The organism is Providencia vermicola, from assembly GCF_010748935.1.
In the GTDB taxonomy this organism is placed as follows: Bacteria; Pseudomonadota; Gammaproteobacteria; order Enterobacterales; family Enterobacteriaceae; genus Providencia; species Providencia zhejiangensis.
The window spans coordinates 526,372-584,042 of sequence record NZ_CP048796.1 but is presented as its reverse complement, the minus strand read 5'-3'; the positions used below and the strand labels follow the sequence as shown (position 1 = coordinate 584,042).

The window sequence follows — 57,671 nt, the reverse complement described above, 5'->3', positions numbered from 1 at the left end:
GTTTTAATTTCATAGAGATAAGTATCAGTAAGATAAATATTGTTTTGCATAAAAATAATCCACTTATAGATAACAGCTTTATGATGTGATGTTGAAATTGTTATATCATCATTGTTCACTTTAAGAAACACCTGAAAACTAAAACAAACAAATGTACTTAAATTGTATCCATAAGCCAGATAAAAAATTCAACCTACACCGTGATGTAGGTTGAATAGACATGCCGTTGTTATTAAGCGTTATTGCAGATAATTTTGCATGGTCTCAAATAACCTTAAATCGTCGCTAAAACGAACTTCACGAACGTCTTCTAATTTTTCAACTTGATTGACCATTTGAGATAAGCGTTCGTCTTTTTGGACTAACAGCCAAATACGGCTTTCATCTTTATCTTTTATTGGCATACATAGGATGCCATCCACATTAAATGCTCGGCGCGCAAACAAACCACAAATATGTGACATGACGCCAGGGTGGTTACGGACAATAAGTTCTAACGCGATAGGATGATGTTCAAAAACCATAATTACGCTCCGATCATATCAATATTTGCAGCACCCGGTGGAACCATTGGATAAACCTTTTGGTTCACATCGATCAAGGCATGAATTAAGCAGGGACCCTTTGTATTCATAATCGTTTCTAATGCCATCTCAGGATCTGCTTCTGTATTTAAATCACAGGTCTGCAAGCCGAATCCTGCCGCAATTTTTATAAAATCGGTTTGGTATGGATAAGCGGCTGCATAAATACGATTATCAAAAAACAGTTCTTGTTGCTGGTAAACCATCCCTAATGCTTGGTTGTTCATCAAAACAATTTTGATATTAAGTTGATGTTCAACTGCGGTAGCCAACTCTTGAATATTCATCATCAAGCTGCCATCCCCCGAAAAACAAACGATCGTTTTCTCAGGATTCGCTAAAGCTGCACCAATCGCGGCCGGCAAACCAAATCCCATGGTTCCCAAGCCGCCAGATGTTAACCACTGGCGAGGACGTGATAACGGATAAACTTGTGCCGCCCACATTTGATGCTGTCCCACATCCGTAGTCACGATCGCGTCTTCTCCTGCTGCTCTTGCTGCCGCTAACACTAACCCGTAATGTGTTAAAGGATTATCAGCCTCACTTAAATTCAGCGGAAAGTTCTGTTTTAACTCATTAACTCTTGTCATCCATTCTTCACGCTGATTTCGCTCAACTAATGGCAGCAATAATTCTAGGATTTGCCCTGCATCAGCATTGATAGCAATATCAGGGCGTTTAATTTTGCTGATCTCTGCTTTATCGATATCCACATGAATAATTTTGGCATTCGGGCAAAATTTTTCTGCGCGACCTATTGCACGGTCATCAAAGCGTGCTCCAATAACAATTAACAGGTCCGCTTCTTCCATAACCATATTAGTGCTACGCGCTGCATGCATGCCCAACATGCCTAAATACAGTGGATGACGCATTGGAATAGTGCCTAACGCCATCAATGTCATTGTTGTTGGCAGTGTTGCTTTCTCTGCAAAAGCAATCGCCGTTTCCGTCGATTCAGAACTAATAACCCCGCCACCAAAATAAAGAACTGGGCGCTTAGCCTGATTAATCATCTCAGCTGCCTGAATGACCTTTTCCATATCAAAATTTGGGGCTTTATCTTTTGGCTGAATCTCAGGTAATGAATCTAATTCGATAGTCGCGGTTTGTACATCCTTCGGGATATCAATCCACACAGGTCCCGGACGTCCTGATTCTGCAATCCGAAAAGCATCACAAATAACTTGAGGTAATTCATTGATATTACGAACCAAGTAATTATGTTTGGTGACAGGAATAGAAATTCCATAAGTATCAACTTCTTGGAATGCATCTGTACCAATCATTGATGAAGGAACTTGCCCTGTAATACAAACTAATGGAATAGAATCGAGCTTAGCATCGGCAATTGCCGTCACTAAATTCGTTGCCCCTGGGCCACTTGATGAAATACACACTGCCGCTTTACCAGTGGTACGTGCTATGCCTTGTGCAATAAAGCCAGCGCCTTGCTCATGGCGCGCCAAAATATGGCGAATCTGCTTACTTTTGCCTAAAGCATCATAAAAAGGGAGTGCCGCGCCACCTGGGATCCCTGCAACAATGGTAATCCCATGTTTTTCTAACAGGTGGACGATTAATTCTGCACCTGTAAAACAGGTTTTATCTGGTGATGTTGTGCCCAACTCGCTCATAATTTTATCCTTCACACTAGCCGGCGGATTCGGGCGGAGCGTCATAAAAAAACCCCGTCCGGTTTGCGCCGGCGGGGTTCTAAATCTGCGTTGATTTGTACCCGTTACGGCGCTAAGCCCACGACCACCACCACACGCACGACCACCGCGGCTGATGGCGCGGTAAGTAGTAGGTTTGAATGATGAAGAGTCATGTTCACGGGTTAATCCTGTCTGTCGATTTTAATTGGTTAGATTATTAATCATTATTTTGTGTAAGTGCATTTAAGAAAACACATATTGTTCATAATAACAATCATTTTTTCGATTTTTATTCACAGCAAACTTAAAATGAGATCAATATCACAACACACAGCAACAGGATAATTATCTAGTAAAATAGGATAATAAAGTCATTATCACTAGCTAGACAGATTGAAAAAAAGTCTCATTTTCTTATCAATTTTCTCTTGACTTAAAGTTGACTTTAAGTCGTAAAATCCCCTCCTTACAAGATAGCAATAACCATAAAAATTAAATATATCTCTTTATTTTTATTGAGGTTTATAACTTTCGGCATCGAGGGGGAATTATGCCAAAAAATGTCTGGTGGCTAACTATTGCGTTAGCATTGTTTACGACAGGTAATGCTATTGTTCTGTCGGTCGCGGTAGTGATTGGTGAAAGTCTTTCCCAAGATCCCACCTATTCCACATTGCCATTACTCAGTCAATATATTGGTCTGATTATCGCAACCATTCCTATTGCATATTTAATGCAGAAACACTCCAGAAAATTAGGTTTTATCTTGGGCAATATCGCGGGCATCATCGGCGCAACCTTGTCTATTATTGGCATTATTTATCATCACTTAGCCTACTTTTCGCTTGGCTTATTTTTTACAGGCATTGCAATTGGTACGGCTCAACAATTTCGTTTCGCTGCATTAGAAGAGGCACCTAAGTTCTTGCATGCTAAAGCGATTGGATTAGTCATGAGTGGAGGAATCGCTGCCGCCTTAATCGGCCCTACACTCGCGGTAGTCACACAACGATTTTTTACTGAATACCCATTTGCAGGCCCTTTTAGTACCTTAGTGGGCATTTATGTGCTCGCCTTTATCTTACTATTAAACATCCCATTAAAGAAAATTCCCCCAGAAAAACAAAATCATATGGAGGTGAAGCGTAGTTACAAGCAGTTATATTCACAACCCATATTAAAATTAATTGCGATAGTGAGCGCCGTTGGCTATGCATTGGTTGTTTTTACTTTTGCGTCTATTCCACTCTCTATGAAACAAAATCATTTCCCGTTTCCTTTGATCGCTATCGTCTTTCAATGTCATGTACTTGGCATGTTTGCCCCTTCATTTTTCACTGGGCATTTGATTCAGCGCTTAGGAGCTAAAAAAATTATTTTTGTCGGTATTCTATTACTCATACTCTCTGCAACTATTAACCTTTTAGGTACTGAGTTTTACCACTACTTATTATCTGGGATTTCCGTTGGAGTGGCATGGAATTTACTTTTAATCAGTACAACCCAATTATTACCGTACGGTTATCAATCTCATGAGAGAGCGAAAGTACAAGGTATGACTGATTTCCTGATTTATTCCTTTGGTGCATTAGGTAGCCTTGGCGCAGGCGTGCTGTTCTTTTCATTAGGCTGGCAGTTAATGAATACAGTCTCAATAATTTTTGCACTTTTCATTTTGAGCAGCTATGTCGTATTAAAAAAACATATTCCACAATGAACTAAACCATAACAACAGTATTTAATTTTACCTTTAGTAACCCAATGACTATTAATCATTATGAAACTCTCTGTCTTATTAGTTTGTTTAGGATTTATTTATTTTAAATTCATAAGATGAATACTATGCTTAATACCTAATAACTAGGAAGTGTATTATGTACAATAAATTAACTATTTCATACAGTAAAAAATATACTGAATTCCAATCTGCTGTCGTCAATGAAATTCTTGTTTGGATAGAAGAAAACCTAACCAGAAGATTATTACTCGATGATATTGCTCAACGTTCTGGATATACCAAATGGCACTTACAGCGAGTATTTCGTAAAATAGTCGGTATGCCTCTTGGTGAATATATCCGCCGCAGAAGGATCAGTGAAGCAGCAAAAGACTTACAAACAACAAAACTTCAAGTTATTGATATTGCGCTTAAATATCAATTTGACTCGCAACAATCATTCGCAAAAAGATTTAAAGCGTATTTAGGTACATCACCTTCTTTATATCGACTTGCAAATAATTATGATAATGATCCGCTACTACTGGAACCAAAGGTAGCTTAATTATTTCATATGAAAAAACATCAATATTTAAAACTTTCTGATATCACTATCTAAAAAGCCCCTTGTAATCACTCTCTGGGGCTTTTTTATCAATGAAGTCATTAATAACTCATTAAAACAATACTTAAAGAAACCTTAATAAAATTTTAATCAACCCTTAAGGTTTAACTTTATAAAAAAACTATAATTGAATGATAATAAGGTTATTGCATCCCCAAAACACACATCAATAATAAACAAAAGCCGCCTTCGTGGAATATCTATCGATACCTTTCTGTTATGTTTAAAAATGATGCTCAATCAAACTCACCATTTCATTCACATCATTAAAATCAATGTTCAATAACTCAATTTAAATAATAAAATAAGTAACAGGGGGTGATTCACTTCTTTTCTATCATCGTTTTTCTTTTTAAAGAACGATTTGATATTAATTTTTATACTCATAACGATAAAACAATAGGCTTATCAAGCTAACAGAAAGTTAGCCATCCTAGTTAACTATATGAATAATAAGTATTGTATCAAAGACTCTCCTGAACAAATAAAAATACCCTTAAAATAAGGGTATTTTATCATTCTTCAACATTCTATTTTTAGGCGAGCCTTAGAACGGAATATCGTCATCAAAATCAATTGGTGGCTCACTGCTTTGTGGAGCTGGCGATGACGGTGCACGCGCTGGTGCGCCACCACCACTAAATTGTTGCGCTGCTGGTTGCTGTGGTTGCCCCCAACCACCTTGGCCACCTTGGCTTTGGCCTGAAGATTCACCGCCGCGTCCGCCTAGCATTTGCATTGACCCGCCAATGTTAACCACGACTTCTGTGGTATAACGATCTTGACCACTTTGGTCTTGCCATTTACGCGTTTGCAAAGAACCTTCGATGTATACCTGAGAACCTTTTTTCAGATATTCACCCGCAACTTCAGCTAATTTGCCGAAAATAACCACGCGGTGCCATTCTGTTTTCTCACGCATTTCGCCGGTTTGCTTATCACGCCAGCTTTCAGAAGTTGCCAGAGTCAGGTTTGCCACGGCACCGCCATTAGGCATGTAACGGATTTCAGGATCTTGCCCTAAGTTACCGATAAGAATTACTTTATTTACGCCTCTGCTGGCCATTTAAACACTCCTGATGCATTAGATTTAATCTCTGTATTGGTCATGAAGTTTAACACGACCAATCAAGTATTGCATACGCATTCCCGATGAAAATCCCCGCTGTTCAATCAAAATGCGAACCGCTTTGAAAATTTAAGCCCTATCATTATTATCAGTGTTGATAGACAAAAAATATAGGCTTCAATGAATTCAACTGATAAACAAACCGACGACCAGTCAGCCGCATCATTATCGGTATAATGATGTGTTCGAATCAGTATCGTCAGCAATGCGAGAGCCTGAAGTATAACATGTATAATCTTTTTTTTAATAGAATACTGTATATTCATTCAGTCTAAATTGTGCGATAATGATCCACTTATGATTGTTCACTATCAAATCATCCGGGAAGTGGTAAATGGATAATATCGAAGTACGCGGTGCCCGCACTCATAATCTTAAGAACATCAATCTCATCATCCCCCGAGACAAACTGATAGTTATTACAGGGTTGTCCGGTTCAGGGAAATCATCATTAGCCTTTGATACGCTCTATGCGGAAGGTCAAAGACGCTATGTTGAATCATTATCAGCTTATGCAAGGCAATTTCTCTCGCTGATGGAAAAACCTGATGTTGACCACATCGAAGGGCTATCACCCGCTATTTCGATTGAACAGAAATCCACCTCTCATAACCCGAGGTCTACAGTCGGTACCATCACTGAGATCCATGATTACTTGCGTTTGCTGTTTGCTCGTGTTGGGGAACCTCGTTGCCCTGACCATAACATTCCACTCGCAGCGCAAACAGTAAGCCAAATGGTTGATAATGTTTTGGCTCAGCCCTCTGAACGCCGCATGATGTTGTTAGCCCCCGTCGTGAAAGATCGTAAAGGTGAGCATGTCAAATTATTAGATAATTTAGCCTCTCAAGGTTACATCCGCGCGCGTATTGATGGTGAGGTTTGTGATCTCTCCGATCCACCGCCCCTTGAATTACAAAAGAAACACACCATCGAGGTGGTCGTTGATCGTTTTAAGATCCGTGATGATATTGCACAACGTTTAGCTGAATCATTTGAAACGGCACTGGAATTGTCGGGTGGCACAGCCATTGTGGCCGACATGGATGACCCGCAAGCTGAAGAGCTCGTTTTCTCCGCTAATTTTGCCTGCTCGGTATGCGGTTACAGCATGATGGAATTAGAGCCACGTCTCTTTTCCTTTAACAATCCGGCTGGTGCTTGCCCAAGTTGTGATGGCCTTGGCGTTCAACAATTCTTTGATCCGGAAAGAGTCATTCAAAGTACGGAGATTTCCTTAGCCGGAGGAGCTATCCGCGGTTGGGATCGCCGTAACTTCTACTATTTTCAAATGCTACAATCCCTAGCGGAACATTATAAATTTGATGTTGAAGCTCCTTATGAATCCCTAAGCCCATCGATTCAAAAAATTATTTTATATGGCTCAGGGAAAGAGACCATTGAGTTCAAATACCGTAATGATCGAGGTGATATCACTGTTCGCCGCCATCCATTCGAAGGGGTGCTCAATAATATGGAGCGCCGCTATAAAGAAACGGAATCTACTGCGGTACGTGAAGAACTGGCGAAATATATCAGCAACCGGCCTTGTGTGACATGTCACGGAACTCGCTTGCGTAAAGAAGCACGCTTTGTTTTCGTCGAAAACACCACGTTACCTGAAATTGCCGATTACAGCATTGGCCATGCTATGGCATTTTTCCAAAATCTAAAACTCAGCGGACAAAGGGCGAAAATTGCCGAAAAAGTCCTAAAAGAAATCAGTGATCGATTAAAATTCTTAGTTAACGTAGGCCTTAATTACCTAACCCTTTCTCGCTCCGCGGATACCTTATCCGGCGGTGAGGCACAGCGTATTCGTCTTGCCAGCCAAATCGGTGCAGGGCTTGTTGGAGTTATGTATGTCCTTGATGAGCCTTCAATCGGACTCCATCAACGCGATAATGACCGCCTGTTAGAAACGCTAATCCATCTACGTAACTTAGGTAACACCGTGATTGTGGTTGAGCACGATGAAGATGCAATCTGTGCGGCAGACCACGTTATTGATATTGGCCCTGGAGCCGGTGTGCACGGCGGCCAAATTGTTGCCCAAGGCACATTAGAAGATATCATTGCCAACCCAGAGTCATTAACGGGTAAGTTCTTAAGCGGTGAACGACGAATCGAAATTCCCGAGAAACGAGTTCCCGTGAATAAAGACAAGATGCTCCAATTACATGGTGCTAAAGGGAACAACCTAAAAAATGTCACCCTTAGACTCCCTGTTGGCTTATTTACTTGTATTACAGGCGTTTCTGGTTCAGGGAAGTCCACGCTGATCAACGATACTTTATTCCCTATCGCACAGCGTCAATTAAATGGTGCAACGACCATCACACCTGCCCCTTATTTAGATGTTGAGGGTCTCGAGCATTTCGATAAAGTCATTGATATCGACCAGAGCCCTATCGGCCGTACACCTCGTTCAAACCCAGCCACCTATACGGGGGTCTTTACACCTATTCGTGAACTATTTGCAGGTGTACCTGAATCACGAACTCGTGGCTATAATCCAGGTCGATTTAGTTTCAACGTCAAAGGTGGTCGCTGCGAGGCCTGCCAAGGCGACGGTGTGATCAAGGTTGAGATGCACTTCTTACCTGATGTTTATGTACCCTGTGACCAGTGTAAAGGTAAGCGTTATAACCGTGAGACATTAGAGATTAAATACAAAGGAAAAAGCATTCACGAAGTACTTGATATGACTATTGAGGAGGCTCGTGATTTCTTTGATGCCGTCCCTGCTCTTGCGCGTAAACTGCAAACATTGATGGATGTTGGTCTTTCCTACATTCGTTTAGGCCAGTCAGCCACCACTTTGTCTGGTGGTGAAGCGCAACGCGTGAAACTTGCACGTGAATTATCGAAACGTGGTACTGGGCAAACCATTTATATCCTTGATGAACCAACGACTGGCTTACATTTTGCAGATATCCAACAGCTGCTGACGGTATTGCATCAATTACGCGATCAAGGTAACACCATTGTGGTCATTGAGCATAACTTAGATGTTATCAAAACGGCTGACTGGATTGTCGATTTAGGCCCTGAAGGGGGCAGCGGTGGTGGTGAAATATTAATTTCAGGTACCCCAGAAGAGGTGGCGGAATGTGAAAAATCGCATACTGCTCGTTTCTTAAAACCAATCTTGGCTCGTGGCTACTAAATATCACGGTGACCCAAACAATGGCGGTTTTTGATCGCCGCGTTGTGTCACTGCCTCTTTAATAAAAAACGCAGGATTTACCTGCGTTTTTTTACGATATCACTCGACGGTTACTGACTAACCGCAGCAAAAGCTTCAACGATACGATGCACGTTATGGCGGTTAACTCCAGCCATACAAACTCGCCCAGTTCCGACTAAATAGACCGCAAACTCATCTTTCAAACGAGCAACCTGTTCTTTTGTAAATCCTGTATAGCTGAACATACCGCGTTGTTTTAACAGATGGTCAAAGTTCTTTTCAGGTAAAGCTTTTTTCAGTTCGTCCACGAGGACTGTACGCATTTCGACAATACGCACTCGCATCTCTTCAACTTCTTTCAACCATTGTGCTTTTTGTTCGCTATCAGTCAGCACTTGCGCCACAATCTTAGCTCCGTTTGATGGAGGGCTAGAATAAAGGCGACGAACCCCTGCTTTTAGCTGACCAAGAACGCGGTCGCGTTCTTCTTGGTTTTCACAAATAACAGATAGGCCACCAGCACGTTCACCATAGATACCAAAGATTTTGGAGAATGAATTACTGACGAATACCGGTAAACCTGCTTTGACCATCGCTCTGATAGCATAAGCATCTTCATCAATACCTTCAGCGAAACCTTGGTAAGCAATATCTAAGAATGGGATCAGTTTTTGTGCTTTTGCGACTTTAGTCACTTCATCCCACTGCACAGGTGTCAAATCAGACCCCGTTGGATTATGGCAACACGGATGCATTAAAATGATGCTATTTGCTGGCAACGTCTTAAATGTTGCGAGCATTTCAGCAAATTTAACCCCTTTAGTTTTTTCATCAAAATAAGGGTAGTAGTGAACTTTGGTACCGGCACCAGAAAAAATAGAGGCATGGTTTTCCCATGTTGGATCACTACACCAAACCTCAGATTGAGGGAAATAATGGTGAAGGAAATCAGCCCCCAGTTTTAGCGCACCAGACCCCCCTATCGTTTGTACTGTTGCAATACGCTCTTGAGCGATCAGTGGGCAATCAGCACCAAATAGCAGGTGTTGGATCTCCAATCGATAATCTTTTAAACCTTCCATCGGCAAATACAGTGATGCACTTGGTGGCAGCTTATTTAAAGCCGCTTTTGCATGGCCCACTGTTTTTAGCTCTGGTGTTTTGCCTTCACCGTCATAATACAGGCCAATACTCAAATTGATTTTGTTTTCACGAGTATCTTTATTAAATTCATCCATTAACGAAAGGATGGGATCGCCAGGATAGGAATCAACGTGTTGGTACACAGGACATCTCCATAATCAGATAATATTCTATTTTTCGTCTCGTCTTTTGAAAATAACCCTTTGTCAGTTATTCGTCTACATATTCCATGACAACTCTTGAGGTTAATTTTGTCAGTAGTTCATAGTTGATAATTCCTGTTTGTTTGGCAATTTCCTCAACAGGCAGAGCTTTCCCCCATAAAACCACCTCATCACCTACTTTATCATTGGCATTTGGGCCTAAATCGACGGTGATCATATCCATAGAAACGCGCCCTACAATTGGCACTTTTCGCCCATTAACCAAAACGGGTGTGCCCGATGGCGCACTTCGAGGATAGCCGTCACCATAACCAATTGCCACGACGCCAAGTCGAGTATCACGGTCACTACACCATGTTGCACCATATCCGACACATTGCCCAGCAGCATGCTCTCTGACGGCAATTAATGTTGATTTAAGTGTCATCACACTTTCTAAACCAAAGGATTTAGCGGGGACTCCTTCTTGCGGAGACGCGCCATACATTATAATGCCCGGTCTTACCCAATCATAGTGAGCTTCTGGCCATAATAGAATGCCTGCCGATGCCGCAATCGATTTTTCCCCGACCTTATTCTCAATAAATTGTTTGAAGCAATGGATTTGTTTAGCGGTTGTAGGTAATTCATGTTCATCAGCCTGACAAAAATGGCTAACAATATTGATAGGCAATTCGACATTTTTACAAGCTTGTAAACGCTGATAAAACGCCTCCGCATCTTGAGGAAGTACACCTAAGCGATGCATACCCGTATCAAGTTTCATCCAAACTTTGATAGGCATCGCTAACTGAACATTTTCCAACATTTCAAGTTGTTCAATACAATGGATAACCGTATCGATACGGTGTGTGACTAACAATGGCAGATCAGAATGTTCAAAGAAACCTTCAAGTAACACGATGGGAGCTGTTATTCCCTTTTCTCTTAATGCCAGAGCTTCCTTAAGACGGGCAACCCCAAACCCATCAACGAGGTCTTCAATACCGGTACTGACTTCAGTTAATCCATGGCCATAAGCGTTTGCTTTAACAATTGCAATGAGACGACTGTGTGGTGCTAATTCTCTGACGCGTTGCAGATTGTGTCGCAGAGCGCGGCGGTTAATTAATGCGGTTGCCGCTTTCATTATTTCCTCTTTTATTTTTATGCTCTCATCACTAAAACTATCGTTAGTGAATACACGAAATCATTCCAGTTGTCATAACACGACACAAAAAAACGCCTTAGGGGCATACCAAAGTATGCGGCTAAGACGAGTGAACTGAGTCAACGCAATGACAACTCGAAATCGGGTGAGTGTTTATTCATCATCGTAAGCCGGCCCCGCATAGTTATCGAAGCGAGACCATTGGCCATTGAACGTCAATCTAACCGTACCAATTGGCCCATTACGCTGTTTACCTATAATAATTTCCGCAACGCCTTTCAAGTCGCTGTTGTCGTGATAAACTTCATCACGATAAATAAACATGATCAAGTCAGCATCCTGCTCGATAGAGCCTGATTCACGTAAGTCGGAGTTGACTGGGCGTTTATCTGCACGTTGCTCAAGGCTTCGGTTTAGCTGTGAAAGCGCCACAACGGGTACATTAAGCTCTTTCGCTAACGCTTTAAGTGAACGCGAGATCTCCGCGATCTCTAACGTTCGGTTGTCTGATAACGCAGGAACTCGCATCAACTGTAGGTAGTCGATCATGATTAGGCTCAAGCCGCCATGTTCACGATAAATACGGCGAGCGCGTGAGCGAACCTCTGTCGGCGTTAACCCCGAGGAGTCATCGATATACATATTACGCTTTTCAGACAAGATCCCCATCGTGCTCGAAATTCGTGCCCAATCCTCATCATCAAGCTGCCCAGTACGAATACGCGTTTGGTCAACACGGGATAATGAGGCCAACATACGCATCATGATCTGGTTGCCGGGCATCTCCAAGCTGAAAATCAAAACCGGTTTTTCTTCCGTCATTGCCGCATTTTCACACAAGTTCATCGCAAAGGTCGTTTTCCCCATTGATGGACGGGCGGCGACGATAATTAAATCGGAGCCCTGTAGGCCGGCTGTCTTTTTATCGAGATCTTGGTAGCCTGTTGACACCCCAGTCACACCGTCATGCGGCTGCTGATATAGTTTTTCAATTTTTTCGATGGTTTCCGCTAAAATCGCTTCAATATCCTTTGGGCCTTCATCTTTATTGGCCCGCGATTCAGCAATTTGGAAGACTTTCGTTTCTGCAAAGTCCAATAAATCTTCACTACTACGCCCTTGTGGGTCATAACCTGCATCGGCGATTTCATTCGCTACCGAGATCATATCTCGCACAACAGCACGTTCACGAACAATGTCCGCATAAGCATTAATGTTCGCCGCACTTGGTGTGTTTTTTGACAATTCGGCAAGGTAAGCAAATCCCCCAACAACATCCAGCTCACCTTGTTGCTCTAGGGACTCTGATAGCGTGATCAGATCAATCGGTTTGCCTTGTTCTAGCAAGGTTTGCATTTGAGCAAAAATAGTACGGTGTGGACGACTATAAAAGTCTGCATGGGTAACGCGCTCAGAAACAGTATCCCAACGTTCGTTATCTAGCATTAACCCTCCCAATACAGATTGCTCCGCTTCGATAGAATGCGGTGGAAGTTTTAAGCCTTCCATCTGCTGGTCGCGCGGCACACTGTTTTTGTTTTCTGAAGGGTATTTCTTAGCCATACTTTCTTATCCACATCCATTATTTACTAACATATTAGTATACGCCAAACTTGTTATTGAAGGGCGCTTTCTTTACTTCCTGAACAGAATTTTTATCGTTGTCCGATGAGTGATAAACCTATAATTCATACCACGAAACCATAGCGTTATTATTGAGTGATTGATATGGTAGACAAATCAGCTTCTAAATAATTCGAATATTTGTAGCCAACAAATCCAATGATTCCCGTGAAACTAGCTCACGATGGGATTAAGGAACAAAATTTGTCCGCTACACACCTCAACCAACAGATAACTTGCAAGACGACGAGTCCAATACTGTTACTATCGGAGATGATCATGGTAAAACGCATTGAATTTGTACAAAATGGTGGCCCCGAAGTTCTGAATTATACCGATTTTGAGCTAAAAGACCCTGCCGATAACGAAATTCAGATAGAAAACCATGCCATAGGTATCAACTATATTGATACCTATGTACGTAGCGGTTTATACCCTGTCGCCAATTTGCCCTCAGGCCTGGGTACAGAAGCTGCGGGTATTGTGGTGAAAACCGGTTCCCAAGTAACAGGTTTTCGCCCTGGTGACCGAGTCATGTATGCTCAAGGCCCTCTCGGCGCATACAGTGAAGTTCACAATGTACCAGAACAGGCTGTTGCCCATCTACCCGATGATATTTCCTTTAATCAAGCCGCGGCATGTGGCCTAAAAGGTATGACAGTCTATTACCTACTGAACCAAACTTATCAAATCAAACGCGACGAAATCTTTTTATTCCATGCAGCAGCAGGCGGCGTTGGACTCATTGCTTGCCAATGGGCAAAAGCGCTGGGTGCCAAAATGATTGGTACGGTTGGTAGTGCGGAAAAAGCAGAACGCGCCAAAGCAGCTGGTGCGTGGGAAGTGATTAATTACCAAACTGAAGATATTGCTGCACGCGTTAAAGAAATCACCAACGGTGAAAAAGTGAATGTCGTTTATGACTCTGTCGGCCAGTCAACTTGGATTGCCTCACTCGATTCACTGAAACGCCGTGGTTTAATGGTGAGTTTTGGTAATGCATCTGGCCCAGTGACAGGCGTCAACCTAGGAATATTAAATCAAAAAGGCGGTTTGTATGTCACTCGCCCATCATTAGGGGTCTACGTCACTAATAGAGCCGAGCTAGATCAAGCCAGCCGTGCGCTGTTTGATATGATATTGAGTGGCAAACTGAACGTGGATGTACCAGAGCAACAGATTTTTGCCTTAAAAGATGTGCAAACGGCACACCGCACATTAGAGTCGAGAAAAACGCAAGGTTCTAGCCTATTGATCCCTTAATTCGCTTGATTGGGATGCCAACTGCGGTTGCCATCCCAACGCTAATTATTGATCTCGAGTAACTAATGCCAAGGCTTGTTCGACGACAGCAAGATCTGCACCTTTCTTATGTGCATTCTCACTCAAATAACGTCGCCATTGGCGAGCGCCTGGAATACCTTGGAATATCCCTAGCATATGGCGGGTAATATGTCCCAAGTAAGTGCCTCGCGATAACTCTTTTTCGATATAAGGAAACATTTGCTGAACAGCATCCACAGCATTCACCACCGGCAATTGACTATCGAATAATTGGTTATCTACCGCAGTCAAAATAGTGGGATTTTGATAGGCTTCACGTCCTACCATCACACCATCAAGGTGGCGTAAATGCTCTTTCGCTTCTTCTAGGGTTTTTATTCCACCATTAATTGCTATCGTTAACTGAGGAAAATCACGTTTTAGCTGATAAACACGCGGATAATCCAAGGGTGGGATTTCACGATTTTCTTTTGGACTAAGGCCAGATAACCATGCTTTACGAGCGTGGATGATAAACATTTCACAGCCGCCTTTGGCTGAAACGGTCTCAATAAAGTCACACAAAAATTGGTAGCTGTCCTGCTCATCGATACCAATCCGCGTTTTCACCGTCACTGGGATCGACACCACGTCCTGCATCGCTTTGACACAATCAGCCACAAGCTGAGCATCTGCCATTAAACAAGCGCCAAAACGGCCATTCTGTACACGATCAGATGGACAACCGACATTAAGATTAATTTCATCGTAACCACGCGCTTGTGCTAACTTTGCACATTGTGCTAATGCCGCTGGGTCACTGCCGCCAAGCTGTAGTGCTACAGGTTGCTCTTCTTCACTAAATGCTAAATAATCACCTTTACCGTGAATAATAGCGCCTGTGGTGACCATTTCAGTATAGAGCAACGTATTTTTGCTCAACAAACGGTGGAAGTATCGGCAATGGCGGTCAGTCCAATCCAACATCGGCGCAACGGAAAATCTATTTATGTTCTTGTAACCTGTCATACCTTGAAAAACCTTATTTTCGGTCATTGTTGTATCTGTCTTGTATCCATGTCTTTTGTGACCTATTTAATGTGTTTTTGCTTTACCAGAACACCCGTTGAAGCCCTCTGTTTGGGAAACTCCACACCTAAATCTGCCATGGAAAATACTATAAGATAGACGATTATAACATAGACCTCAGAATGAGAGCAGATGGTACTGTGCGATATCGCTGCTCGGTTGCTATCAAGAAGACGGCAAAAGTATTTAAACACAAGGTAGCCCTGCTACATGCATCGATACTCAATATGCCATGAGGTATAAACACACTATTTGCTATTAAAAATCTGTGCGCATATTAAATTCAACCGGTTTAATACTCTTCTATCGATGGCAGCCATAGGCCCGATAAAACATATTTTTAATATTCTAATTCATCAATAGGCCATAGACAGAGTGAAATAAATTATCGCAATGCAATATAAAAAATCCCACCAATAAAAACCCAGTGAGATTTTAGATTCACACACCCTTTTTATATTAATCGATTATTTTTTCATTTAGACTTTATTAACCTCCATAACATGTGGTATCGAATAATGCAGTTCGCTGTTGTTATTCGCAACATAAAACTCAACATACATGATATACTCTAACTTAATCGTATTTCTAGGTAAGAGATTATATCGAGTGATCATCCCAGCATAGTTAATGAAAAATGACTTCATATTTTCAGAGTATAATACGATTTTATAGTTTCCTCGTTCTACTCTTGTAATCACTTCATAGTACACGGAATCTAATTCTTTACTAATTTCGTTTACTCCATATATCTCGCCTTTCATAATGTTATCGTCTTCTGAGTCCTGATTATTATTTAAAACAGACTCACTGTCTGACAACGCCATGTGTTCTAGGAAGGCTGGCAGCTCTAGTTTAAACCCCTTAACAAGATGGTTTTGTTCTATCCGATTTGGGGAACTAAAAAACTCAACATATAGGCTAAAGAAACTATCTGGCGAAACATATTCTAATAATGACACATACAATTCGGCTATATATTTATCATCATTACTAAAAACAAGGTCAATAATTTCATCACTCTCTTCCAAAGTACATTTAACAATCACGCTTGAGTTATCTGAATTTGAATTAGTGGATTCAGTAACTTTTAAAACTTCATCAATATACCCAGACTTAATCATAATAGCCTCATTTATTTATATAACACCGATGAAAAAACACAAATTAATTATAGTAGTAATTTATTTGTCGGATAGATTATAAAATAAAAAAGATAAAAACCTGTTATTATTAAAACCTAAGCATATAAAAGCAAAAAAGAGACGATTATGATGTGTGTTTTTTAAAATAAACTTCCTTTATCATTGATTTTCAGCCAATTAAAACTGAAGATTACATTTAGATTAAACTCATTATAATTAATTTTCGATTATTTAGTGTAGAATAGAATAGAGTAGACGTTCATATTACAACATGTCACTTTATTAGTGACATGTTGTAAACTCATATAAATAAATTTTTATCTCTCTTATTAATTGCCAAATACGCGAATACGAGGGAATTGTTCAATATGATATTCCGCAATATAGGCTATAAACATTTATCACCATCTGCATTCACTTAAGAAACCGGTGTATTCATCAAATTCACAATGTGCTCCGCAAGCTCCGGCGTTGAAGCACTGAGTAAGCTGCCGCCAAACAACACTTTTTCACGTTCACCACTTAAGGTACAGACTTCTCCGCCAGCTTCGCGAATACAGGGGATCAGCGCCGCACTATCCCAAGGTTTCATGATCGAATCAATAGCGGCATGTATACGGCCTGATGCAACCATTGCATGTTGATAAGCATCATTAGCAAAAATAAAATCACGCGCCGCTCCGACAATACGATCGAGATGATAAAGCGTTGTTCCATCTCGTGGATCGTAAGTGCTACTATGAATACCTGATGCTGAAACCACCGCATTCGCCAGCTCTTTTGGTGCGTCTTTTGCTAAGACTAGCCGTCTAGAGCTGTTACCTGTGTCTAAATAGCAGCCATCCCCTTTTGCAGCGTACATAATTGTAGAAATAGCGGGAAAGCTAATGACACCGACAATAGGCTCACCATGCTCAACATAAGCAATCAAGGTGCTAAATAACGGAACACCATAAATAAAAGCACGAGTACCATCGATAGGGTCAATAACCCAGCCCGAATCGAATGATTTACTGCCTTCAAGGCCAAATTCTTCGCCAAGAATGGGGATATTAGGGGTGCGTCGAGCGAATAATTCACGCAATTCAGATTCAACTCGCAAATCCGTTTGGGTGACAACTGAACGATCCGGCTTGTAATCAAATCGTCCAGCGCCTTGAAATGCTTCCACAGTCATCGCTGTGACCGATTTCGCCGCTTCAAGTGCTATTGCTAACATCGTGTTTATCCTCCCAAAGCATAAGACAGATCGTCATTATAACTTCCAAGAATAATTAGGGAGAGATAATCATGCTTTTTGTTACTCAATGATTATGCATTATTTTTATGGAGCTTAACTTCACCAAACGACATAAAAATTAACGTATTCCCTGCGGCACCGCGGTATACTCCTTGGCGTTCATTTAACTCACAAGCTAGTGCGGCAAATTCCCAAGCTTCGCTTTCATCGATCTGACACATGGCTTCGGTTAATTGATCATAGCCTTTGCGTTCAGCAAATTCTTGTACGGCTAAAGCATCTTGTAATAATGGTTCTTCGATCGAGCTATTCGCCCATCCCCACAGCCAATTTCCTTGGTTTTGATCATAAGTGCCGATAATTTGCACGGGGGCAACTGCCACAATATCGTCTGGCGCCTGAAAAACGATAATGCCTTCTTCTTGATCAACAGACCAACTCGCTTGATCAAGTTTCCAAGTATCACAATGAAATTGACTCTTATGTTGCAAGGCGTTCATGCTACGGGCTAGCAATATGTCATAAGGTAAGTTTTCAGCATCTTGATTCATATAAGCATTCCTAAATTACAACTTAATAACAGAAAGAAAATCATTACATAGTGATAGATTAGGCCAGCTAAACTATGGGGATTCAACATGACCTAATAGCTATTTATCACCCAATATGTTTTAAGGCATCCACCACCAGTTGCCAGAATTTAGCATGATCTAATTTTACCGCGACTTGAGTATGACAATCAGCAGGGGCAGGATGGCGGAAATCAGCAACGGTCATCCCTAAAGTTAACGTTCCTGTTAGCTCAATATCCACGGGAACACGTTGTGTCGTCATGACGGAAGGGTCGATAACATAGGCAACAGCACAAGGGTCATGCACTGGTGGGGCATCAAAACCTTGCGCCTGTTTATACATTTTGCCAAAGAAATCGAGTAATTCGACAACAAATTGCGAACAAGGTGTGCCAACTTTAGCGATGTTTTCGATAACATCCGGCGTTGCAAGTGCTTGGTGAGTGAGGTCTAAGCCAACCATGGTGAGTGGCCATTTTTCATTAAAAACAATATGTGCGGCTTCCGGATCAATCTTAATATTAAATTCAGCCACAGGGCTCCAGTTTCCAACATGGTAACCGCCGCCCATTAACACAACTTCCTTCACCCGCTCCACAATACGCGGCTCAAGCCTTGCTGCTAATGCAATATTGGTCAGTGCCCCTGTAGGCACTAAAGTGATGGTTTTGGAGGATGCGACATGATCAATTTTATGATCAATTCTACTGCATGACTATTTTCTAATGTTAGCGATGGTTCTGGTAATTGAGGACCATCAAGCCCTGAATCTCCATGAATATCAGGAGCAATTTCCACTTCACGTACTAATGGCCGAGGTGAACCTGCCGCAAACGGAATTCCCCGAATTTTTGCCATTTCCGCAACAGCAAGCGCATTATGAGTGACTTTTTCAAGAGTTTGATTACCCGCGACAGTAGTGACAGCCAATAAATCTATTTCAGGATTACCATAAGCCAATAACAACGCAATCGCATCGTCATGTCCCGGATCGCAATCTAGGATAATTTTCTTTGCCATACACCTTACCTTATTGAATGAAAAAGGAGCTGTTTGCTAAACAGCTCCCAATCTAACCAGCTCATCAAGTAAAATCTATGAGCCGCTACAAAATAAAGGTCATTTTATTTTAAAACATGCGCATAGACACGTTTCTGTCCATCTTCCGTTTTCGGAATATAGACACCTTGTAGCTCGGGCGCAAACCCCGGCAGTAAGTTAATTCCAGCTTCGAGCGCTTGAAAATAACGTAATACAGGTCCTTCCCAAACCTCACCCGGCACCACACACAGCACTCCCGGTGGGTAAGGTAATGCGCCTTCAACGGCAATTCGGCCTTCCAATTCACTAAGTGGAAGTAATTCCACATTGCCTCGAATAAATTCAAGGTGAGCCTGTTGTGGGTTCATTTTGACCGTAGGAAAATGTTGTCTACGGAACATCTCTTTCTGTAACTGCTTAATATTGTACTGCACACTTAATTGATGCATCTCTTGGCATAAACGGCGCAAAGTATAGCCTTGGTAATGCTCTTGATAACGCTGATAGACGGATGGCAGCACATCTTCTAATAATGCATCTTCTTCCAGTAACTGCTCAAAACGCACCAAATGCATGACTAACAAATCCAGCTTCTCTTTACTCTCCGCTGGCGTAAGCAAAAAGAGAATCGAATTCAGATCACATTTTTCAGGGATCACACCATGTTCGCGCAAAAAATGAGCCAAAATCGTCGCTGGAACCCCAAAGGATTCATAGTCGCCACTTTGAGCATCAATCCCCGGCGTCGTTAACATTAACTTGCAAGGATCAACAAAATATTGGTTTTTTGCATAACCCTCAAAAGCATGCCAACGTTCATTTGGAATAAAATTAAAGAAACGCTGCTCAGAAGCTATTTGCTCTGTTGGATAATCCTGCCATGGTTTACCATCGACCCATTCAGGCACAAACGGCCTGAAATATTGGCAATGTTTGATGATGGATTTTCTAATTTCAATACCGAGCTTAACGCACTCCATCCACATCATTTCGCCCGCATCGCCTTGATGCATACGCGCATTCACATCTAAGGAAGCAAATAACGGGTAGAACGGGCTGGTCGATGCATGCATCATAAAAGCATTATTGAGCTTTTTATGAGAAACAAAACGGTTTTGCCCTTTAATATGATTATCTTTTTTATGAATCTGCGACGCTTGTGAGAAGCCTGCTAATTGTTTATGCACGGATTGTGTCACCATAATACCTGGGTCATTTTCATTTAATTCCAGTAATAATGGCGAACATTGACGCATCATTGGAATGAATTGTTCATAACCCACCCATGCAGAGTCAAACAGAATATACTCACATAAATGGCCAATCTTATCGACAACCTGCCTTGCGTTATATACCGTGCCGTCATAGGTGCCTAACTGAATAACCGCCAAACGAAATGGTCGTTCTGCCGTGCGTTTCTCGGGCATCACTTCAGTAATCAATTCACGCAAATAATCTTCTTCAAAGCAATGTGCATCAATCCCACCAATAAACCCAAACGGATTACGTGCAGTTTCAAGGTAAATTGGCGTTGCTCCTGCCTGAATTAACGCACCATGATGGTTAGATTTATGGTTATTGCGATCAAATAACACGAGGTCTCCAGGTGTTAATAACGCGTTCAATACCACTTTATTTGATGATGATGTGCCATTGAGTACAAAATACGTTTTATCGGCATTAAAAACCGTGGCCGCAAATTTTTGCGCTTCCTTTGCAGCCCCTTCATGGATCAGCAGATCCCCCATCGCTACATCAGCATTGCACAAGTCGGTACGAAAAAGATTTTCACCGTAGAACTGATAAAATTGTTCCCCTGTCGGATGGCGACGGAAAAATTGCCCGCCTTGATGTCCAGGGCAAGCGAAGGTGACATTATGACCCGCAGCATAATCCATCATTCGAGCAAAAAATGGCGGTAATAACTGCTCAAGATAGCGATTCGCGGCGTCGAGTAATTGACGGCTATTTTCGTTACGCTCAGCAGGTGCAGGAGGCAGTATTGCCGTTACATATGACGGCATCTCGATATTATCAGGAAGCTGTTTATCACTAATGATAAACAGCGGAATACTTAACTTACTATCAATAACTCTTTTCCATAGCCCTTGATTGGCATCCTGTTCAGATAGCACAACAGCAGCGATATTGTTTAACTGTGCATCGCGAATATCTACCCATTGGAATTCTCCAGTAAAATAGATAGCGACCCCCTGGCTACATGCCACATTGATTTTGTTCATAACAGTCTGGCCCTTAGTTAGCTGAGGAAAAGAGGCCGACAATATACTTGATAGAAAATCAGATTGGAATTGTCAGAACGTGCGGGAAGAATCATAAATATTATGGAGTAGATAAATTTTGATAAGCTACTGGTTAATAGCATAAAATTATTCAGGGTTATTTTTGCGCCACTGGCATTAAACGCTATAAAAAAACCACAATATCAACTAACCGACTAATATTTTTAATTTTAACCACATATTAGTCGGCCGATTTATCCAAGTTGGGAGGTTAGTTGTTTTTTTCCATATACAATGTCTGTGTAGGATAAGCAAAGTCTGCATCGTGACGTTTAACGATCTCAATGATCTTTAAATACACATCTTGCTGAGCAGCTAACCATTCCGCCCACACCGTCGTTTTCGTGAAGCAATACACCATAATGTTGAGCGATGAATCCGCGAATTCATCAAAATAAACCAATAACGTTTGCCCCGTATCAATATTGGGATCTTGCTGCAACATACTACGAATATCACTGACAATAACGCTCACTTTATCTGCATCCTCATAACGTAAACCTAATGAGGTTTTGATGCGTCGGTTAGTCATACGCCCTGGATTCTCAACACTGATTGATGAGAATAATGAGTTAGGGATATAGAGCGGTCTATGATCGAAAGTAACAATTTTTGTGATACGCCAGCCAATCTCCACAACCGTACCTTCAATATTTCGGTCTGGCGAGCTGACCCAATCACCAATATTAAAAGGCCGATCAAAGTAAAGCATAATCCCAGAGAAAAAGTTACTTAGAATATCCTTACCCGCCATACCAATGGCAATGCCACCAATACCACCAAAAGCCATCAACCCCGACAAACTCATCCCAAAATGTTCGCCAAATAACAAAATCATCACGACAAAAATGGTGGTTTTAAATACTCGGGCAATAATACGTGCTGAGGTTGGGTCGCTCCCTTTTTTAATTTGCGTCTTTTCTAGCCTATTGACCAATTGAAACAGCTTGCGCACTAAAATAATGGCAATAATCGCAATAGTAATGAAATTAATCAGAGGGGTTGAAATAAAGCTTAAATGAAAATCTGTAGCCGCCATATCAACATATTGGGCAGCGACAATGACCATACTGCATAGCACTGCTGTCTGGATGACATGAATAAAAATACTTTTATTTTTATGCTTATGCTTACGTTTTTTGCTTATTATCTCGAAAACAACCGTGATGGCTAAACATACCGCAATGATGGTAATGCCAATGGCATACTTTTCGAGTAATGTATCAATCATATTTCACCGCTCCGCATCGCTTTATATTCTTTTTTAATGATACCTTGTTTGTCTACTACGCTATTTTAGATAAACTCTGAGTGGATAAAACGCAGCAATAAAACCTCACTAAGATAACAATTTTGAACGTTATTTTCCTATTAATTATCAAGTTACTTTTTTAGAGCTTCCAATTCTAATATAGAGATATCTTATGTTTAGCCCAAACTCAAAAGAGATCGATAACGTCCTTGCATTGAATTTACAACAAAAGTATCGCTACTTTGTGGGAAAAATTGCCGATTGGGAGGCCGTGTGGGTACTTTTCGCGCATGATCAGATTACGACAATACACGATAACAATGGACGGTTATTACTCCCTGTTTGGCCAGCTAAAGCTTATGCACAGCGTCATCTTGATGGCAAAAAGACAAATTGCATCCCGACGCGGCTATCACTAGAACATTTTATGACAGAGATATTACCGGATATGGATGGCGCGAATATGACAGTCGCGATCATGATGGATCCGCAATGTAAAACATATGTCATCGCTGAACCCAAAACACTGCTACAAGATCTGATCGAAGAGTGTGAGCAATATGAATGATAACGATCATGCCACTTTTATTGCCACTATCGATCTGACTTTTATTGATTGATTATCAGTGGCCTTATCAAAGCTCACCCACTTTAATCTTCAATAACAGGCAGTTTTTAAGCTGCCTGCCATGTAATGAAGATTATTGCTCAACACCGGTGGTTACCGTAAATTGCCGTTTTTCACCAGCACCTAACCAAATCAACGTTTGATTATTCTTTGCCGCTAAAAAGCCTTCAGGCCGGCAAGTCGCGGGTAACACAAAGGCACCAACTTTCTGATCGCCATTGTAAAGGATCCAGCGAGTGGCAAAATTAAGCTCAGAAGAATGAAAGCGGGTCACAAAACTCACCCCCTCTTTCGAGGTCATACGGAACTCTGGTTGTGAGGTGTACTGCGCTAAGTTATCCATAAAAAAGACTATTTCAGGATCGCACATATTCGGTTGATCAAGCTGATTGAGTGTGACCGCGCCCGATTTTAAAGCTTGATTAAATTCCAACCACTGCGGTGTTGGATTCACATGCCCAGGAATTGATTCTCGTAACGTCATCGCACTTTCCGGAATATTTTGACTCAGTTGGGCGTTATCCACATAGGCATAGTTCATATGACACATATATTGTAGAGGCATCGCTACTGAAGCCAAATTAGTCACCGACATGTTAATCTCAAATAATGCACTGTTTGCGTTTAAAGTCACAGAAGGCTCAGCAAGATAATGATGACCAAATCCCATAACATATTCATAGTCACCACACACCCGCACACTATCATGCGATAACGATAACCAAGCGCGATCCATTGCGGCACAAGGCATTTCGCCATGTAATGGATGATTATCTTCTGGAGATGGGCAGCCATTGCTAATTAAACCTGAATGAAAAGCAAAGCAACCATATGTTTCGACTACGGTTTTAACTGGTTTTGGCTCTGAAAACATATTATCCATTTTCAGATTATGTCCACAAAATTCGGCATCCCAGATCATCTGACCTAGGAAAGGTAAAATTGTTAGATATCCTTGTGAATTCTCGACTCGAAGCCCTTCAACACCCGATGCATAACGAAATGCACTGACCGTAAATTGATTATTTTTTATGATAAGGCTTGCTCTATCCGTAAATAAGCTTTTGTGAAGCGGAATAATTGTGTTCATTTTCATACTCACGGTTAAATTAAAGGAATGAGGCAGGCTTAACCTGCCTCAAAATAACTTATTCAGCTTGTTTTGCTTTAAAGCGGCGTTCACCCACAAAATAGATACCGACATAGATAAAGCACAACATAGAAACTAAGAAGGAGAGTTGTAATGAGTGCAATACATCCGCCACATAGCCTTGAACCGCAGGTACAAATGCAGCACCGACTATTGCCATAACAATGACAGCCCCCGCCATTTCAGTATGCTCGTTATCAACGGTATCTAACGTTCCCGCATAAATGGTTGCCCAACAAGGTCCAAAGAGAATACTCACCAATACCGCTGCGTACACTGCGGTGAAACTTGGGACAAAGGCCACATACGCTAGGAATAGAGCCCCAATCACTGAATAAATAATCAACACTTTTTCAGCGTTAAACCGAGTCATTAAGATATTTGCTACAAATTTACCGATAAAGAAGCAGGCAAAACTGTAAACCATGAAGTTAGACGCATCACGTTCATTAATATCGCCCATTTCCAACGCAAGACGAATGGTGAATGACCAGACAGCGACTTGCATACCAACATATAAAAACTGTGCGATAATCCCTTTTCTGAAACGGCTATTTTTAGCGAGATATTTCAACGTCTCTAATGCGGAAGGGCGTTTGTGATCTTTAGTCTCAGCCACTTTACATTTTGGGAATTTCGTTAGCAGGAATAAAATCATCACAATCACTAGCACCATAATCATATAACGATAAGGTTCTAGTGTATTTTCTAGCATTTCCAAACGGAATTGATGTACTTGTTCAGGATTCATATTGGCCATTTGGCTTTGTAGGCTTTCCCCTTCAGAGAACACCAAATACTTACCTAATAAAATACCGCCAGCAGCCCCAATCGGATAGAAAGTTTGGCTGATATTTAAACGTAATGTTGCATACTGTTTTGGACCAATCATTGAACTATAAGTATTCGCTGCGGTTTCTAAGAAACTCAAACCAATTGCTATTGCAAAGATTGCAGCTAAAAACATGGTATAAGTTGCCATATGTGAAGCAGGAAAGAACATCGAGCAACCAGCAATATATAAGATCAAACCAACCATAATGGCATATTTATAACTGGTTTTTTTAATTACTAATGAAGCAGGAATGGCAATTAAAAAATAACCGCCATAGAAAGCACTTTGTACCAAAGCAGAGGCAAAGTTACTTAATTCAAAAACGCTTTTAAACTGTGTAATCAGAATATCATTAAGTGCCGCTGCACACCCCCATAACGGGAAAAGGCAGGACAGTAGGATAAATTGGAATATAGGAGTCCGACTCAGGTAGCCATCAGGCAACTGAGTGATATTTTTGATGTTCATAGTAACCCTTATTTTTATTATTAATATCCGCTGAATTGCGGCTCTACGGCCGCATTTAACATCGAGGGATATTGTTTTCTATTAACTATTAAGTTGAACAAACTCTGTAAATTGCTCAATGCTAGGGTAAGAAGATTGGGTACCTTTACCTGTTACACTAAATGCAGAAAACATCACCGCTTTTTTTAATGCTTCGGCGACATTACCTGTGTGCACATAGTAGTGAGAGAAACAACCAATAAAGGCATCACCGGCTCCGCTGGTATCCACCGCATTGACTTTAATCGCGGGGATCAATAACTCATTGTCACGCGTCATCCATAGCGCCCCTTTATCGCCCAATGTGACAATCAGATTTTTTAATCCTTTATCTAATAAAGACTGCGCTGCACGACGAATATTTTCCATCGTATCAACAGGCATATTTGTCAAAATTTCCAGTTCAGTTTCATTAGGTACAAAGAAGTCACAACGACAAGCAAAATCAAGATCTAACGTGCGTTGTGCTGGTGCAGGATTTAGCAATACCGGTATATTATGTTTATTACCGAATGCGATCGCGTGATAAACCGTTTCTAATTGCACTTCAAGCTGCAATACGATTAACTTACATTTTTTCAGATCTTCTGCGGCGCGCTCAATATCCTCTGGAGATAAAAACTTATTTGCTCCTTTTACAATAAGAATGCTATTCGCAGAATTTGGATTCACGAAAATAGGTGCCACACCACTCGAAGTGCAAGGCACTTTTTCAACATAGCGTGTATTTATGCCATAAGACTCAAGATTGCGAATGGTATTATCTGCAAAAATATCATCGCCTACTTTTGTTAACATTATGACTTTTGAATTAAGTTTCGCAGCAGCAACCGCCTGATTGGCACCTTTACCACCACAGCCAATTTTAAATGCAGGCGCTTCCAAGGTTTCGCCCTCTTTTGGCATCTGATCAGTGTAAGTGATCAGATCGACCATATTTGAACCTATAACTGCTATATCCATAATGTCCCTCGTGTTAAATAAATCACATAATGATATGATAATAACATTATCATGTTGCATAAATATCATTTGTGATTAAGATCTCGAATAACGAATGACCAAGTGTTATATCCGCCACATTTTTTCATTCATTGTTATTGACTCCATATTTATTCTTAATAGGAAACATTTAAATGAAAAACTTAGCACAATATATCGATCATACACTGTTAGCGGCTAACGCTACTGTTAGTGATATCAAACAGCTCTGTGCTGAAGCTGCTGAACATCACTTTGCTTCTGTTTGTGTGAATACAGGCTATGTGCCTTTAGCCAGCGAATGCCTAAAAAATAGCGATGTTATGGTTTGTTGTGTGGTAGGCTTTCCGCTGGGTGCATGCTTAACCGAAGCGAAAGCCTTCGAAGCGGCTGAAGCCGTTCGTCGTGGAGCAAATGAAGTTGATATGGTGATCAACGTTGGTATGCTAAAGAGTGGTGATCTTGAGTTCGTTCGTCAAGATATTGCTGCTGTGTTAGCCGCTTGTGGTGATGCGACATTGAAAGTCATTTTAGAGACTTGCTTGTTAACCGATGAAGAAATTATCCAAGTTTGTGAAATTTGCCGCACATTGAAAGTTGGTTTTGTGAAAACCTCAACAGGTTTCAGTACAATGGGAGCCACAGAACACCATGTCGCATTAATGCGTAAAGTCGTTGGTGATGAAATTGGTGTAAAAGCATCTGGCGGTGTACGTGATCGAGAAACCGCAGAAAAAATGATCAAAGCCGGAGCCAATCGTGTTGGCGCAAGTGCCAGTGTCGCGATTGTTTCGGGAGATAATGTAACCTCAAGTGGGTACTAAACGATGGGGCGCGGCAGGCCCGCGCCGATTAAAAAAGGATTGCTCGGTGATAGAAACAAAACAAAAAGAACGCCTCCGCCGTTTGAGTGAATGCATCAAACGCTCAGGTAGAATTCACCTTAAAGAAGCGGCCAGAATACTTGAAGTCTCTGAAATGACGATTCGCCGTGACCTTAATGCCGATACCGAAGGCCCTATCCCGATGTCGTTACTTGGCGGCTATATCGTCTCTGTTACTCAGCCATCCTCACTGACCTCAAAAGATCCACAAGCCGATATCTTTACCCCCGACCAAACTGAAGAGCTGTATATTCCTAACTTAGCGGCTAGCATGGTGTCAGAAGACGATGTGATCTTTTTCGATAATGGTATCGAAATGGCGACACTAATCTCCTTAATTCCTGAAGATATCAGCTTTACAGGCATTTGTTATTCTCATAACGTTTTTCTGGCATTAAGTCAGAAAAAAAATGCGACTGCTCTGCTATGTGGCGGAGAATATCGTCCAAAAAGTGATTCCTTTTATAATCCTACTCAGCCATCCATCCTTGATTCCATAAACCCCAAAAAAGCGTTTATCTCAGCGGCGGGTATACACAGTACCTATGGTGTCACGTGCTATAACTTAGATGATTTGCCCATGAAGAAAAAAGCGATGGAAAAATCGATCCGTAAAATCTTACTAGCAACATACAACTTGTTTGATGAGGTAGCGACGGCGAATATGGGCGATCTCTCGCAATTTGATGTGATTATCACGAATCGCCCACTCTCTGACGAGTATGAAACCTATTGCCGCAATGGATTTGTGAAGGTTATTTACTAACTTTGCGACTCTCTATTGCTTATGTCGCTTTTAGCGACTGTCGTCGACCCGCCATTTTTGCGAGTCGACATCATCGATATTTTGTAGATGACTTACTCATTAAATTTTAATCGTTAAATAATCCGATGCCATCTCTGTATTAGGGAAAATAGCCTGACATTCTGCCAACAACATCGGCACATCTTCAGCGCTATAACGTCCACTAATGTGAGTTGCAATAAAAAGTTTTACGTTGGCCGCTTGCGCAACCAATGCCGCTTGCCCTGTCGTACAATGGCCGCGCTCATTGGCTTTTTCTTGATACGCATTTTCTAACGTCGTTTCATGCACCATCACATCGGCATCTTTTGCAAGTAATACCGCCTGCTCTGTTGGCGCCGTATCACCAAAAAGCGCTATCACCTTACCGGGTTTGGGTTCCCCCAAATAGTCAGCCCCCTTTATTGTACGCCCATCTTCTAATTGGACCGTTTCACCAGCTTTCAAAGCTTGCATCCATGGTCCGCGGGGAATGTTATCTTGAGCGAGTTTTTCTGTATTCAATGCGCCTTTTTTCGCATGTTCTTCAATACGATAGCCATAACATTCAACACGATGATTTAACGCGTATGCAGTCACAATCAACTCGCCATCATCAAACAGTTGTCCAGCCTCTATCTCAACAATGTCTAACGGATAAGTTAAATACGAGCCACTTATGGTGAGCGCCATTTCAACATACTGTTTTAACCCTTTCGGACCGTATAAGGTTAACAAGTCTGTCGATCCTCCCATTGAACGACTGCATAACAACCCTGGCAAACCGAAAATATGATCCCCATGCAGATGAGTAATAAAAATTTTCTCAATTCTTGGCGCCTTAAATACGCTATTAAGAATACGGTGTTGGGTACCCTCACCACAATCAAACAGCCAATATGTCTTACGAATGCCCGTTAAATTTAATAGCATACTGGTAACATTACGCTCTTTTGTCGGCACTCCAGCACTGGTGCCAAGAAAAGTTAACTCCATAATTTAATTCCTTATACTTAATGACTTTATTATTTTTATAAAAATGATACCTAAACATATCGCTAACGATTTCATTAAGTTAACAGATTCTCTTAATGATTTTTCACTTTATCCCAATCCAATCCGAAGCGAGCCAAATATTTACGCAGCCTATCTGCATCATTTGGTTGCTTTTTCTGTAGTCTCGAGACAGAAAACAACATTCGGCCAGCCTCCGATAAACTCGATGAGCGATAGCATACCTCCAACACGGTAGCTAACTGCGGCTGCTCGAACAGATCGATTTCACCTATTTCCGGCGGGAGAGCATGCGTTGTTTTCGTTCCCCATAGCGATTTCAAGCGTATAATTTCTTCATCGACAACCTCTTTTGTGATACGCCCACGCTCTGCGAAAGTCGCCATACGGTTAATGGAGGCGCCCAATTCTCGGAAATTCCCTCGCCATAATGCCGAGGGGGAATTGGCAAATTTCAAATATAACTGTCGAGCTTCACGATCAAAACGAATTTGGCTTTGTGCTTCCCGACTGAATTTTATCAATTCATAATCTATGTTTGGTTCAATATCTTCACGACGATCCGCTAAACCTGGTAGCGTGAAAGTCCACATATTAATACGTGCAAATAAATCTTCGCGAAACTTCCCCTCTTCCACCCATTGCGCAAGGTTGCGGTGGGTTCCCGCAATAAGCTGAAAATCACTCTCAACTTCCTCATCAGAACCGTACGGAAAAAAACTTTTCTCTTCGATCGCTTTCAATAACATTGCTTGTTCATCAAGCCCTAATTCGGCGATTTCATCTAAAAACAAAATACCGCCATCCGCTTCCTTGAGTAAGCCGCGACGGGGATTGATAGCACCGGTAAATGCGCCTTTGATATGTCCAAATAACGTTGACATCGCATTATCACCACGCAAAGTCGCACAGTTGACCTCAACGAAACGCCCTTTTACGTGATGACGGCTTTCACGTAATTGGTAAATACGCCGAGCCAAAAAAGACTTTCCTGCTCCCGTTGGACCATTCAATAAGATGGGGGCTTTAGAGCGTAATGCCACCCGTTCGATTTGTGCAATCATGGTATTAAATTTTGCATTACGCGTCGCGATACCCGATTTCAAAAAAGAAACCTGAGCTTGCTGTTCTTTCTGAAATCGATTAGTGATATCCGTATAGCGGCTTAGGTCAAGGTCAATAATCGTATAAATACCCGCTGGATTTTTCTCTCCTCCCGCCTGTGATGGTGAGGTTTGTAATAATTTAGCGGGTAGGTAATGAGCTTCTGTTAGCAGAAACCAACAAATCTGTACCACGTGAGTACCTGTCGTGATATGAACCAAATACTCTTCTTTCTCTGTGTCAAAATGGTAGTTTGCAGAAAAATCTAAGAGTGAGGTATACACTTCTTCGAAATCCCACGGATCCGCAATATCAATTTCGCGCAAAATCACTTCAGTCTGTGGCGATGCTTGCTCAATATCCTCTTTAACACGATGTGCCATCGTATAGTCATTCACCTGATGAATTAACTCAAAACGATGAATATTCAAATCCGCTTGCTGACATAACCCAACCGTTGGTCGCCACTTCGTCCAGCGATTCGCTCTTTTGCCTCGTCGGTCAAGAACGGTACCCAACACGCCAATAACTACTTTACGTTTTCCACTCATATAATTTATATAATTTCATAAAAGACGATAAAAAAAGATAATAAATAGCATAGGTCATTTTGTGTTAAAAAAATATCCAAACCTCACACTTAATATAAAAACATTTATATATCATGATGATATAAATATTTTTCAATCAAAATAAAAAGTTGGCACGCTTATCGCAATATTAACCCTATCCGCTGCCGGAAATTGTCAGAACTACGGTTCTACCCGTGCAGACATGGTGACTCAATGATGTCACTACATGGTCTGTATGCTGCCGCCAGTAAGATAATAACTTCATGATAGTTAAACCTGTTCCTTCCAAGAACACATACTGACATACGTTATCTTTGTAATTAAGCAAGCACCAGCATCCGAGCGTTTTATCGGGTAACGGGCAGAAATTTAGACAACCCTTTGGTGGTGCTCTACCTTTCCCCCCGTGACTTCATCTCTCTCTCCGATGATGGTTAATTTGAATCATAAAAGGACACATAATGAAAAAAATAACAGTGGCACAAGGACAAATCGCATTAACCGAAAAAAACGGTAATTTTCAGCATATTTTGATGGCAGGTGAACATAAAATTCATGACTGGTTTAATAAAGTGGCAGTCACCTTATACACACTCAATCATGAGCCTATTGATGAAAAATTAGCGGAGCATTTACGCCAGTATCACCCTGAATGGGTTGCCGAATATTGCATAGATATTAATTTATTAGACAACGAAATCGCTTTTTTATATCTGCATAATAATCTGAGCGAAATTTTAGCGCCAGCAACACGCCGTTTATATTGGAAAGTCTCGGACACCTTGCGTGTCGAGACTCAACAAACGGGAGAAATTGTCATCCCACAAATGCTAATGAACCGTTTAAATACCAAAAAACGTATTCAAGGCAGAGAGCTTACTTTACTTGTGCAGATTCCTGCATGGCATGTAGGCGTATTAAAAATTGATGGTGTCGTGGAGACACTTTTACCGCCTGGCAAATATGGCTATTGGTGTATTGAACACACGCCAGAAGTGGAAGTGATTGATACGCGTTTACTTGCACTGGATGTTAGCGGACAAGAAATTCTGACCAAAGATAAGGTCACGTTGCGTATCAATTTGTCTGCCAACTGGCGCTATAGCGATATTTTACTCGCATACGCAAAATTAAGTCAGCCTGTTGATTATTTATATCGTGAACTGCAATTTGCACTACGAGAAATCATTGGTACACGTTCATTAGATGAGTTACTGGAAAACAAACAACTCATCGATGAATTGATGCTACAGCAGATCACACACTGTGTGACGGAATTCGGCTTAACCGTCGAGAGTATCGGGGTAAAAGACATCATTTTACCGGGCGATATGCGAACAATTTTATCGCAAGTCGTCGAAGCAGAAAAAGCGGCTCAAGCGAACGTGATCCGCCGCCGCGAAGAAACGGCCGCAACACGTTCACTACTTAATACGGCAAAAGTGATGGAAAATAATCCTATCGCATTGCGTTTAAAAGAACTCGAAACATTAGAAAGCATCGCGCACCGTATCGACCAGATTTCCGTTTATGGTGGATTAGATCAGGTCTTAAACGGACTGGTAAAAATTAAGGAATAAATAATGGTTAGTAATCATGTAAACAACATCATTTTGGAAAACAGTGCCCCTGTCAAAATGTGGACTCACGGAGTCCCCGTTGACCCAAAAGCAATCACACAATTACAAAACACGGCGAAAATGCCATTTATCTTTAAACATTTAGCTGTAATGCCGGATGTACATGTTGGAAAAGGTTCAACTATCGGTAGTGTTATCCCAACGAAAGGGGCCATTATCCCTGCTGCCGTGGGTGTCGATATTGGCTGCGGAATGATAGCGGTACGTACATCACTAACGGCTGCTGACCTCCCCGATAACTTACAGAATATTCGTTTTGCCATTGAAGCTGCGGTACCACATGGGCGAACCACCCAGCGGCACGGTCGTGATAAAGGTGCATGGCATCAAGTTCCTCAGATTGTTGATCAACATTGGGCGCATCTGGATGAAGAATTTAAACGTTTATGTGATAAGTACCCCAAACTACGTGCGACTAACCATTACAAGCATTTAGGAACATTGGGAACGGGTAATCACTTTATTGAGCTGTGTTTGGATGAACAAGATCGCGTGTGGGTGATGTTACATAGCGGATCGCGTGGAGTGGGTAATGCGATTGGTAACCTGTTTATCTCTTTAGCGCAAAAAGATATGCAGCAACATATTGCCAATCTACCAGATCGTGACTTGGCTTATTTTAAGGAAGGCAGTCAACACTTTAATGATTACATGAACGCTGTGGGTTGGGCACAAGATTTCGCTCGTCATAACCGCGAAGTGATGATGCACCGCGTATTAGAAGCTCTTTCAAAAGAAATTACGAAGCCTTTTACGACACAACAAGAAGCCGTTAACTGCCACCATAACTATGTGCAGAAAGAACAACATTTTGGTGAAGAAATTCTGGTTACACGTAAAGGTGCAGTGTCCGCACAAAAGGGGCAAATGGGGATTATTCCTGGATCAATGGGAGCGAAAAGCTTCATTGTACGTGGATTAGGTAATGAAGAAAGTTTCTGTTCTTGTAGCCACGGTGCTGGCCGTGTGATGAGTCGCACTGAAGCCAAAAAGCGTTACTCCGTGACTGACCAAAAAATAGCAACTGCCCATGTTGAATGTCGAAAAGATAGTGATGTGATTGATGAAATTCCTATGGCATACAAGGATATTGATGCTGTGATGGCAGCACAATCCTCATTAGTAGAAATCGTACATACACTACGCCAAGTTGTGTGTGTTAAAGGATAGGAGGGCTTAATGGAACATGACAGCATAACGCCATTAATGCAGGATCGAATACGACAAACATTAACACAGATAGAAAAAACGCAACGAATAAAAATACTTTACGCTTGTGAATCAGGAAGTCGCGGATGGGGCTTTGCCTCACGCGACAGCGATTATGATGTCAGATTTATCTATGTTCATCAATTAGATTGGTATTTAACACTTGATAGAAAGCGTGACGTGATTGAAAGACCTATCGATGATGAACTGGATGTGGCCGGTTGGGAATTATCAAAAGCCTTAAAACTAATGCGTAATTCTAACCCTGCGTTAATTGAATGGCTACATTCGCCTATTGTTTACCAAAAAGACGCGCTATTTATGCAGCAATGTGAACAATTAGCCTCAAAATTCTATTCGCCATTGAAAGCGCGTTACCACTATTTATCTATCGCAAAACGTAACTGGCGAGAAGACTTTAAAGAGGAAACAATACGACTAAAGAAATACTTTTATATATTAAGAGCGGTGCTGGCATTACGTTGGATTGAGCACTCAAAAATGATGCCGCCCATGGCATTTTCACAGTTAGTGCAAGCGACGGTGACAGACCATGCGGTGCTAGCTGAAATTGAGCAGTTATTGGTAATGAAACAACATGCTGATGAAAGCCGATATGGTCCACATCGACCAGCTATCGATAGATTGATAACTGAAACGATTGAAAAATCAGAAAAACTCAATCTTCCTGAGCCTTATTACCGTGATAGTCATTTATTGGATGATTTTTTACAAAAAACCATCTTAGCAAATGATATAAAATGGCGGTAACCTTTTAAATAGCGGCAAAATCAACTTGCCGCTATTTTTCCCCTATCACTCTGCCCATCAATGTTATAATCTCCCCACCCAATGAGTAAATCGAGTAACAGATGACCCGCACACAACGCTTATTGACTTTATTGCAAATATTAAAAGAAAGCCGCTACCCAATTACGGCGGAGTCTCTGGCTTGCCAATTACAAATTAGCATTAGGTCGATATACCGTGATATTGATGAATTACGCAGCCAAGGTGCAGAAATAACAGGCGAAACAGGGATTGGTTATCAATTAAAATCAGGGTTATTACTGCCTCCTTTAATGTTCGATGAAAATGAACTCGAAGCACTGACACTCGGTTTACGTTGGGTACAAAATAATGCCGATGACGAACTGAAATTATCGGCAATACGCACACTTGATAAAATCAATTCAATAGTTAAACCGAATTCAAAAAGCATTCTCAATCAAACAACCTTATTTGCGCCAACAACCCAAGTGACGGCTATTGATAATGTGATGGCAAAAAATCTAAGGCGTAGCTTACGAAAAGAAATAAAAGCGCAAATTGAATATCAAGACGGAAGTGGACAGTTAAGTCACAGGGTTATCTGGCCGATCGCGATTGGCTATATGAAAGAAACCCAAGTGCTTGCTGCTTGGTGTGAACTAAGGCAAAGCTATCGCCATTTTCGTTTAGATAGGATCCAATCCTATACCGCACTTGATGATAAATATCCCTACCCGAAACATTATTTATTTGAACAATGGAAAAAAGAAGTGCTGTGCATGACTACTGACAAAATCTGACAGTAACCTACCTTATGATGGCATCTCTACTTAATCATAAGGAACAATTCATGAGCTCACTAACTCTGTACACAAACTCCATGTCACGCGGAAATACTGTCGACCTTTTATTTAAATTATTAGCAGTGCCTTATAAGCGAGTTGAGCTTAATTATGGCGAACAAATGCATACGGCTGAATATCTTGCACTTAATCCGATGGGAAAGGTACCTACGTTGGTTGATGGTGACAATGTTATTACAGAAACCGCGGCCATTTGTGTTTATTTGGCAGATAAGTTTATCGAAAAAGGGTTAGCTCCCGCATTGAATTCCCCACAACGTGCCATTTATTACCGCTGGTTCTTTTTTACAGCAGGGCCAATTGAAGCTGCATTTACAGCCCATATGACAGGATTAGTACTCGATGAAGAACAGCAAAAAATGTCAGGTTTTGGTTCACTCAAACGCGTTATGGACTGTTTAGCTACAGGAATTGCAGATGCGTCCCCTTATATTTGTGGAGAACAATTAACTGCCATCGATGTATATGTGGGGTCTTTCCTATTATTCTTACAAAAACAGAGCATTATTGAGCTAACTGACAGTATGGAGCACTATTTAAAAACGCTAAAATCTCACCAAGAATTTGCCGAAAGAATGACACAATAAAATGACCTACCATTGGCCATCCTGACAGATGGCCATATATTTATAGGCGATTAAACTTAACGCCAATTCGCATTTTTCATAATAGAAAACTTTCCTGCTCCCATCAATGCAAGCGCAATCGAACCCACAAAGAAATACACAATACTTTCAATTGCCCATGCACCTGTTCTATCCAGCAAGAATGTCTTATCTAGACCGACCATTAACCAAGCAATAAACATTGTAAAGGCAACAAGTAATGCTGACGGACGAGTTAATATCCCTAAAATAATAAAAATAGGTGCGACAACTTCACCTAAAATAGTGCCATAGGCAATGTACTCAGGTAAGCCATATGAGGCAAGCATAACCTTAATGCCACTGGCCCCTGTTAATAATTTACTCATGCCGTGAAATAGCATTAATCCACCAATCGTCATACGCAATAATAATTTTCCAGCATCATCATGTGCCAGTAAGCGATTAATAAACCCCATCATCTGCACGTCCTCAAGTAATAATATTTATCATAACGACTGACTATGACCGACTTAAAACGAATATTAAAAAAGACTTGTATATTTAATTGTTATATTAGTATCGTGTTTATTCAAAATTGTTACTAATACTTTCGGGGTATAAGAAAGGGGATTTCCCACTAATTTAGATATAACTAAAACAAATTCAAGGTGATAGTTTTTACTCGTTATTATTAATTTAAAACTTGAACGACCTATTTGGATTGTCAAAATAAGAGATAGCTTATCTTATTATTAATACTAAAATATGCCTTTATTAAACATGGCTGATTATTATTAATAAATATTTATATTTACGTTTTCTATCAATATAAAGCAGAATGATTTAATTTATCAATAAGATATTACAGTGATATAATTTTATTGCTATTTGATTATTAACATGTAATTTTATTATCTAAATAGGGATATGCATGTTAATTAACCATCATCAAGGTCGCATCTCATTTATACGAGGCATAAATATGAAAAATAATGCATCTCACTTCTCTCATTCATATATACACCAATTAAAATTATCTAAAATTATGAGTTACTTGCAATCCATTAACATCCCTTTTTCATATAGGTCAAAAGTAATATTTAATAAATTTAAGCTATTAAAAATAACAGAAGTTGCACCTATTCAAGTTTATAATGAATTTTTACACTTAATTGCCCATGAAACTAAAGATCCGCAATGGTGTGCAAAGGCAGGTATTTCAAGAAATCATGATTGCTATTCGCCAATAAGTGAACTTTTCATGTCTGCTAAAACTTTGCATGAAGCCTTAATTGAGCTTAATAAATACACTGATTTGTTCCAAGGGAAGACTCATACCAGTATTGTTATTGAAAATAAAAAAGTATTTGTTAACTATGAAGTCAGTATATTTAAACCTGATTACTATAAGTTTGACATCGAATATACTTTATTTAGATTAGTTAGCCAATTAAGGGAACGACTTGGAAAAAATTGGATACCCGATTCGTTTCACTTTCAATATAGCTTAAGTAAAAAAGACAAGGAAAATCTAAAGAAAATTATCCCAACTCGTTATGAAGATAATGCTAGGTTTAATGGTATATCATTTGATGAACATTGGCTAAATGATAATTTAAACCAAAAAACGCCAGATGAAACTTTCATATTTTTCATGAAAAATCACTTAGATAAACTTAAACACTCAAGTTGCATGCCTGATTCAATGAGTATCAAAGTTCAAAATATTATTTATCAATATATTTTGGTGGAGAAAGATCTTTCATTGTCATGGGTGGCCTCAAAATTGTATATCTCCCCTAGGACATTACAACGTAAACTCGCTAAAGAAAGTATCAATTACTCTGATATCCTAGACAAAATCCGCTGTGATATCTCTATTGATAAACTTACTGAAGAAAATATTAGAATCGATAGCCTAGCAGAATTACTAGGCTATACCGATAGCGCTGCATTTTCAAAAGCATTCAAGCGATGGACAGGTTACCCGCCACTCCAATACATTAAGAAGAATAACAATCACAAAGCATGATGATTATAGTCATCAAGCCTTTTATTGATCTTTTTCATATGCGCACCAATTGGGATGCTAAACCATTGTTCATCTGTATAGCCAATGGCGAACCCTGTGTTTCTCATTAATTTAAAATCTAACACTAAAATAATCGCAACATCGACAGCCAATTCTCTAAATCCAAGCAAATAAACATCATCTTTAATTTTCAGATATGTTGCTTGGTCACAATCACACTCACCATGCCTGACTCCCCCATAAATATGATAAGCGTACCATTGGCTATTAATATAAATATGCTCAACTGCCGTGCTATCACTATACTCATTAAGAATATGCAAACCAAGTAGATCACGAGTTTCTGTCGGTGCAGCAGTATATAAATTATCGCCAATGATCTTTCCGAGATGATAGTTTTGCTCAAACCTAGGCGTTATTTTTTTACTTGGCTGATATTGAGAACTCAATAAAATAACATTACTATTATTAAGGTCTAAAACTAAAATTGAATGTGCAAAATCGATATTTCCTTTTGATAGTTCAATTAAAAATACGTTCTCTGCGACTTCAGTCAAATCGCTAATCTTTTGGTTTTTGCTATCGATATAATCACTCAAAAAAACACTATTCGTCATGATCCTATCACGCTCATCAATACGGAAATAGAAGTTTTCATTATTTAAATACAAGTTAAATTCAACATTAATGATTTTATAACTCCTCTTTATTCTATTTATTTTTAATTCTTTAGCGAAAGCATCAAATGATGTATCTGAAACTATCTGATCAGCCATATTATCACCTATTGTATGAATTAAAATGAATGAATGTTTATTTCAAGAAAAGATTTGTTATTCATCAGCTTTCTAACCGGTAAAGTTTCTATAATATAATCACTTACATTCGCATTCGCTAATTTCATCATTAGCTCATCATGTATGATATCGATATAAACCCCACTACTATTCTTACTTTTAACATATTTTGTTGTGACTCTGATCCTTGGCGAACTGTTATCTTTTAATATTGTATCAATGTATTTTTTAGCACTCGTAAAGCTATCATATAAATCTAAATTGAATTGAAAGCATTGATAATCAATTGGATTATCAATGTTTAATTGATGGTTTTTCACAAAGCCATCGATTTCAATTAAAAAGCTATCAACTGCCATACCATCACAATATGTGATATTAATATTGCAATTAATAGAAGATGGGCTGTTAGTATACTTCGCTAACTCATCTTTGATGAGTGATATTGCATCCTGATAAGCAATATCACTACGGAGATAAACATTTAATAAAAAAATATCATCTATTGAATAATCTAGTTCAACTATCGAATTATAAATCTTATTAATAATAACACTAACCTGCTCCTCTAAGGTATCACAGATATAATAAGGTGTTGCCGTATTGTCAGAAACAACTAATGCTTCAGTACCAGTAATATAAAGTAGTTCTTCATGAATTAAAGAACGACTCACATCCATATCCATATTATAGAATGGTAAACACCGTACCTGTGTTTTTTTGCATGAAAAAACAAATTCAATTGAAACTAAGACATCATCAAGATTAAAGTGAGGTAATTTAATAATTGTCCCGACTGGCTTTTTATCCCCATATCCTTTAGATATTTCCTTACTGACTTTATGAAATTGATTAATTGCATAAATAGGGTCCACTTGACCACTTTTTATAGCAATAGTATGTTTTAACATATCAGAATAATGAATACCCATTTTAAATAGCTGATTATTCACATCGATGATAATTTCTTTTAATTGTGTATCAAAGTCACCTTGAGAACAGGATGAGTGCCACCCAATAATAACGCAGTCATTCGTTTTTAATATATTCATTCTTGACCACCTGATTAATAAATTAAGTTAGGGCTAAAAATATCATTGAAATATTAAAAAAGGCTTATTTAACGGCTGACACTATAAACCAAGTTTAATGGCTTGATGATTTATCAAATTTTCTTGCAATTCTTTTAATTCTTTAGGAATGGTTTGCTGCTGAATAAATGAAATAAAAGGGTCTATCACTTGTGTAGTGATACCACTTAATCCTTCAAGTGCTGCTAACGCACAAAAAGGGACATAATGTTCCGAATATCCACCTTCATGTATAGCCACGACTCTGCCATGACAAATATCTTGTGCTAAAGCAACAACACACTCCATCATTTCTCGATAACTTTGACTATGAAGCTGCATATGTCCAAGAGGATCAAAGGTATTCGCGTCATATCCGCTGCCAACAATAATGACATCGGGCTTATACATCAATAGTGATGGGATCACAATTGTTCTTAATGCATACAAATATTCATCATGCCCACATCCCGGTAATAATGGAATATTAATATTAAAGCCAAGCCCTTCGCGGCTTCCTTGCTCCTCTATCGTACCAGAGTGAATAGGAAAGCAGTTATCTTGATGCAGAGATATAGTAAGGACTCTATTATCGTTATAAAAAATAGCCTGCGTACCGTTTCCATGATGAACATCCCAATCTAATATCGCCACCTTTTTAGCTGAACAATGTTCTAGTGCATACTTAGCGGCAATACTACTGTTTGCAAGATAAGTCGCCCCCATCGCGCTATCCGCTAATGCATGATGCCCTGCGGGTACACATGCTGCATAAGCCCTATTTAAAGACCCCTCCATAACATGATGTATAGCGGCCTTGGCTTGACCTGCGGACAGTAGTGCGATTTGGTAACTACCGGGACCAAATGGAGCTTGTAATCCCAGTTCCCCGCCTTCATTCTCACTAAGCTCAATAAAGTTATTTAAATACTCCTTAGTATGAACAAGCGCAGCATCGTGATAAGTAATTGGGGGCGCGCTATAAGAAAATAAAAATTCATTTATTCCGCTAACGTCAATTAATGATTTAAAACGACGAATACAACTTGCAGAACTGGCACCAAATTCATTAACCGCAAAAGGTTGCATCCAATTCATCTGATTATAAGCTAACGGGGGAGCTTTATGGTTTTTCCCCCATAAACAATATTCATGATAAAAAAAGCCTGTTTTAATCGTGGAGTCTTTAATATTACAATGCATACTATCCCCTTAATTAATTACTCGATATTGCCAGTGATAGCAACAAACTGATTTATTCCTATTTATTGCTTATAGACCATTTTTCCATGACAAATAGTTGCTATAACACTCGTTTCTCCGATTTGATGACTCGGAATAGTAAATATATCGTGACTCAATATTTGTAGATCTGCCCATTTTCCGATTTCTATAGAGCCTCGTTCATGTTCAAGGTGTTCCTGTTTAGCACCATTTATAGTGTACATACGAATAGCATCTTCAATATGACAAGCTAATTCGGGCTGATAAATTTGGTTATTTTTCGCTTTTCTTGTAAGTGTAAATTCAAGACCTTTTAACCAATTGAAAGGAAAACAACATGCATCTGAACCCGCTGCAACGACGACGCCTTCATTAATGTAAGCTTGCCAGTTAAATAAATTAGAATTATATGTATCAGGCATAATTTGCTTAATATTATCGATAATGCTATACCCAGCAATAGGTTGACAAGATAATAAAATATTATTTTTTGCCATTGTTTTCGCATTATCGATAGTGAGATCATCACCGTGAATAATAAAGTGCCGTAAATCTCTATTCGGCATTATCTCTTCAGCATAAGCAAAGGCCTCTATTGCAGCATCAATAGTTTTTCCACCTATAGCATGAATACCAACCTGCCAACCTAAACGATGTAACTCAACAATCGTTCTTTTTAGCTCAGTAATTTGTTCTTCAACGGTATCACCCTGAAAAGTTAATTCACCGTGATAATGGTTATGGCTTTTCCGAATACAAGGAGAGCTATCACCAAATAATTTTATAGTATTTATTTTTAGCCAAGATTTATTAATATTCGTTGGTAATTCAAACTCTTCGATACCCGCGATAATATGTTTAAAACTGTGAATCCCATCCTTAGCTGCAAATAGGTTTACACTAACGCGTGTCAATAATTTATTTTCATCATAAAGCTCTTTATAGAGCCGAATAATCCTCGAGCTCCATGCACCATGAAATAAATTATCACCACCGGGTCCTAGAATATCTGTATAACTGGTTATTCCATTTTTTAATAAATGACTCTGGATGAGTAAAATGTAGTTTTTCAGAGCCTCATCCGATAGCTGAGGTAAGTATTTTCCAACAAGATTCATCGCCCCCCACTCGGAGATAATCCCTGTCGGCTCCCCTTTTTTATCTACACCAATACGACCGACCTCTTTAGGTAAATCGATTAACTCTTTCCCTAATCCCACTAAGTCGATAACATTTTTATTGACAATTAGGTTATGTAAACTGAAGTCACTGAAAGTAGCAAGTTTCCCCTCCGTTTTTTTTGTTAGATAGTGACTATCCACAATAACGTTGTCTTGATTATCATCGATTAATTCAAAGGGGCATCCAATGCCGTATATCCATTCCTTATTGTTATTCATGAGCACATGCGCATCTAGTTTGCTATCAAATTCATTTTTCCCTTTGCTTTCAAATAAATCCAAAAAATCACCTGAAATTAACATGCCTGTATGTGTGGCATGAATATGAGCATCATTTGCAGCAGGTAAAACAAGTTTCTTGTTTGCATCAATAACCTGAGTTTGTACACCGATTTTCTGACTAATATCATCGTTGCTGCCAACATCAATAATACGTCCTTGTGAAACAGCAATGGCTTCTGCAAATGAAAATAAGCTATCAACCGTAGCCACTTTAGCGTTAATAATGACTAAATCTGCTTCTTGATTCATTATAAACACCTTAGCTAGGGATATAGTTTAGTGGATAATTTAATGCATTTAAGGAAATAATATTCGCTCCCGCCGGAATATTAATCATGACATTTGTATCAGATATATTTCCCCAACCTTTCCCAGTTGTTGTTTTATTATCCAAGTCATAAACAAAGACAAATGATAGGTCGATTAATAATTCTCGCCAAGTCACGATATAAGTCGAGTCATCAAACTTATAATAGCTCGCTTGGTCACATCCACCATCCCCCTTTCTTATTCCATTAATCACATTATAACAATACCAATGTGAGTTAATATAAATATGCTCATACACCGTCGGTGAGGAGTTCGAGTAGCAATATAACGCACGTGTGCCAATCAAATCACTAGTGACAAATGGATACTCACAACGATCAATTTGATTATTTCCTGTTAACACGACTGCTGGTGTAAAATATTGATGGTAGTGAGAAGCTAATTTCAAGGCGATGGGCTTATTTTTATCAGGCAAACTCGTTGGTTGATACTGAGTCAGAATAAATAAAGCTTTATTAGATTTAAAATCTACCGTAATAGATAACGTAATTTCAGTGTTTTCAGGGAATAATAAATCAATAAAGTACAGGTCATTCCTAACCTCAACCACTTCATAATTAGCGACACTAGGAATAAAAATGCCTTGATGTTTAAAACCTTCAACAGTGCATGTTTTATGGTCAAAAAAGAGCTCAATAATCGAATTCTCAGTTTTGAATTCAATACCAGTCAAATCAAGTTTTTGACTTTGAGGCAAGCGATTATGGGCAAGTTCACTATAGACAACTTCTGATTTTAATTTGGCATCTTCGGTGAACGTTTCATTCACCATTTCTTCAGAAAGCTGCCATAATTTTTGTGCAAACTCCTCATCCAATACCCATGGAATAACACCCGTTCCCTGCCGAGTATCGTCATTGATTTGAGAATAGTTGCAATGTTCTAAAAACACCCCGCCTTTATTAGCAAATTCGGGATGACACAACGCCATAATCTGTGTTGCAACTCCCGCTTGGAGTGATTTTACAGGCACTTTATTCGTATCTTGCTTCTCGGCTAATTCATTAAAATCATCATGCTGTAAATGCATATGAAGATGAGTATCCAGAATAATACCGGGAGCAACCGCAAAAGCACGAACATTATAATTTTTCCAACGCCTATCAAATTCGAGTGCGAATAACACATTAGCTGATTTAGATTGGCCATATGCAGTCCAACGACTATAAGCTCGATAAGTAAAATTCGGATCCTTTAGATCCACATTACTTAACCGGTGAGCTCCCGATGTCATGACAACAACTCTTGCACCCTTTAATAAACATGGTGTTAGTTTATTTATGAGCAAAAAATGCCCGAGATGATTAATCGCGAATTGTTGTTCAAACCCATCGACTGTTGTTTGAAAATCTGTTGCCATTATGCCCGCATTAGCCAGTACCCCATCTAGTTTTAATGCTTCTAAGAGAAACGCTTTTGTAAAACGCCTAACATCATTCAGAGATGATAAATCGAGTAACTTAATATCAAATAATGTCTTATCAAACTGCAAAGAAAGCTCTTCAATAAGTTGTTGTCTTTTTTCTTCTGTTCTTACCGTCAGAACCACATATCCTTCATGACTTAATATTGCTTTAGCCGACTCCTTACCTAAACCTGAGTTTGCTCCTGTAATTAAATATTTTTTACCCTTAAGTGACACGCCATTTAATACTTCACTCCATGTCGTATATACATGATAATTATTTAAGCTATTTACCATCGTTATCCCTTATATTTATTATTTTTAAAAATTATCTTCACAATAATTACCATCGATATAACCAGTAATATTAAATTCAGTAAGAACATGCTAGAAAAGCTGACCCTTTCAATAAGCATACCACTCATCATAGGGCCTAAAGCGATACCTAACCCTAACGTTAATGACGTAAGATTCATCACATTACCATCCACTTCATATTCAGCGGCAATACTCATCGTGAACGGTAATATCAACGTCCATATATATTTAAAAACATAGCAACTAACAATGACAAATAGCGTATTAACATTTAAATACATTGCAAGTACTGCGGCGATGAGAAAAATAAAGCTGGTGACAAAAACTAAATTGACTTTTTTACTGAATAGAATCGATGTTCCTGCACCTAATATCCCTATCATGCTAGCTGAACCTAAGATATTGTAGATTGTTGATAGCTCCACATTGATTGCTTTAAGATATCCACCAATAAATGTCCAAACACCTGCAATCACAACATTGAATAAAAAGATAGCAAACAAACAAAAATACATTTCACTTTTAAAAACACTTTTACTGGCAACACCTTGTGTTTTCTCTTTAAAAATCTTTTCTTCTTTCATCCGCCAAATAGAATCTATCCCCTTTGTCAGGGGTAACACACAGACGAGTAATATTGATATAAAAATATATGCCGATATTATTCCGTAAGTATCAAGAAAAATGGGAAGAATAAAAAGACCTAAACTGCCTAAGACGATTTGGCTGAATAAAGAGATACTGAATGCACGATATGCGTTTGGTAACAATGCCATACAGGAGTTAGTAATGATAAATATTGTCGACCCAAAGATGGCGACTAGAATTCTGATCCCGATATAGAGATTAAAATTATCTTTAATGAAAAAACCTGAAGCAATATTCAATACTGAAACTAATAAAATCATGACGATATAGATATGGTACCAATTTATCTTTGTTTTTAACCAAAAAAAGGCTAGCACATTGGCTAACATCCCAGTTAAAATTTCTATCATATAGATAAAACCAACTTTTTCTGGGGAGAAACCAAGTTCCTTATCCATTTGTAACGTAATTAACGGAGCCCATAAAAACATCATTGGAATAAAAATTCCGCCGATAATAGGTGCAAGATAGATTTTCCATGTTGATAATGGCATTTTTTGAGACTTTATAGAACCGACAGATTCACTCATATCACCCTCTCTTATTTTCCATTTTCAATCATATAAATATAAATCAATAATTTTTTTAATAGCTAAACATGACAACTTTTTGTTTTATTACGCCACTTTTTTAATATCCCCATGAATTATATAAGATTAAACTTCATAAATATTAACCCCTGCGTTTAACTAAAAATAAAAAACGCACCAAAAATATTTTTTCGCTTAAAAAACAAAATACAATGACAATTCACAACCATATTATCTAGGCACTAAAAAAATGACGATATAAAAAACCACATTAATAATATCAAAGCAAACTCAATAACTATTTAACCGTTTAATTTTAAATAACCTCACTTTAAATACGTAAATACACCATTTTCAGATTGCTTAATATTTATCACAAAATATAACTATTATGGGCTTAGTCCTGAACTACGTTTTTGCCCTTTTATTATTTATAAAAAATAAAAATCAATTAATTTACTCAATCAATATTGAGGTATAAAGAATGGCTAATTCAATTATTAAACATACTAAAAAGCTGTTGGCATTAGAGATATTTTCGATATTAACTGTAAGCTGTTACATTCCTACCATCAATGCGTCTCCCCTTTTTGACGATGCAACATTAAAAGGTGGAATCTATTATTGGCAAAGGGATAGAACAAGAAAAGAGTTAAATCCAAGTAGTGATAAATATGGTGAGTATACTGATAACCTAAGACACTCCTCATTAAATGCGGCATTGGACTTTTCCTCTGGTTATCTTAACGACTTTATTGGTTTCGATTTTGCTGGATTTACTGCTATTGAATTATCGGATGGTGGCCCTGCCGCCCCTAACGAAATTGGTTTTAGTGATGCGAAAAATGTTTGGGATGAAAAATGGACCGGTGATCGTAGTGGGTTTACGTTTACAACCGCAGCAACTAAATTAAAAATGGGCCCGTTTTGGGCTAAAGCAGGTTATATACAACCGAGTGGACAAACCTTATTAACACCGAACTGGAGCTTCTTACCAGGAACATATCGCGGCTTAGAAGTTGGGGCTGAATTCGATACTGACGCTAGCGGTAAATTTAATATTTCATACATGTGGACAGATGAGTATAAAGCGCCATGGTATCGAGAGATGGCGGATTATCGTGAAGCAGATGCAACCACGACGATTGATTATTTACACTCCCTAGGCGTCAAATATGATGCCAAAAATAAATTGGTATTAGAGGGCGCTTTCGGTCAGTCAGAAGGCTATATGGATCAATACTTCGCTAAAATCTCCTATGCATTCCCACTTGCGGAACGTGATTTAAGAGTTTCGTATCAGTTTTATGGTGCACAAGATAAAGATAATAGTGGCGGGGTTAACGATGTCTATGACGGTTTAGCATGGCTACAGGCATTTACCTTAGGCTATACCTATGATTCTCTAGACTTTAAGGTAGAAGGAACGATGGTCCATTCACCAGGCCGACAAGGATACTTTTTATCACGCATGACATCTGCCTATAGCTCATCGAATGGTCGTTTAGATATATGGTGGGATGGCCGCTCAGACTTTAACGCTGATAATGAAAAAGCATTATTTGCGGGGGTCACCTATGATTTATCCAATTGGGATCTGGCAGGTTGGAAAATTGGAACCTCTTATATCCATGCTTGGGATGCAAAACCAAGTAGCAATCCAATTTATGATCAAAGCCAACGTATCAGAGAAAGTGCATGGAATGTTGATATAGGCTATACCATTCAGTCAGGGAAAGCGAAAGATACCTCATTCAAATTACATTACACCCGCTTTGATAATCATAGTGATATTCCAAGCTGGGGAGGTGGATTTAATAACATCTTCCAAGATGAAAGGGATATTAAGTTTATTGTAATGGCGCCATTTACGATTTTCTAATTAGCACGCACATTTTAACTTTTCTCCCTTTTGAGCGCGCGAGTTCTCTCAAAAATGCGCATTGCCTCATCTAAAATACCGGCCATCACTATATGGTCGGTATTTCCCCATTCTTATCACTATTCTCTATACCTTAAAACAGGCTATTATTTTCTCCGTTCACGACTGTTCAAACAAAAGTAGCTAATGCGTGAAAAATAGATAATGATATTTAAATCTCAGGCGAACCCGAGCTATTATGCGAAATATTCTTCTTAATCGAATTGATCATATACAGCGTGATGTTTTAGCTATTGGTACCGATTATCAACCTAATGTACTGCTAAATTCACATGTTCATAGACGTGCGCAGTTTTTATACGGTGCAACAGGTCTCATCGAGGTTAGCACCCGTGATGGTGAGTGGGTCATCCCTCCTGACTGCGGTGTATGGATCCCTGAAAACACACCACATGAAACGAGAATGCTAAATGTGAGTACGCGCAGTCTCTATATCGAACCACATGCGGCACCACGACAACCGCATAAATGTGAAGTACTACGTGTTTCTCCTTTATTACGTCAGCTATTACTCGAAGCCGTCGACATCCCGCTTGAGTACGATCTCCATGGCCGTGATGGTATTTTGATCCAGTTGATCTTACATGAGATTTCACGTGCAGAGCCTTTACCTTTTTTTGCACCCGTTCCTCAAGATCCCCATTTAGCAAAGTTGTGCCTAGCATTCCTACAAGATCCGAAAATCACCTCATTACCTCATGAATGGGCAAAACAATTACACAAAAGTGAGCGTTCATTTAGTCGCTTTTTTGTGGCTCAAACGGGTCTCTCTTTCTCTGAATGGCGTCAACAGGCTTGCTTGCTTAGAGCCATGACTGATATTTCAGCCGGTAAATCAATTACCGAGGTTGCTTTTGGCTTAGGTTATAACAGTGCGGGGGCTTTTTCAGCCATGTTTAAAAAATGGCTAGGGCAAACGCCCTCAGATTTTATTCAACATATAGGCAAATCCACGCGGGTTGGTTGAGCCGTAGGTTAACGCTAATTTGGGGATGATAAGCGAAACGATTGTTTATCATCGAATAGACTCCGTCACATCACCTCAGTCTAGATTCAAGACACACAATACTTACGGCTCAACCAAATACTTGTATTTCTGAACCAACATCAATCATAGGTCGCAATCAACCATGCCGAACCTTGATAATCGCCAGCTACCGCATTTTTTCCTTGAATACGGCTGGTCACTCTTATCGTATCTAATTGATGAATTTCTAATGTTAAACTTTGTCCTGTCTGCCCTGTTGCTTCATCCGTTAACGTTAATTCGCTATAGATAACATCATTGCTATTTAAATGGCTTTTCAATGGCAAGCGTTTTTGCGGATCACTGTCTTTCGTATAATCTAGACGCAAGCGAATATTGGTTGATGACTTAAACTTACAGCTATAAAAAATTTTTTCTGTCACCGTGCTATCGTAATTCAAACTATTTAATTTACCATGACGTAGGCTCACCGTTTCTGCCTGACCGGTGCTTGTCGTCGTCGTGCAAAGAGAATCAATATGAATTTGGGAAGCTGCTAATCGTAAAGGCACCGTCGTTTCATTGATTGGCCAGCTATCATATGGAGGTACCGTTCTATTAGCAGTAAACGCTCTCACATAGCCCCCTAAATCCATTGCATTGATAACTAACTGCCCATCAATAATTCTTTCACCAATATAGAATGTTAGCTTAATAGGAAATTGGCTATAAAATTGGCCAGATGGAAAGACATCACCACCAAAACCATTGGAGCACACTGCCGCATCAATATTCACCCAGTTCATTAGGTTTGTTTCAACGGTCATAATTAAGTTGCTATTGATTTGATAAGCCGGTTTGCCTTCAATATGGGTGCCCGCCATAGGTGCATACATAAATAAACGGTGGAATGCGTTATCAGACGGAATATTGGTCTCTTTTTTCCCCCATTGCCTTCCGTGGCACCTAACCTGCCCAGAAACGCTGACATCTTTACTCGCGCTATCAATAAGCATGGTATTACCGATGCGGTAATAATTTTTACCATTAGAACCGACTATCGGTTTCGGTATTAATTCACTATCACGTTCTAATTTGATCACATAGCCTGTATTCGGGTCGACGATTTGTGCTGCATAGTCAGCTATAGCCTCAAAGCTAATCGCGATGAATAATAAAGCGATTATTCCTTTACCATGCCGAATTCTGACACGAATACCGCCATAATATTTAAACTTAAACATAACCGCGATTCCCATTAGTCATAGGTCACCAAAATAGTCATAGCAGAGGTAAACTTACCTACAGCTAATCGCTCCGAAGGGATAGTGCTGATTAAACGTGCTTGTAAATCAGCTCTATATTCGGTGGCGCTGATTTTTTTAGGATGAATTCGTTGCAGCTTATTAATATCCAGTACATGTACTGCTCCCTCCGTTATTTCATTAAACAGGATCCCTAACCCTGCCGTTGTGGTCGCTAACAATGTCTGTCCATGATGTTGTAATGTATGAGTACCTTTAGGATTTAAAATAATCGCTAGGTTTTTATTAAAATCACAACCTGAAAGATGAATCGGAAAATCTTTATTAATATGCGTGTTATCTAATGCTTCAGGCTTCATACTTCCAAAATCTATCGTCAGTTGTGAGTCATTATGTTCACTATGAATATTACAGCTAGGCGCCACCATAGTTGCATTAACTTCAACTAACACATCAGATTGAGCTAATGTGCTCATTAAAAAGCAAACGGCGATTATGGTACTGTCTCTTTTCATTACTCATACTCCACCGAAAATGTCGCTGTCCCCTTAAAATCACCAACCTTTATTTTTTCAGTCGCAGGCTTGCGTACAAAGACACCAAACGTTAATTGTTGCTGGTCATTCACCACTGAAACAACACCAATATCAATAGGTTGATTCCAAACAATAAGCTGATTATTTTTATTGGCTTCAGTAATTCCAAGCAACGCACCACTTTGACCTTGTGTCATTAAATAATGATGACCGCCAATATTGGTTAGTTGCTGGCTTTGCCAGGTAAATCGAATCGTTTTATTCAAATCAGATTGACTGCATTTATTAATCGCAATAAAGAAAGGTTGTATTTCGCTGGCGCCATGCTCATTAATATATTGCCAACGTAAATTATCTAGCTTAATTTGCTTATTAACGGATTCAGTAGCAATTTGGCATTTGCTGTGCACCAGTTCACCGCGAAATTGCACGTCTAATTGTGGATAACAAAATGCGTTTTTTGGCATTAGCACTAACATGATGACAACAATAAACACGTTATTCATAGCTAACCTCCAATCTCAATATATGCTGATTTTCATTGAGAATAGGCAGTGGTATTTTATTATTTCCATGCGTTAGTTGCGCTGCTGAACGTTTAAATTTTTGCCCCTGCAAGACATCATAAAATTGCAATTTAACGGGCGTTTTAACCGAACTATCAGGAATATCATTTTCATGAAAAATAACGCCAGCCCCACATTCCGTTAAAATAACGTCAGTATTCATGGCTAAATTACAAGGGGCACTAAATAATGCTGCATTAACCTTAATCCACCCTTGTCGTGGCTGTTCATAATAGGTTTCTTCCGCGGGTGTATTAGCGACAGGCGTTGCAGCTTGAGTCCAATTGCTCACGACACAACTCAGAATAACCAACAATAACCATCTTCTTTGATGTTTCATTATTGCCTTCCCCCTCGACTATCTTGTTTGAGAAGCGTGACTACAGCTCTTTTGTCACTGTGCAAACATCACTAACACACTGAAAAGCCAGTGTAGGTTTGCCACCATAATCATTGATATAGGTAAGATAGGGGGTTGCTAATTTGGAGGATGCCATATCGTGCGTAGATCTTGGTGGCACCATCACGACATCAAAATGGCTTTTTTCTGATTGCGTTTTGCTATCGCCTAAACCAATCACCGTTAAATGAAAAGGGGTCAGATTGTGTAGTTTATAGCCTTTTGTCGTTCGAGTTAGTGTGACCTTATGAGCCCATCGCGTTTCTGATTCCGCCAAAATACGGGTAGGCCGATAAAACAACTTAACACGAGACTGCAACGCAATTTGTAATGTATTCCCTTCCGTGGATTTTGGGGGAACTTCCCGCAGATTGAAATAAAATACCGACTCTCTATCTTGAGGTAACTGCGCAAGCAAAGGCGTTACACTCAATCTCACTAAGCTATCACTGTTTGCTTCGACTCTCTGCAAAGGTGGCGTTGATAAAATTGCCCCTTTGGTTAATTTATTTCCCTGTAAATCCTCAATCCAGCTTTGTGCTAAATAAGCTTCTTCAGGATTATCATTCGTGATCCGGATATTGATAGAACGTTCGCTTCCGGGAAAAATAATTCTTGTTCGGTCTAATGTAATGGCGCTATATGCACTCATCGCAACTGACATTGTTAGCAAAAAACAGCCCCATAATAGCCCATGATGTAACTTTAAATTCAACATAAATGACCCCATTAACCTAATTTAATGACCTTTTGAATACGCGGTTGGTAAAGAAGTGGCGCTCTGAATACACGGCAGCAGCAACATGTTGGACGATTGCGTGAAATTGTCTGGTAACCTTAGCTCACACTGTTTGTGGTTATTCCAGTAAGCAAACAGTGTTTCTTGTGCAGAAACACCGACTAGCCAAGTGACTCCGTCTTCCCCAACAATTCCTAATTCTTGGTTATCCGCATTACGCACACTGGCACCAAAGGGGAGGCTTTGGCCATTTTCTAACGATAAAATGGCAAATAATTTCTCTCCCTTCATCACGGGTAAATGACGATAACCAATGGCCCCTTTAGTCAGCGTAATATCTGTCGTCGATACCATCGTTTCTAAATTATCAGGTAGCTTACTGGTATTAATTGATGCGGTAGATTTACGGTAGCTATTCACATTTGGGATAACTGCCAGACCAAAGCCATTCGTTTTTATCACGCCATTATCTAATGGCACGCCACTGGCTCCCGCCGTGTCGATCATTAATCGAGTATCACCGTGAGCAGACCGATGTAATGCATCGCCTTTCGCCGTTACTGTCACGCCACTATTTATTGAGCCACCAATACTGCGATATTGATGAGGTACATAGCTCGCGTTTGCAGAAATATTGGCTTGTGATAGGTCTCGTGAATAGAAACCGCTCAGGCTGGTTTGATTATCAATATTCTGACCATGGTTATATCCCATATTTAAACTGTAATTATCAGTGGCGTTATAACCGCTATAACCAATGTTATGGTTATATTGATGGTGACCAGATGCTCGAGAATAAAGTTCAGAGAAAGTTACACTATGGCCTGTATAAAGTGGCACCGAAAAATACACGTTGATAGCATCATCTGCGACGCCATTATCACGTTCAGTACGAGTCGCCGATAATGATAAATTCGTATCATATTGAGATAGCGTTGGCAGACTCATATTCGTGCTCGCATACAAACCATATTGTGTTTGTGAATCATTTTGCCAATAAGTACTATATTGATAATTCAAAGAGATATTAAAGTTCTCAAAATACTTATTCAGATAAACTTGATAATTTTCTTTTTGAGCGCGAGGCGTTACGCCAATGCGCTCTTCATCCATAAACTGTGTTAACGTTCGGTATTCTTTATCAGCAAAACGATACCCCGCAAACGTGATATCCGTGCGTAAATCATCAAATGATTTCGCGTAGTTAAACCGATAAGAGCGCCCCTGTAATCTTTCGTCTGGAAGATCTGAAAACGATTGGGTAATATCAGCTGAAATCGCACCGATAGCAAAAAGATCACGCCCTAAACCAAGCGCTAATGTTTGATAATAACCGTTTGCCTGTGTTCCACCATACACTGACCAAGTATTGGACACCCCATAAGAGAACTCACCGCCAATAATAGGCTGACCAGTCAGATGACGGCCGTCATAACGTGTTTTTCCGCCAACTAATTTATAAATCAACCTGCCCGGACGGGTTAAATAAGGTAACGAGGCAGTACTGATACTAAATTTTTTCTCCTCGCCATTTTCTTCGCGTACAGTGACATCTAATCCCCCTCGTATTCCGCTATCCAATGTTTGAATACGAAACGGACCGGGTGGTACGGCCGTTTCGGCAATTACCCGCTCTTGACTACGAATAATCACCGTTGCATTAGTATTGGCGACGCCAATAATTTCTGGTGCATAGCCAACAAGCTTTGGCGGTAACATTCGGTCATCGCTTTCTAGCGAAATACCACTGTATTGCCATGCGTCAAAGATATCCGAATAGAAGTCATTTTCCCCCAACGTCAAAATAGCGGCGGATTCTTTTAATGAGGTAAAAGCATATAAGCGGCTAAAATCAAACTGATGGGTTTCCTGTGGATAGTGTGAGCCACGCTGGTTTTGATAATTAGCATGATAGTCTCCGCGTAATCGCCAAGCACCAATATTGATCCCCGTCGTGCCATTTGCTGATAAATAAACTCTTCGGGTTCCCCCTTTTTCCTTAGTCGCTGACATATTAGCGTTGAAATCAATAAAACCGCCATTGATGCCCTCTTCCCATAATGCCGGTGGTGTCCAATACGGATCCCGATATTCCATCCACATTTGAGGGATCGTGATATGCAGTGACAATGTTGATAATTCAACTTTTGTTTGTATCCCTGATAGAGATGAAAAATCGAGGCACTGGCCATTATCTGAGAGTGTGACCTTTTTTTCTGCCGAACTTTTCAAACCAATCAATTCCAACATATCAGCAGGAATACAAATCCTTTGTGACGGTACCTCAGCCTGTGTGTTTTCGTCATACACCGTAATGTCTCGGGGTGCCCCCAAGCGCAAACCATTAACGAATACTGTCAATACATAGTCACCAGGCGGTACATACCCTGCGACAGAAAATTGGCTTATATCAATATGTTGGATATCTTGGGCATCCAGTACATCGGTATTGAATTCGGAAGCGCCAGCTGTCCATGCCATAAAGCCAAACGTAAATAAAACGACCTGCCTTACTTTGCAATGTTTGAACATCATGCTCTGTTCCATCCCAAATACTGCAAAAGAGTTCCCTCGACGTAGATCTTATGAGGCTCCTCATTTTGTTCTTATTGATAATCGATGAAAAAACGAATCAAACCTTGATAGTTACCTGCCTGAATCGGTTGCCCTGTCAGTTCTAGCCGTAAAAAATAACGTAGAAAAAGGGTTTGCCCAGATTTGTTTTGTCGTAGCACATGATGAGATAAGGGATAATTTTGCCCAGGAATGAGGACCTGTGATTGATCATTCAATACTGAGACCCCCAAGCCTTGAGAGGGGCCACGCAATACAAAAGCCTCAATTTGCTGTGCCTTTTGACCATCAAAGCGAATTGACCATGTTTTACTATCAATAGAGGAATACACACTGCCACAATCACGTAACTCAATAATAAATGGCTGGTTATAACGTTCCCGACGACTCATCGTAGAAAGCATCGTCAACGTTAAAGGAGAAAAATTAATCGTTTGGTGGCGATTTGGCATGACAATGGAACAAGGAGTTGCCACCACGTTGCCAATTATTCTTGTCATCCCATTAAAAGCGCGTTCATCAGCATCCACAGACGCGTATGCAACAGCGATTTCAAGCGTGAATAACATGATTAAGCACATTACTTGGCAATGAAAACGAATAAGCTGTTTGTATGCGCTCACTGTATCCCTCCACATATCAATAATGCCGCCAGCAATTTACTGGCGGGCAGCCATCCTGCTTATTGGTAAGTAATACGGAAATTGGACGTTGCGCTAAATTGCCCTTCGGCAACCTCTTTAGTGGTATCAACAGCTTTAGCCAGTGCTTTGAATTTTAAAGTATTATTTCCTTTTTTATTCACTATCCTCGATAAAATATCTTTAGCTTTACCAAATTCGAACCCATCAATCCCCACTCCGACATTGTTTGTGTTCCCCGCTGACGTCGCCAGTAAAGTATTAGCCGCATCGGCATAACTTTGCCCCGTAAAAACAAGTTCCATCGCTTTAACGGCTATTGGTTTACCACCCGCATCTTTATCAAAATCAGTAAAATCACATCCCGTGAACTCAATATTAAAGTCAACCTCAGCGACTCTACCGTTCTCTAAAGCACGGCGAGATAGTTGTCCAAAATCAATAGTTTGCTTTAATGAGGATTGTGCAATATTACAGGGAGTACTGACGACGGTACCGATAAAATCTAATGTTCCTGTGTTATCTGCAAGGGTGTTGAAAGAGGCCATAGAGGTAGCAATAACAACCACCTGCGTGAATTTAATTAATCTCATGTGTTTTTCCTTTCAATATAAAATTTAAATTGAAGCAACCCCATCATTAAAAATTCTTTAATGACGTAAATTTAATATTTCATTGAAATTTCAATCGCTAAATAAAAAAATCATCCTTGATCAAACCGTCTTTCTCCTCCTTCATACGCAATATTGGAGCGTCGCGTATAAATAATATTATTTACTGATAATTTCATTATTAGATATTATCGATATAGCTTTATTTCTGCTATTTCCGCTGAGTAGTTAGCCATTACGTTGAAAAAAAAGTCAGACCAATCCATATCGAGTGCTTTCAATAACACATCTAATGTTTCAATACTGATACTCGTTTCACCTCGTTCATAGCGGGATATTTGTTGCTGACTGACGTGCAGCATCTTTCCAACTTGAAGCCCAGTTAACGATTTACGTCTTCTTGCTGATCTTAAAAAATCACCAATATCTTGCCGTAGTAGAATCCTATTTTTAATCATATTAAAAACCAACGAAAATATAGTTAACATTTAAAAAAACAAGCCAATCTTTAATTTAAAAACCTCGCCATCATGAATAAAATAAAATTCACAAATTGGTTCACAACATAATAAACAAAAAAACATAACTTTAATGAAATATAGAGTTATCATTAGAGACTGTAAATACGTTTATATCGATCGAATCATTAATAATTCATAGGCAAATGCTATCAAAGGCAATTGAATCGATCGTTATATACGATTGCAAATTTGATTTAACCCTTTAAAACCAACAAGATAAACAAAACACATTCGAATTAAATAATATAAAAGACAATTAATTATTCAATATCAAAATGAAAAAAAATATAAAATTAATCATTAATGCCATTTGTAACAAAACAATTTAACTCGACATTAAAAAAACAGCATAAAACCATCAACAAATAAAAAAACAACATTAATATCAATAAAAATCATTACATCAAACATAAAAACCACAATTACCCAAAAAATGAGTTAAAAGGAAAGTCATGCAACATTAAAACAATTGAAAAATATAAAAGTAAACACCAAGAACAAAAAATAATTAAAATAATACCAACTTGTTATTATCTGATTCACATTATTATCTCCCTTGTGATTAAAATAACCCATTGAGCAATATGATCATATAATCTCTTTGCTATTAATTGGTTTAGTTAATTATTATCTCATTACTTATTCTATTATCACTTTTTTATTTTACACATG

The 57,671-nt window shown here is 39.6% G+C and carries 50 protein-coding genes and 1 pseudogene (1 of these 51 running past the window's edge); 15 read left to right on the top strand and 36 right to left on the bottom strand.

Annotation, left to right across the window (positions count from 1 at the left end):
- The 4 genes from G3341_RS02490 to ivbL all read right to left on the bottom strand — a co-directional run.
- A protein-coding gene (locus G3341_RS02490; protein ID WP_154621820.1) for a hypothetical protein crosses the window boundary here: on the bottom strand, nucleotides 1–50 show its start. Its footprint begins 613 nt before the window's first position; only the first 50 of its 663 coding nucleotides appear in the window; the start codon lies at nucleotides 48–50; its stop codon lies off the left edge, out of view.
- 189 nt (nucleotides 51–239) lie between these two features.
- Nucleotides 240–524, bottom strand: coding sequence for an acetolactate synthase small subunit (gene ilvN, locus G3341_RS02485; RefSeq protein WP_004924476.1), 285 nt, complete (start codon nucleotides 522–524; stop codon nucleotides 240–242).
- 2 nt (nucleotides 525–526) lie between these two features.
- Nucleotides 527–2,224 (bottom strand): acetolactate synthase large subunit, encoded by a 1,698-nt coding sequence (ilvB, locus tag G3341_RS02480; RefSeq protein ID WP_154621821.1) that lies wholly within the window; start codon nucleotides 2,222–2,224, stop codon nucleotides 527–529.
- Nucleotides 2,225–2,328: 104 nt separating this feature from the next.
- Nucleotides 2,329–2,418: an ilvB operon leader peptide IvbL gene (gene ivbL, locus G3341_RS02475; protein WP_154621822.1), complete on the bottom strand. Its 90-nt coding sequence runs from the start codon at nucleotides 2,416–2,418 to the stop codon at nucleotides 2,329–2,331.
- 377 nt (nucleotides 2,419–2,795) lie between these two features.
- On the opposite strand from ivbL, the gene G3341_RS02470 reads away from it, so the two are divergent.
- Nucleotides 2,796–3,962: an MFS transporter gene (locus tag G3341_RS02470; RefSeq protein ID WP_163860633.1), complete on the top strand. Its 1,167-nt coding sequence runs from the start codon at nucleotides 2,796–2,798 to the stop codon at nucleotides 3,960–3,962.
- Nucleotides 3,963–4,119: 157 nt separating this feature from the next.
- Complete coding sequence (gene aarP / locus G3341_RS02465; protein WP_154623204.1) at nucleotides 4,120–4,527, top strand: HTH-type transcriptional activator AarP; 408 nt, start codon at nucleotides 4,120–4,122, stop codon at nucleotides 4,525–4,527.
- Between the two features lie 607 nt (nucleotides 4,528–5,134).
- Here the strand turns inward: aarP and G3341_RS02460 are convergent.
- Nucleotides 5,135–5,653, bottom strand: a complete 519-nt coding sequence (locus G3341_RS02460) for a single-stranded DNA-binding protein (RefSeq protein WP_154623819.1) — start codon at nucleotides 5,651–5,653, stop codon at nucleotides 5,135–5,137.
- Between the two features lie 397 nt (nucleotides 5,654–6,050).
- Between G3341_RS02460 and uvrA the strand changes: the two genes are divergently transcribed.
- The gene (uvrA, locus tag G3341_RS02455; RefSeq protein ID WP_163860632.1) at nucleotides 6,051–8,885 is read left to right on the top strand and encodes an excinuclease ABC subunit UvrA; all 2,835 of its coding nucleotides are present in this window, start codon (nucleotides 6,051–6,053) and stop codon (nucleotides 8,883–8,885) included.
- A gap of 110 nt (nucleotides 8,886–8,995) precedes the next feature.
- On the opposite strand, the gene G3341_RS02450 is transcribed toward uvrA, so the two are convergent.
- From G3341_RS02450 to dnaB, 3 genes are all read right to left on the bottom strand, one after another.
- Entirely contained in the window at nucleotides 8,996–10,192 is a 1,197-nt protein-coding gene (locus tag G3341_RS02450; protein ID WP_163860631.1) for an aromatic amino acid transaminase, read from the bottom strand.
- A gap of 67 nt (nucleotides 10,193–10,259) precedes the next feature.
- Nucleotides 10,260–11,342, bottom strand: coding sequence for an alanine racemase (gene alr, locus G3341_RS02445; protein ID WP_163860630.1), 1,083 nt, complete (start codon nucleotides 11,340–11,342; stop codon nucleotides 10,260–10,262).
- 174 nt (nucleotides 11,343–11,516) lie between these two features.
- Nucleotides 11,517–12,926: a replicative DNA helicase gene (dnaB, locus tag G3341_RS02440; protein WP_163860629.1), complete on the bottom strand. Its 1,410-nt coding sequence runs from the start codon at nucleotides 12,924–12,926 to the stop codon at nucleotides 11,517–11,519.
- 339 nt (nucleotides 12,927–13,265) lie between these two features.
- Between dnaB and G3341_RS02435 the strand changes: the two genes are divergently transcribed.
- Nucleotides 13,266–14,249, top strand: a complete 984-nt coding sequence (locus G3341_RS02435) for an NADPH:quinone reductase (RefSeq protein ID WP_163860628.1) — start codon at nucleotides 13,266–13,268, stop codon at nucleotides 14,247–14,249.
- 45 nt (nucleotides 14,250–14,294) lie between these two features.
- Here the strand turns inward: G3341_RS02435 and dusA are convergent, their stop codons facing one another.
- From dusA to G3341_RS02400, 7 genes and pseudogenes are all read right to left on the bottom strand, one after another.
- A complete protein-coding gene (gene dusA, locus G3341_RS02430; RefSeq protein WP_163860627.1) occupies nucleotides 14,295–15,305 on the bottom strand; it encodes a tRNA dihydrouridine(20/20a) synthase DusA in 1,011 nt (336 codons plus the stop codon).
- Nucleotides 15,306–15,817: 512 nt separating this feature from the next.
- Nucleotides 15,818–16,462, bottom strand: coding sequence for a hypothetical protein (locus tag G3341_RS02425; protein ID WP_154623824.1), 645 nt, complete (start codon nucleotides 16,460–16,462; stop codon nucleotides 15,818–15,820).
- A 439-nt stretch (nucleotides 16,463–16,901) separates the two neighbouring features.
- Nucleotides 16,902–17,702, bottom strand: a complete 801-nt coding sequence (locus G3341_RS02420) for an inositol monophosphatase family protein (protein WP_163860626.1) — start codon at nucleotides 17,700–17,702, stop codon at nucleotides 16,902–16,904.
- A 92-nt stretch (nucleotides 17,703–17,794) separates the two neighbouring features.
- Nucleotides 17,795–18,274 carry a DUF6882 domain-containing protein gene (locus tag G3341_RS02415; protein WP_163860625.1) on the bottom strand — a complete coding sequence of 160 codons (480 nt, stop codon included), beginning with the start codon at nucleotides 18,272–18,274 and terminating at the stop codon, nucleotides 17,795–17,797.
- 106 nt (nucleotides 18,275–18,380) lie between these two features.
- Nucleotides 18,381–19,315: pseudogene (locus G3341_RS02410) on the bottom strand (nucleoside hydrolase).
- 104 nt (nucleotides 19,316–19,419) lie between these two features.
- The gene (locus tag G3341_RS02405; RefSeq protein ID WP_154623542.1) at nucleotides 19,420–21,579 is read right to left on the bottom strand and encodes an ornithine decarboxylase; all 2,160 of its coding nucleotides are present in this window, start codon (nucleotides 21,577–21,579) and stop codon (nucleotides 19,420–19,422) included.
- Between the two features lie 271 nt (nucleotides 21,580–21,850).
- Nucleotides 21,851–22,870, bottom strand: coding sequence for a mechanosensitive ion channel family protein (locus G3341_RS02400; protein WP_163860624.1), 1,020 nt, complete (start codon nucleotides 22,868–22,870; stop codon nucleotides 21,851–21,853).
- Nucleotides 22,871–23,063: 193 nt separating this feature from the next.
- Between G3341_RS02400 and G3341_RS02395 the strand changes: the two genes are divergently transcribed.
- Nucleotides 23,064–23,459 carry a DUF2750 domain-containing protein gene (locus G3341_RS02395; protein ID WP_163860623.1) on the top strand — a complete coding sequence of 132 codons (396 nt, stop codon included), beginning with the start codon at nucleotides 23,064–23,066 and terminating at the stop codon, nucleotides 23,457–23,459.
- Between the two features lie 133 nt (nucleotides 23,460–23,592).
- Here G3341_RS02395 and G3341_RS02390 read toward each other — a convergent pair whose 3' ends face one another.
- The 3 genes from G3341_RS02390 to rbsK all read right to left on the bottom strand — a co-directional run bounded on the left by G3341_RS02390 (nucleotide 23,593) and on the right by rbsK (nucleotide 26,974).
- Nucleotides 23,593–24,609 (bottom strand): aldose 1-epimerase family protein, encoded by a 1,017-nt coding sequence (locus G3341_RS02390; protein ID WP_163860622.1) that lies wholly within the window; start codon nucleotides 24,607–24,609, stop codon nucleotides 23,593–23,595.
- Between the two features lie 58 nt (nucleotides 24,610–24,667).
- Nucleotides 24,668–25,972 carry an L-fucose:H+ symporter permease gene (gene fucP, locus G3341_RS02385; RefSeq protein WP_154623538.1) on the bottom strand — a complete coding sequence of 435 codons (1,305 nt, stop codon included), beginning with the start codon at nucleotides 25,970–25,972 and terminating at the stop codon, nucleotides 24,668–24,670.
- Between the two features lie 81 nt (nucleotides 25,973–26,053).
- Nucleotides 26,054–26,974 carry a ribokinase gene (rbsK, locus tag G3341_RS02380; RefSeq protein WP_154623537.1) on the bottom strand — a complete coding sequence of 307 codons (921 nt, stop codon included), beginning with the start codon at nucleotides 26,972–26,974 and terminating at the stop codon, nucleotides 26,054–26,056.
- Nucleotides 26,975–27,147: 173 nt separating this feature from the next.
- On the opposite strand from rbsK, the gene deoC reads away from it, so the two are divergent.
- Together deoC and deoR are read left to right on the top strand one after the other, a co-directional pair.
- Nucleotides 27,148–27,816 carry a deoxyribose-phosphate aldolase gene (gene deoC / locus G3341_RS02375; RefSeq protein WP_163860621.1) on the top strand — a complete coding sequence of 223 codons (669 nt, stop codon included), beginning with the start codon at nucleotides 27,148–27,150 and terminating at the stop codon, nucleotides 27,814–27,816.
- A gap of 46 nt (nucleotides 27,817–27,862) precedes the next feature.
- Nucleotides 27,863–28,642, top strand: coding sequence for a DNA-binding transcriptional repressor DeoR (gene deoR / locus G3341_RS02370; RefSeq protein ID WP_163860620.1), 780 nt, complete (start codon nucleotides 27,863–27,865; stop codon nucleotides 28,640–28,642).
- A 99-nt stretch (nucleotides 28,643–28,741) separates the two neighbouring features.
- On the opposite strand, the gene rnz is transcribed toward deoR, so the two are convergent.
- Nucleotides 28,742–29,656 (bottom strand): ribonuclease Z, encoded by a 915-nt coding sequence (gene rnz, locus G3341_RS02365; RefSeq protein WP_163860619.1) that lies wholly within the window; start codon nucleotides 29,654–29,656, stop codon nucleotides 28,742–28,744.
- A gap of 92 nt (nucleotides 29,657–29,748) precedes the next feature.
- Nucleotides 29,749–31,329, bottom strand: a complete 1,581-nt coding sequence (gene rtcR, locus G3341_RS02360; protein WP_163860618.1) for an RNA repair transcriptional activator RtcR — start codon at nucleotides 31,327–31,329, stop codon at nucleotides 29,749–29,751.
- Between the two features lie 482 nt (nucleotides 31,330–31,811).
- Between rtcR and G3341_RS02355 the strand changes: the two genes are divergently transcribed.
- From G3341_RS02355 to G3341_RS02335, 5 genes are all read left to right on the top strand, one after another.
- Nucleotides 31,812–32,930 carry a slipin family protein gene (locus tag G3341_RS02355; RefSeq protein WP_154622994.1) on the top strand — a complete coding sequence of 373 codons (1,119 nt, stop codon included), beginning with the start codon at nucleotides 31,812–31,814 and terminating at the stop codon, nucleotides 32,928–32,930.
- A gap of 3 nt (nucleotides 32,931–32,933) precedes the next feature.
- On the top strand, nucleotides 32,934–34,160 hold the full coding sequence (locus G3341_RS02350) for an RtcB family protein (RefSeq protein WP_163860617.1): 1,227 nt from the start codon (nucleotides 32,934–32,936) through the stop codon (nucleotides 34,158–34,160).
- Between the two features lie 9 nt (nucleotides 34,161–34,169).
- Nucleotides 34,170–34,970, top strand: a complete 801-nt coding sequence (locus tag G3341_RS02345; protein ID WP_154622992.1) for a nucleotidyltransferase domain-containing protein — start codon at nucleotides 34,170–34,172, stop codon at nucleotides 34,968–34,970.
- Between the two features lie 101 nt (nucleotides 34,971–35,071).
- A complete protein-coding gene (locus G3341_RS02340; RefSeq protein WP_154622991.1) occupies nucleotides 35,072–35,770 on the top strand; it encodes a helix-turn-helix transcriptional regulator in 699 nt (232 codons plus the stop codon).
- 50 nt (nucleotides 35,771–35,820) lie between these two features.
- Nucleotides 35,821–36,420: a glutathione S-transferase family protein gene (locus G3341_RS02335; RefSeq protein WP_163860616.1), complete on the top strand. Its 600-nt coding sequence runs from the start codon at nucleotides 35,821–35,823 to the stop codon at nucleotides 36,418–36,420.
- A 56-nt stretch (nucleotides 36,421–36,476) separates the two neighbouring features.
- Here the strand turns inward: G3341_RS02335 and G3341_RS02330 are convergent, their stop codons facing one another.
- Entirely contained in the window at nucleotides 36,477–36,899 is a 423-nt protein-coding gene (locus tag G3341_RS02330) for a DoxX family protein (RefSeq protein WP_154622989.1), read from the bottom strand.
- 503 nt (nucleotides 36,900–37,402) lie between these two features.
- Here G3341_RS02330 and G3341_RS02325 point away from each other — a divergent pair.
- A complete protein-coding gene (locus G3341_RS02325; RefSeq protein ID WP_163860615.1) occupies nucleotides 37,403–38,452 on the top strand; it encodes an AraC family transcriptional regulator in 1,050 nt (349 codons plus the stop codon).
- On the opposite strand, the gene G3341_RS02320 is transcribed toward G3341_RS02325, so the two are convergent.
- From G3341_RS02320 to G3341_RS02295, 6 genes are all read right to left on the bottom strand, one after another.
- Nucleotides 38,440–39,228 (bottom strand): MoaF C-terminal domain-containing protein, encoded by a 789-nt coding sequence (locus G3341_RS02320; protein ID WP_154635539.1) that lies wholly within the window; start codon nucleotides 39,226–39,228, stop codon nucleotides 38,440–38,442. The two genes, G3341_RS02325 and G3341_RS02320, sit on opposite strands and share 13 nt — an antisense overlap.
- A gap of 20 nt (nucleotides 39,229–39,248) precedes the next feature.
- Entirely contained in the window at nucleotides 39,249–40,301 is a 1,053-nt protein-coding gene (locus G3341_RS02315) for a RidA family protein (protein ID WP_163860614.1), read from the bottom strand.
- Nucleotides 40,302–40,382: 81 nt separating this feature from the next.
- Nucleotides 40,383–41,522, bottom strand: a complete 1,140-nt coding sequence (locus G3341_RS02310) for a class II histone deacetylase (protein WP_163860613.1) — start codon at nucleotides 41,520–41,522, stop codon at nucleotides 40,383–40,385.
- Nucleotides 41,523–41,584: 62 nt separating this feature from the next.
- Nucleotides 41,585–43,255 carry an amidohydrolase gene (locus G3341_RS02305; protein WP_163860612.1) on the bottom strand — a complete coding sequence of 557 codons (1,671 nt, stop codon included), beginning with the start codon at nucleotides 43,253–43,255 and terminating at the stop codon, nucleotides 41,585–41,587.
- Between the two features lie 10 nt (nucleotides 43,256–43,265).
- A complete protein-coding gene (locus tag G3341_RS02300; protein WP_154624237.1) occupies nucleotides 43,266–45,038 on the bottom strand; it encodes an SDR family NAD(P)-dependent oxidoreductase in 1,773 nt (590 codons plus the stop codon).
- 2 nt (nucleotides 45,039–45,040) lie between these two features.
- Nucleotides 45,041–46,237: an MFS transporter gene (locus G3341_RS02295; protein WP_163860611.1), complete on the bottom strand. Its 1,197-nt coding sequence runs from the start codon at nucleotides 46,235–46,237 to the stop codon at nucleotides 45,041–45,043.
- 484 nt (nucleotides 46,238–46,721) lie between these two features.
- Here G3341_RS02295 and chiP point away from each other — a divergent pair, with 484 nt between their 5' ends.
- Together chiP and G3341_RS02285 are read left to right on the top strand one after the other, a co-directional pair.
- Nucleotides 46,722–48,119: a chitoporin ChiP gene (gene chiP / locus G3341_RS02290; protein ID WP_163860610.1), complete on the top strand. Its 1,398-nt coding sequence runs from the start codon at nucleotides 46,722–46,724 to the stop codon at nucleotides 48,117–48,119.
- Nucleotides 48,120–48,357: 238 nt separating this feature from the next.
- Complete coding sequence (locus tag G3341_RS02285; RefSeq protein WP_154623379.1) at nucleotides 48,358–49,146, top strand: AraC family transcriptional regulator; 789 nt, start codon at nucleotides 48,358–48,360, stop codon at nucleotides 49,144–49,146.
- 140 nt (nucleotides 49,147–49,286) lie between these two features.
- Here the strand turns inward: G3341_RS02285 and G3341_RS02280 are convergent, their stop codons facing one another.
- The 9 genes from G3341_RS02280 to G3341_RS02240 form a co-directional block, all read right to left on the bottom strand.
- Nucleotides 49,287–50,390, bottom strand: a complete 1,104-nt coding sequence (locus G3341_RS02280; RefSeq protein WP_244316468.1) for an adhesin — start codon at nucleotides 50,388–50,390, stop codon at nucleotides 49,287–49,289.
- A gap of 14 nt (nucleotides 50,391–50,404) precedes the next feature.
- Complete coding sequence (locus tag G3341_RS02275; protein WP_163860609.1) at nucleotides 50,405–50,926, bottom strand: fimbrial protein; 522 nt, start codon at nucleotides 50,924–50,926, stop codon at nucleotides 50,405–50,407.
- A complete protein-coding gene (locus G3341_RS02270) occupies nucleotides 50,926–51,453 on the bottom strand; it encodes a fimbrial protein (protein WP_163860608.1) in 528 nt (175 codons plus the stop codon). The genes G3341_RS02275 and G3341_RS02270 overlap by 1 nt, the downstream gene beginning before the upstream one ends.
- Entirely contained in the window at nucleotides 51,446–51,853 is a 408-nt protein-coding gene (locus G3341_RS02265; protein WP_163860607.1) for a fimbrial protein, read from the bottom strand. The genes G3341_RS02270 and G3341_RS02265 overlap by 8 nt, the downstream gene beginning before the upstream one ends.
- Nucleotides 51,854–51,893: 40 nt before the next feature.
- A complete protein-coding gene (locus tag G3341_RS02260; RefSeq protein ID WP_163860606.1) occupies nucleotides 51,894–52,631 on the bottom strand; it encodes a fimbrial biogenesis chaperone in 738 nt (245 codons plus the stop codon).
- A gap of 21 nt (nucleotides 52,632–52,652) precedes the next feature.
- Nucleotides 52,653–55,199, bottom strand: coding sequence for a fimbria/pilus outer membrane usher protein (locus G3341_RS02255; protein ID WP_163860605.1), 2,547 nt, complete (start codon nucleotides 55,197–55,199; stop codon nucleotides 52,653–52,655).
- A 59-nt stretch (nucleotides 55,200–55,258) separates the two neighbouring features.
- Nucleotides 55,259–55,849, bottom strand: a complete 591-nt coding sequence (locus G3341_RS02250) for a fimbrial protein (protein WP_244316467.1) — start codon at nucleotides 55,847–55,849, stop codon at nucleotides 55,259–55,261.
- A 59-nt stretch (nucleotides 55,850–55,908) separates the two neighbouring features.
- Nucleotides 55,909–56,460: a fimbrial protein gene (locus G3341_RS02245; protein WP_154623373.1), complete on the bottom strand. Its 552-nt coding sequence runs from the start codon at nucleotides 56,458–56,460 to the stop codon at nucleotides 55,909–55,911.
- A 206-nt stretch (nucleotides 56,461–56,666) separates the two neighbouring features.
- Nucleotides 56,667–56,936, bottom strand: a complete 270-nt coding sequence (locus G3341_RS02240; protein WP_154623372.1) for a helix-turn-helix domain-containing protein — start codon at nucleotides 56,934–56,936, stop codon at nucleotides 56,667–56,669.
- Nucleotides 56,937–57,671 lie beyond the last annotated feature (735 nt).

Bases quoted from the DNA above. Each gene is read 5' to 3' on its own strand.
- rnz (WP_163860619.1), bottom strand. From the start codon at position 29,656: ATGGAGTTAACTTTTCTTGGCACCAGTGCTGGAGTGCCGACAAAAGAG.
- G3341_RS02245 (WP_154623373.1), bottom strand. From the start codon at position 56,460: ATGAGATTAATTAAATTCACGCAGGTGGTTGTTATTGCTACCTCTATG.
- G3341_RS02340 (WP_154622991.1), top strand. From the start codon at position 35,072: ATGACCCGCACACAACGCTTATTGACTTTATTGCAAATATTAAAAGAA.
- G3341_RS02315 (WP_163860614.1), bottom strand. From the start codon at position 40,301: ATGAATATATTAAAAACGAATGACTGCGTTATTATTGGGTGGCACTCA.
- G3341_RS02425 (WP_154623824.1), bottom strand. From the start codon at position 16,462: ATGATTAAGTCTGGGTATATTGATGAAGTTTTAAAAGTTACTGAATCC.
- G3341_RS02330 (WP_154622989.1), bottom strand. From the start codon at position 36,899: ATGATGGGGTTTATTAATCGCTTACTGGCACATGATGATGCTGGAAAA.
- uvrA (WP_163860632.1), top strand. From the start codon at position 6,051: ATGGATAATATCGAAGTACGCGGTGCCCGCACTCATAATCTTAAGAAC.
- G3341_RS02240 (WP_154623372.1), bottom strand. From the start codon at position 56,936: ATGATTAAAAATAGGATTCTACTACGGCAAGATATTGGTGATTTTTTA.
- G3341_RS02270 (WP_163860608.1), bottom strand. From the start codon at position 51,453: ATGAATAACGTGTTTATTGTTGTCATCATGTTAGTGCTAATGCCAAAA.
- rbsK (WP_154623537.1), bottom strand. From the start codon at position 26,974: ATGGATATAGCAGTTATAGGTTCAAATATGGTCGATCTGATCACTTAC.
- G3341_RS02275 (WP_163860609.1), bottom strand. From the start codon at position 50,926: ATGAAAAGAGACAGTACCATAATCGCCGTTTGCTTTTTAATGAGCACA.
- ilvN (WP_004924476.1), bottom strand. From the start codon at position 524: ATGGTTTTTGAACATCATCCTATCGCGTTAGAACTTATTGTCCGTAAC.
- G3341_RS02470 (WP_163860633.1), top strand. From the start codon at position 2,796: ATGCCAAAAAATGTCTGGTGGCTAACTATTGCGTTAGCATTGTTTACG.
- G3341_RS02460 (WP_154623819.1), bottom strand. From the start codon at position 5,653: ATGGCCAGCAGAGGCGTAAATAAAGTAATTCTTATCGGTAACTTAGGG.
- G3341_RS02280 (WP_244316468.1), bottom strand. From the start codon at position 50,390: ATGTTTAAGTTTAAATATTATGGCGGTATTCGTGTCAGAATTCGGCAT.
- fucP (WP_154623538.1), bottom strand. From the start codon at position 25,972: ATGAACATCAAAAATATCACTCAGTTGCCTGATGGCTACCTGAGTCGG.
- G3341_RS02350 (WP_163860617.1), top strand. From the start codon at position 32,934: ATGGTTAGTAATCATGTAAACAACATCATTTTGGAAAACAGTGCCCCT.
- ivbL (WP_154621822.1), bottom strand. From the start codon at position 2,418: ATGACTCTTCATCATTCAAACCTACTACTTACCGCGCCATCAGCCGCG.
- G3341_RS02420 (WP_163860626.1), bottom strand. From the start codon at position 17,702: ATGTTAGCAATAGCACTTGAAGCGGCGAAATCGGTCACAGCGATGACT.
- rtcR (WP_163860618.1), bottom strand. From the start codon at position 31,329: ATGAGTGGAAAACGTAAAGTAGTTATTGGCGTGTTGGGTACCGTTCTT.
- G3341_RS02395 (WP_163860623.1), top strand. From the start codon at position 23,064: ATGTTTAGCCCAAACTCAAAAGAGATCGATAACGTCCTTGCATTGAAT.
- G3341_RS02400 (WP_163860624.1), bottom strand. From the start codon at position 22,870: ATGATTGATACATTACTCGAAAAGTATGCCATTGGCATTACCATCATT.
- aarP (WP_154623204.1), top strand. From the start codon at position 4,120: ATGTACAATAAATTAACTATTTCATACAGTAAAAAATATACTGAATTC.
- G3341_RS02310 (WP_163860613.1), bottom strand. From the start codon at position 41,522: ATGCATTGTAATATTAAAGACTCCACGATTAAAACAGGCTTTTTTTAT.
- G3341_RS02415 (WP_163860625.1), bottom strand. From the start codon at position 18,274: ATGAATCAAGATGCTGAAAACTTACCTTATGACATATTGCTAGCCCGT.
- chiP (WP_163860610.1), top strand. From the start codon at position 46,722: ATGGCTAATTCAATTATTAAACATACTAAAAAGCTGTTGGCATTAGAG.
- G3341_RS02345 (WP_154622992.1), top strand. From the start codon at position 34,170: ATGGAACATGACAGCATAACGCCATTAATGCAGGATCGAATACGACAA.
- G3341_RS02285 (WP_154623379.1), top strand. From the start codon at position 48,358: ATGCGAAATATTCTTCTTAATCGAATTGATCATATACAGCGTGATGTT.
- G3341_RS02390 (WP_163860622.1), bottom strand. From the start codon at position 24,609: ATGAACACAATTATTCCGCTTCACAAAAGCTTATTTACGGATAGAGCA.
- G3341_RS02405 (WP_154623542.1), bottom strand. From the start codon at position 21,579: ATGAACAAAATCAATGTGGCATGTAGCCAGGGGGTCGCTATCTATTTT.
- ilvB (WP_154621821.1), bottom strand. From the start codon at position 2,224: ATGAGCGAGTTGGGCACAACATCACCAGATAAAACCTGTTTTACAGGT.
- G3341_RS02300 (WP_154624237.1), bottom strand. From the start codon at position 45,038: ATGGTAAATAGCTTAAATAATTATCATGTATATACGACATGGAGTGAA.
- dnaB (WP_163860629.1), bottom strand. From the start codon at position 12,926: ATGGCTAAGAAATACCCTTCAGAAAACAAAAACAGTGTGCCGCGCGAC.
- G3341_RS02355 (WP_154622994.1), top strand. From the start codon at position 31,812: ATGAAAAAAATAACAGTGGCACAAGGACAAATCGCATTAACCGAAAAA.
- G3341_RS02335 (WP_163860616.1), top strand. From the start codon at position 35,821: ATGAGCTCACTAACTCTGTACACAAACTCCATGTCACGCGGAAATACT.
- G3341_RS02295 (WP_163860611.1), bottom strand. From the start codon at position 46,237: ATGAGTGAATCTGTCGGTTCTATAAAGTCTCAAAAAATGCCATTATCA.
- G3341_RS02255 (WP_163860605.1), bottom strand. From the start codon at position 55,199: ATGGAACAGAGCATGATGTTCAAACATTGCAAAGTAAGGCAGGTCGTT.
- G3341_RS02435 (WP_163860628.1), top strand. From the start codon at position 13,266: ATGGTAAAACGCATTGAATTTGTACAAAATGGTGGCCCCGAAGTTCTG.
- G3341_RS02320 (WP_154635539.1), bottom strand. From the start codon at position 39,228: ATGGCTGATCAGATAGTTTCAGATACATCATTTGATGCTTTCGCTAAA.
- deoC (WP_163860621.1), top strand. From the start codon at position 27,148: ATGAAAAACTTAGCACAATATATCGATCATACACTGTTAGCGGCTAAC.
- dusA (WP_163860627.1), bottom strand. From the start codon at position 15,305: ATGACCGAAAATAAGGTTTTTCAAGGTATGACAGGTTACAAGAACATA.
- G3341_RS02260 (WP_163860606.1), bottom strand. From the start codon at position 52,631: ATGTTGAATTTAAAGTTACATCATGGGCTATTATGGGGCTGTTTTTTG.
- G3341_RS02325 (WP_163860615.1), top strand. From the start codon at position 37,403: ATGAAAAATAATGCATCTCACTTCTCTCATTCATATATACACCAATTA.
- alr (WP_163860630.1), bottom strand. From the start codon at position 11,342: ATGAAAGCGGCAACCGCATTAATTAACCGCCGCGCTCTGCGACACAAT.
- G3341_RS02305 (WP_163860612.1), bottom strand. From the start codon at position 43,255: ATGAATCAAGAAGCAGATTTAGTCATTATTAACGCTAAAGTGGCTACG.
- G3341_RS02265 (WP_163860607.1), bottom strand. From the start codon at position 51,853: ATGAAACATCAAAGAAGATGGTTATTGTTGGTTATTCTGAGTTGTGTC.